Annotated in this window: 45 protein-coding genes, 1 tRNA gene and 1 pseudogene (1 of these 47 cut by a window edge); 22 read left to right on the top strand and 25 right to left on the bottom strand. The window is 57.5% G+C overall.

All coding sequences use genetic code 11. From position 1 onward, the window contains the following. Positions 1 to 193: 193 nt before the first annotated feature. From A7P96_RS10045 to A7P96_RS10900, 3 genes are read left to right on the top strand one after another with little or no spacing between them, the layout of a single operon-like run. A complete protein-coding gene (locus tag A7P96_RS10045; RefSeq protein WP_067526797.1) occupies positions 194 to 466 on the top strand; it encodes a type II toxin-antitoxin system Phd/YefM family antitoxin in 273 nt (90 codons plus the stop codon). 2 nt (positions 467 to 468) lie between these two features. Further along, positions 469 to 660: a PIN domain-containing protein gene (locus tag A7P96_RS11075; protein ID WP_197476473.1), complete on the top strand. Its 192-nt coding sequence runs from the start codon at positions 469 to 471 to the stop codon at positions 658 to 660. Further along, on the top strand, positions 605 to 853 hold the full coding sequence (locus A7P96_RS10900; RefSeq protein ID WP_156496331.1) for a hypothetical protein: 249 nt from the start codon (positions 605 to 607) through the stop codon (positions 851 to 853). The genes A7P96_RS11075 and A7P96_RS10900 overlap by 56 nt, the downstream gene beginning before the upstream one ends. A 1723-nt stretch (positions 854 to 2576) precedes the next feature. Here the strand turns inward: A7P96_RS10900 and A7P96_RS11445 are convergent. The 3 genes from A7P96_RS11445 to miaA form a co-directional block, all read right to left on the bottom strand. Continuing rightward, on the bottom strand, positions 2577 to 2705 hold the full coding sequence (locus A7P96_RS11445; RefSeq protein WP_255361193.1) for a hypothetical protein: 129 nt from the start codon (positions 2703 to 2705) through the stop codon (positions 2577 to 2579). 125 nt (positions 2706 to 2830) lie between these two features. Beyond that, a complete protein-coding gene (locus A7P96_RS11440) occupies positions 2831 to 2956 on the bottom strand; it encodes a hypothetical protein (RefSeq protein WP_255361192.1) in 126 nt (41 codons plus the stop codon). Positions 2957 to 3012: 56 nt separating this feature from the next. Then, positions 3013 to 3966 (bottom strand): tRNA (adenosine(37)-N6)-dimethylallyltransferase MiaA, encoded by a 954-nt coding sequence (gene miaA / locus A7P96_RS10030; RefSeq protein WP_067526795.1) that lies wholly within the window; start codon positions 3964 to 3966, stop codon positions 3013 to 3015. 247 nt (positions 3967 to 4213) lie between these two features. On the opposite strand from miaA, the gene A7P96_RS10025 reads away from it, so the two are divergent. Next, complete coding sequence (locus A7P96_RS10025) at positions 4214 to 5104, top strand: NAD(+) kinase (protein WP_067526793.1); 891 nt, start codon at positions 4214 to 4216, stop codon at positions 5102 to 5104. 287 nt (positions 5105 to 5391) lie between these two features. Here the strand turns inward: A7P96_RS10025 and hflX are convergent, their stop codons facing one another. Further along, positions 5392 to 6576: a GTPase HflX gene (gene hflX, locus A7P96_RS10020; protein ID WP_067526832.1), complete on the bottom strand. Its 1185-nt coding sequence runs from the start codon at positions 6574 to 6576 to the stop codon at positions 5392 to 5394. 191 nt (positions 6577 to 6767) lie between these two features. Here hflX and A7P96_RS10015 point away from each other — a divergent pair, with 191 nt between their 5' ends. Next, positions 6768 to 7391 carry a DUF4189 domain-containing protein gene (locus A7P96_RS10015; protein WP_067526791.1) on the top strand — a complete coding sequence of 208 codons (624 nt, stop codon included), beginning with the start codon at positions 6768 to 6770 and terminating at the stop codon, positions 7389 to 7391. 118 nt (positions 7392 to 7509) lie between these two features. On the opposite strand, the gene glnD is transcribed toward A7P96_RS10015, so the two are convergent. Both glnD and A7P96_RS10005 read right to left on the bottom strand, forming a co-directional pair. Continuing rightward, positions 7510 to 10068: a [protein-PII] uridylyltransferase gene (gene glnD, locus A7P96_RS10010; protein WP_082887974.1), complete on the bottom strand. Its 2559-nt coding sequence runs from the start codon at positions 10066 to 10068 to the stop codon at positions 7510 to 7512. Positions 10069 to 10181: 113 nt separating this feature from the next. Beyond that, a complete protein-coding gene (locus tag A7P96_RS10005; protein WP_067526789.1) occupies positions 10182 to 12395 on the bottom strand; it encodes a bifunctional (p)ppGpp synthetase/guanosine-3',5'-bis(diphosphate) 3'-pyrophosphohydrolase in 2214 nt (737 codons plus the stop codon). Between the two features lie 151 nt (positions 12396 to 12546). Between A7P96_RS10005 and A7P96_RS10000 the strand changes: the two genes are divergently transcribed. Beyond that, on the top strand, positions 12547 to 13137 hold the full coding sequence (locus tag A7P96_RS10000) for an adenine phosphoribosyltransferase (protein WP_067447806.1): 591 nt from the start codon (positions 12547 to 12549) through the stop codon (positions 13135 to 13137). A 100-nt stretch (positions 13138 to 13237) separates the two neighbouring features. Next, on the top strand, positions 13238 to 13390 hold the full coding sequence (locus A7P96_RS10505) for a plastocyanin/azurin family copper-binding protein (RefSeq protein ID WP_369799164.1): 153 nt from the start codon (positions 13238 to 13240) through the stop codon (positions 13388 to 13390). A 39-nt stretch (positions 13391 to 13429) separates the two neighbouring features. Here A7P96_RS10505 and A7P96_RS09995 read toward each other — a convergent pair whose 3' ends face one another. Both A7P96_RS09995 and A7P96_RS09990 read right to left on the bottom strand, forming a co-directional pair. Next, positions 13430 to 14155 (bottom strand): phosphatidylserine decarboxylase, encoded by a 726-nt coding sequence (locus A7P96_RS09995; RefSeq protein WP_067526787.1) that lies wholly within the window; start codon positions 14153 to 14155, stop codon positions 13430 to 13432. Between the two features lie 218 nt (positions 14156 to 14373). Then, the gene (locus A7P96_RS09990) at positions 14374 to 15033 is read right to left on the bottom strand and encodes a hypothetical protein (RefSeq protein WP_156496330.1); all 660 of its coding nucleotides are present in this window, start codon (positions 15031 to 15033) and stop codon (positions 14374 to 14376) included. Positions 15034 to 15092: 59 nt separating this feature from the next. Here A7P96_RS09990 and argG point away from each other — a divergent pair, with 59 nt between their 5' ends. Continuing rightward, a complete protein-coding gene (gene argG, locus A7P96_RS09985) occupies positions 15093 to 16439 on the top strand; it encodes an argininosuccinate synthase (RefSeq protein WP_067526783.1) in 1347 nt (448 codons plus the stop codon). A gap of 76 nt (positions 16440 to 16515) precedes the next feature. Here argG and A7P96_RS09980 read toward each other — a convergent pair whose 3' ends face one another. The 3 genes from A7P96_RS09980 to A7P96_RS11435 form a co-directional block, all read right to left on the bottom strand. After that, positions 16516 to 17151: a DUF4189 domain-containing protein gene (locus A7P96_RS09980; protein WP_067526781.1), complete on the bottom strand. Its 636-nt coding sequence runs from the start codon at positions 17149 to 17151 to the stop codon at positions 16516 to 16518. A 190-nt stretch (positions 17152 to 17341) separates the two neighbouring features. After that, entirely contained in the window at positions 17342 to 18424 is a 1083-nt protein-coding gene (locus A7P96_RS09975; RefSeq protein WP_067526779.1) for an ATP-binding protein, read from the bottom strand. 58 nt (positions 18425 to 18482) lie between these two features. Then, positions 18483 to 18614, bottom strand: coding sequence for a hypothetical protein (locus tag A7P96_RS11435; protein WP_255361191.1), 132 nt, complete (start codon positions 18612 to 18614; stop codon positions 18483 to 18485). On the opposite strand from A7P96_RS11435, the gene A7P96_RS09970 reads away from it, so the two are divergent. The 5 genes from A7P96_RS09970 to A7P96_RS09950 all read left to right on the top strand — a co-directional run bounded on the left by A7P96_RS09970 (position 18606) and on the right by A7P96_RS09950 (position 22590). Further along, on the top strand, positions 18606 to 19706 hold the full coding sequence (locus A7P96_RS09970; protein WP_369799163.1) for an NUDIX domain-containing protein: 1101 nt from the start codon (positions 18606 to 18608) through the stop codon (positions 19704 to 19706). The two genes, A7P96_RS11435 and A7P96_RS09970, sit on opposite strands and share 9 nt — an antisense overlap. A gap of 70 nt (positions 19707 to 19776) precedes the next feature. Next, positions 19777 to 20256 (top strand): hypothetical protein, encoded by a 480-nt coding sequence (locus A7P96_RS09965; RefSeq protein ID WP_156496329.1) that lies wholly within the window; start codon positions 19777 to 19779, stop codon positions 20254 to 20256. 29 nt (positions 20257 to 20285) lie between these two features. Then, entirely contained in the window at positions 20286 to 20726 is a 441-nt protein-coding gene (locus tag A7P96_RS09960) for a hypothetical protein (RefSeq protein ID WP_067526775.1), read from the top strand. Positions 20727 to 20756: 30 nt separating this feature from the next. After that, complete coding sequence (gene hemW, locus A7P96_RS09955) at positions 20757 to 21929, top strand: radical SAM family heme chaperone HemW (protein ID WP_067526773.1); 1173 nt, start codon at positions 20757 to 20759, stop codon at positions 21927 to 21929. Between the two features lie 238 nt (positions 21930 to 22167). Further along, entirely contained in the window at positions 22168 to 22590 is a 423-nt protein-coding gene (locus tag A7P96_RS09950; RefSeq protein ID WP_067526771.1) for a hypothetical protein, read from the top strand. A gap of 103 nt (positions 22591 to 22693) precedes the next feature. Here A7P96_RS09950 and A7P96_RS09945 read toward each other — a convergent pair whose 3' ends face one another. Next, a complete protein-coding gene (locus tag A7P96_RS09945) occupies positions 22694 to 23158 on the bottom strand; it encodes a universal stress protein (RefSeq protein ID WP_067526769.1) in 465 nt (154 codons plus the stop codon). A gap of 142 nt (positions 23159 to 23300) precedes the next feature. Here A7P96_RS09945 and A7P96_RS09940 point away from each other — a divergent pair, with 142 nt between their 5' ends. Continuing rightward, positions 23301 to 24077: a ThiF family adenylyltransferase gene (locus A7P96_RS09940; protein ID WP_067526767.1), complete on the top strand. Its 777-nt coding sequence runs from the start codon at positions 23301 to 23303 to the stop codon at positions 24075 to 24077. A 19-nt stretch (positions 24078 to 24096) separates the two neighbouring features. Then, positions 24097 to 24567 carry a DUF1870 family protein gene (locus A7P96_RS09935; RefSeq protein ID WP_067526765.1) on the top strand — a complete coding sequence of 157 codons (471 nt, stop codon included), beginning with the start codon at positions 24097 to 24099 and terminating at the stop codon, positions 24565 to 24567. A gap of 174 nt (positions 24568 to 24741) precedes the next feature. Here A7P96_RS09935 and A7P96_RS09930 read toward each other — a convergent pair whose 3' ends face one another. Next, entirely contained in the window at positions 24742 to 26079 is a 1338-nt protein-coding gene (locus A7P96_RS09930; protein WP_067526762.1) for a sodium-dependent transporter, read from the bottom strand. A gap of 554 nt (positions 26080 to 26633) precedes the next feature. On the opposite strand from A7P96_RS09930, the gene A7P96_RS09925 reads away from it, so the two are divergent. Genes A7P96_RS09925 through A7P96_RS09915 form a run of 3 tightly spaced genes read left to right on the top strand, consistent with a single transcriptional unit; the run spans position 26634 to position 28749 of the window. After that, positions 26634 to 27590 carry an energy transducer TonB gene (locus A7P96_RS09925; protein ID WP_067526760.1) on the top strand — a complete coding sequence of 319 codons (957 nt, stop codon included), beginning with the start codon at positions 26634 to 26636 and terminating at the stop codon, positions 27588 to 27590. 51 nt (positions 27591 to 27641) lie between these two features. Beyond that, complete coding sequence (locus A7P96_RS09920) at positions 27642 to 28298, top strand: MotA/TolQ/ExbB proton channel family protein (RefSeq protein ID WP_067447780.1); 657 nt, start codon at positions 27642 to 27644, stop codon at positions 28296 to 28298. Between the two features lie 4 nt (positions 28299 to 28302). Next, the gene (locus A7P96_RS09915) at positions 28303 to 28749 is read left to right on the top strand and encodes a biopolymer transporter ExbD (protein WP_067526759.1); all 447 of its coding nucleotides are present in this window, start codon (positions 28303 to 28305) and stop codon (positions 28747 to 28749) included. A 343-nt stretch (positions 28750 to 29092) separates the two neighbouring features. Here the strand turns inward: A7P96_RS09915 and A7P96_RS09910 are convergent, their stop codons facing one another. Further along, complete coding sequence (locus A7P96_RS09910) at positions 29093 to 30457, bottom strand: Na+/H+ antiporter NhaC family protein (protein ID WP_067526826.1); 1365 nt, start codon at positions 30455 to 30457, stop codon at positions 29093 to 29095. 517 nt (positions 30458 to 30974) lie between these two features. Here A7P96_RS09910 and A7P96_RS09905 point away from each other — a divergent pair. From A7P96_RS09905 to A7P96_RS09895, 3 genes are all read left to right on the top strand, one after another. Next, the gene (locus A7P96_RS09905; RefSeq protein WP_067526757.1) at positions 30975 to 31535 is read left to right on the top strand and encodes an SH3 domain-containing protein; all 561 of its coding nucleotides are present in this window, start codon (positions 30975 to 30977) and stop codon (positions 31533 to 31535) included. Between the two features lie 130 nt (positions 31536 to 31665). Then, on the top strand, positions 31666 to 32247 hold the full coding sequence (locus A7P96_RS09900) for an SH3 domain-containing protein (protein ID WP_067526756.1): 582 nt from the start codon (positions 31666 to 31668) through the stop codon (positions 32245 to 32247). A 137-nt stretch (positions 32248 to 32384) separates the two neighbouring features. After that, positions 32385 to 32711: a hypothetical protein gene (locus A7P96_RS09895; RefSeq protein ID WP_067526754.1), complete on the top strand. Its 327-nt coding sequence runs from the start codon at positions 32385 to 32387 to the stop codon at positions 32709 to 32711. Between the two features lie 107 nt (positions 32712 to 32818). On the opposite strand, the gene A7P96_RS09890 is transcribed toward A7P96_RS09895, so the two are convergent. From A7P96_RS09890 to A7P96_RS09870, 5 genes and pseudogenes are all read right to left on the bottom strand, one after another. After that, positions 32819 to 33745: a metal ABC transporter solute-binding protein, Zn/Mn family gene (locus A7P96_RS09890; RefSeq protein ID WP_197474181.1), complete on the bottom strand. Its 927-nt coding sequence runs from the start codon at positions 33743 to 33745 to the stop codon at positions 32819 to 32821. 491 nt (positions 33746 to 34236) lie between these two features. After that, complete coding sequence (locus A7P96_RS09880) at positions 34237 to 35109, bottom strand: metal ABC transporter permease (protein WP_067526748.1); 873 nt, start codon at positions 35107 to 35109, stop codon at positions 34237 to 34239. A gap of 39 nt (positions 35110 to 35148) precedes the next feature. Next, positions 35149 to 35255 (bottom strand): annotated as a pseudogene (locus A7P96_RS11550) (IS5/IS1182 family transposase); the annotation flags it as partial. A 25-nt stretch (positions 35256 to 35280) separates the two neighbouring features. After that, entirely contained in the window at positions 35281 to 35484 is a 204-nt protein-coding gene (locus A7P96_RS10890; protein WP_156496328.1) for a hypothetical protein, read from the bottom strand. A 165-nt stretch (positions 35485 to 35649) separates the two neighbouring features. After that, a complete protein-coding gene (locus A7P96_RS09870) occupies positions 35650 to 36378 on the bottom strand; it encodes a metal ABC transporter ATP-binding protein (protein WP_067526745.1) in 729 nt (242 codons plus the stop codon). A 399-nt stretch (positions 36379 to 36777) separates the two neighbouring features. Here A7P96_RS09870 and A7P96_RS09865 point away from each other — a divergent pair, with 399 nt between their 5' ends. Then, positions 36778 to 37902 carry a polyamine ABC transporter substrate-binding protein gene (locus A7P96_RS09865; protein WP_067526743.1) on the top strand — a complete coding sequence of 375 codons (1125 nt, stop codon included), beginning with the start codon at positions 36778 to 36780 and terminating at the stop codon, positions 37900 to 37902. A 259-nt stretch (positions 37903 to 38161) separates the two neighbouring features. Here A7P96_RS09865 and A7P96_RS09860 read toward each other — a convergent pair whose 3' ends face one another. The 6 genes from A7P96_RS09860 to A7P96_RS09835 form a co-directional block, all read right to left on the bottom strand. Continuing rightward, on the bottom strand, positions 38162 to 39502 hold the full coding sequence (locus A7P96_RS09860; protein ID WP_067526741.1) for an anaerobic C4-dicarboxylate transporter: 1341 nt from the start codon (positions 39500 to 39502) through the stop codon (positions 38162 to 38164). 270 nt (positions 39503 to 39772) lie between these two features. After that, positions 39773 to 39846 (bottom strand) — tRNA-Gly (locus tag A7P96_RS09855). Between the two features lie 362 nt (positions 39847 to 40208). After that, complete coding sequence (locus A7P96_RS09850; protein WP_067526739.1) at positions 40209 to 40853, bottom strand: HAD-IA family hydrolase; 645 nt, start codon at positions 40851 to 40853, stop codon at positions 40209 to 40211. Positions 40854 to 41010: 157 nt separating this feature from the next. Continuing rightward, a complete protein-coding gene (locus A7P96_RS09845; RefSeq protein WP_067526737.1) occupies positions 41011 to 41229 on the bottom strand; it encodes a hypothetical protein in 219 nt (72 codons plus the stop codon). Positions 41230 to 41331: 102 nt separating this feature from the next. Further along, positions 41332 to 41793, bottom strand: a complete 462-nt coding sequence (locus tag A7P96_RS09840) for a PH domain-containing protein (RefSeq protein WP_067526735.1) — start codon at positions 41791 to 41793, stop codon at positions 41332 to 41334. A gap of 73 nt (positions 41794 to 41866) precedes the next feature. Next, positions 41867 to 42114, bottom strand: partial view of an RluA family pseudouridine synthase gene (locus A7P96_RS09835; RefSeq protein WP_067526733.1) — the 3' portion only. 736 nt of this gene lie beyond the right edge of the window; the window shows 248 of its 984 coding nt (coding positions 737-984); the start codon falls outside the window, past its right edge — the gene reads right to left on this strand; the stop codon is at positions 41867 to 41869.

Below are 42114 nucleotides of genomic sequence, written 5' to 3'. Positions count from 1 at the left end.
CGATACCGCCAAGTCCAAGCCTTGATTGCAACAGATTGGACTACCTGAAAAACCAAACACCGGCGGGCGGGGCTGGTGTTTTATTTTGCTTCGCATTATCCTTAATCCAGCCTAATGCCGTATAACGACATATTGCGACCAATAGCACATAGTAGTAACATCACGGCAAGAAAAGCTACAGGAGGGAAATATCATGCCTGCCATTATGACCAGCCGGGAGTTTAATCAGCACACCTACCGTGCCCAGCAAGAAGCAGAAAAAAACCCTGTTGTGATTACCAACAGGGGCAGGCCGGCACATGTGCTGTTGAGCTATGCCGACTATCAGAAACTAACCGGAGGCCGTCGGAGCGCACTAGAGGCACTGCAAAGCCTTAATTATCCCGATACCGCCGCCGATATAGAGCTGGAAATTCCCCCGCGCAGCAAAGCGCAACGCCAACCAGTGAATTTTACGGAGGAGTAGCCGTGTATCTACTGGATACCAATGCCATTAGCGAAATGCGGAAAATCCGACACGGTACGGCAAACAAGGGTTTTACCGCTTGGCTGGCCGCCACCGATAGCGGCGCGTTCTACACCAGCGCCGTTGTTGCAATGGAACTTGAGCGGGGCATATTGCGTATGGAGCGCAAAGACCCTGCACAAAGCCAAGCGTGAGCTGCTGGAAAGCGGGCTGATAGCCGTATCAAGACAGGGCGGCAAGAACCAATGCACCTTATACGCCCTGACTTTCCTAGCCATCGACGATTGCGGCGGTAAGCTGGATATAGGCGAAACCAGCCGCGCCCCCGACGACTGGAAGCGCAGGCATTACGAGCTAAACCCCATCCCGTCGTTAAAGCAGCATTGAGAGAGAACAAGCCGCCCGCATGGGCGGTTTTGCATCTGGTTTGAACTAGTACAATTTTTGCACTAGTTCGATTTTCCCAGCTGCCAGAAACCTGTATTAGCCACTATTAGACGCATGATGTCTAATTAGCTATTTACAGATAAGGCTACCTGAAAACCCGACACCAGCCGCCGCGCTGGTGTTTTACATTCCCCGGTAGTTCGGATTGAAATCCGAGAGCCGGATTTATTTCCGAGCTTCAATATCAGGTTTTATCAGGTTTGCCCGTGCCGCAATGACAGGTTTTGACAAGTTTTCAGCAACCGGAGCGGCGGCAAAATTCCCGATTACCACCCCCGAAAAACAGGGGCGGCTTGTGTGTTATACAGTAACAGATTCATTCAAACAAAATTAATTCTTGTACTTCAAAAACTGAAGTAATTAAGCCGCCATTACTTCAATTTCTGAAGTCCTATATATAAGCCATATATACCCCCATTTTTTCTTTCACCCTCTTGCACAAAATATAGGCAGAAACACACGGGCGGCACACGGCGGAAAATTTCGAGCTACCTGAAAACTTGGGAGCTGAAAAACACACGGCGGCCATCCCTTGCAGACTATCTGCCCTGCATGGGCCCTACCCCTGCCGACACTTGCAGGCCGCCCGAACGGGAGCAGTCGCGCCGGGCTACCTGAAGCAGAGCAGGCCGCACCCCCTGCCCCAGGCCCTGCCCGCTTCCTTCCCTGCCGCCCGACACCAGCCCCCAAGTTTGGAGCTTCCCTACGCATCAAGCCCTTGCAGGCCACCAACAGCACAGCGCAACCCTTCGACGTGCGTTTTCGCATGACCGTGTGAAACTACCACGCCTGAATTATCGGAACGATATAAAAAGGGCGCGCCCCCGTTTCAAACCTTGCCGTAATCTTGCCGTTGCCGCCTGCCAAACAGGCCGACACCCCCCTGCCTCCCGGAAACAGAAAAGCAGCGGCAGCGCATACTAAAAAACCAGTAAGCGCAGAAATGCCCCTATTTTGCGTTTTAATGCGATTTATGCCTTGCATGCTACCCCCTATTACCCGACCATATAAACGCAATCCTAGCGCATTCTAGATAGTCTAGCGCGCGTTTTCGGATATTTGGCAGGGTAAGGCGACAGGATTCCTGAAAATCGGAACGGGCAAGACAGGGATTTTCAGACAGCGGTAGTTTGCTCCCCAAAGCAATGCACCGCATCATGCAACCGATTAAACCCGCCATGCCGAGCCGCGCTTGCATCACAACCCCACGAAAACCCGGTTTGAAACACCAACCCCATGCAATGCCCCAACCTGCAGAATCTGCACATGCAGAATTTGCACCTTCGGAATGCGGGCATCGCGCGCGAGGCAGGGGGAAAGATTTTGACTTATGCAAAATGGGGGTATATCAACACAACATGAAAATAAAATATCTTATAAACAATGCATTAAATCACTAATTCAAGTCTCATTGTCGCCCAAATTTTCGGGCTGTTTTTTTATGTCTAATGCTACCCAATGTACCCAGCTAACCCTAAGTCAGACAAGATTTTCAGGCTGGTTTGGTTTATTCTTCCTCCTTACCCTACTCAGCTAATCCCATCTAATGCTACCTAATTGAATTACCCATTTTGCGGTAGACATGTCTGAGGTATCCTGAACGGCCCCGAATACACACCCCCAAACCATTCGATTCTTCAGGCAGCCCCTGCGGCAGCTAATGCTATTTCCTTTCTACCACTTTCTCCGTTAAAACCGTACCGGCAAGGTAGTCGTAGAGAAATTGGCGGGAGGGGTGGATAAGGGCGAAGCCGATGGGCAATATCCACCACGCCAGTGCCATACCAGCCACGGTTTGGGGTGCTAGGGGGGGAGTTGGCGTAGGATGCCGAATGAGGCAAGCGACAGAAGCAGCACAGTAGCCCAGATGAAGTGCAGGCGCAGTTGGCGCAGGCTTGGGCGGCTGCCGGCAGGGGTTTACAGCTGTAGCCGCCACACTTTCATCGGCAGAGTTTGCCCGCGCAAGCTGTGCCGGCAGAGACGGAAATAGCCCCACCACACGGCAAGGATAATCAGCGCTACAGCAGTTTCGGCCAACAGCAAGGCTTCTTAACACAGGGCGGCGAAACGGCGGCGGAAAGAGGCGGGGGTGGGAGTGCTCATGCGAAGTGTTGTCGGCAAAAAGAATGAATGGTTTGGCTGTGTTGCCGGAGGCTACCTGAAAACGGGTCGATCACCAAATCGGCGGGCAGTTTGCGCAGCCAGGTGAGCTGGCGCTTGGCGAGCTGGCGGGTGGCGGCAATGCCTTGGGCGATGAAAGTGTTGCGGTCGGTTTCGCCTTGCAGGTGCGCCCAGGCTTGGCGGTAGCCCACGCAGCGCACGGCGGGGTAGTCGGAATTGAGCTCGGGATATTGCGCTTGCAGTCGGCGCACTTCTTCGAGGAAGCCTTGCTCCAGCATGGCGTGGAAGCGTTGTTCGATATTGCGGTGCAGCCATTCGCGTTGCGCCGGAATCAGGGCGATACTGCGCAGGGAGAGCATCGGCGCGGCGCTGGACTGTTCGGCAAAGTGTTGGCTGAGCGGCCGGCCGGTGAGCAGCCACACTTCCAATGCGCGTTCGATGCGCTGGCTGTCGCCGGGCTTGAGGCGGGCGGCGGTGGCGGGGTCGGCCTGCTGCAGTTGGGCGTAGAGGTACGGCAGGCCGTGTTGCCATTTTTGCTCTTGCAGCTGACGGCGGATTTCAGGATTGGCGGCAGGCAGGCTGTTAAGGCCGTTAACGAGGGCGTGGTAGTACATCATGGTGCCGCCCACAATCAGCGGCAGGCGGCCGCGCGCATGGATTTCGTGGCACAGGCGCAGGCAGTCGCTCAAAAAATCGGCCACGCTGTAGCTTTGCGGCGGGTTGATGATGTCGATGAGGTGGTGCGGCACGGCAGCGCGCTCGGCCAGAGTGGGCTTGGCAGTGCCGATGTCCATACTGCGGTAAATCAGCGCGGAATCGAGGCTGACGATTTCCAGTGGCAGCTTTTCGGCCAAGGCAAGCGCGAGCGCGGTTTTGCCGGCGGCGGTGGGGCCGAGCAAGGCGAGTGCCGGCGGCGGAGTGGATTGCGGCATGAGGCTACCTGAAAAAGAAATCAATATTCCGGCTTTATGTTTCAGGTAGCCTTTTGTGTGGCCACAGGCTACCTGAAACATAAAGCCACCCGCTGCGGCATTCTATCAGCCGCATGATTAGAAAACAAAATATAGTGAACTAAAATAAGAATGCTACAGCACTGACCCGCCCTGCCCCGCTCCCGCCTTTCAGGCTACCTGAAAATCAGGTAGAGTTCGGCCTAACGTAAATTTCCCCATTTCACCCATGAAACACAGCCAATTTCACCGTATCGGCATCGTTACCCGCCCTAACACCCCGCACTTGGGCGAAACCCTGAGCGAGCTGGTGGCCTTCTTTCTGGGAAACGGGCTCGAAGTGCTGCTAGACGAAGAATGCAGCAATGTTTTGCTTACCAACCCGCTGGCCGAACGCTGCCGCCGGGTGGCCAAAGAAAACATGGGCACCTGCTGCGATCTGGTGCTGGTGCTCGGCGGCGACGGCACCTTTTTATCCGTAGCCCGCCAGCTCGCACCCTACCGCATCCCCATCATGGGCGTACATTTGGGGCATTTAGGCTTCCTCACCCAAGTGCCGCGCCAAAACATGATTGCCGACATTTCGCGCATGCTCGCCGGCCAATACCTGCCCGAAGAGCGCATCATGCTCGAATGCACCACGCAGCGCCACGACGAATCCGACTGCACCGCGTTGGCCCTCAACGAAGTAGTCATCAACCGTGGCGGCTTGGGGCAGATGATTGAATTTGAAGTATTTATCAACCAAGAGTTTGTCTACACCCAACGCTCCGACGGGCTGATTGTGTCCACCCCCACCGGTTCCACCGCCTACGCCCTGGCCGCCGGCGGGCCGATTCTGCAATCCACCCTGCGCGCCCTCACCCTCGTGCCCATCTGCCCGCAATCCATGACCAACCGCCCCATCGTGGTGCCCGACAGCTGCGAAATCGAAATCCTCATCACCAAAGCCGACAACGCCCGCGTGCATTTCGACGGCCAATCCCACCTCGACCTGCACAGCATGAACCGCCTCACCATCCGCCGCTACCGCAACACCCTGCGCGTGCTGCACCCCACCAACTACCAATACTACAAAACCCTGCGCCAGAAACTGCATTGGGGCGAGCAGCTGGTTTAGCAGACAGAGGCTACCTGAAAACGGTTTTGATCAATTAAACCGGCCGAGCTTGTATGACCGGCTTTTGGTTTTTCAGGTAGCCTTTCCACCTTTGAATCCTCCATGTATAAATGCCGGACAATTCAAATCAAAAAGGCTACCTGAAATCTTTAGCTTCACTTTCAGGTAGCCTCTTCAAGCAATAAATCTCCAGGGAAACCGCATGGGCAATACGCTTAGCCCAAGCTAGCAAGCAGGGGAAGGCTAGCCAACGCTGTAGAAAGTAAAGCGTTCCGACTATAGCCGTTTCAGGTAGCCTCTTTGCCGCCTGATGCCTTGCTATGCGTACCTGCCCACTCAATCAATGCCTGGCGCAAGTCGTCCAGGCCCAGGCTTTGGGTAACGGAGAGGCGCACGGCGGCGATTTGGCCGCTTTTGCTGCGCAGGATGCCGGGCTGTTGCTGCTCGGCGGGCAGGAGGTCGATTTTGTTATACAGCAAAAGCTGCGGCACATCGGCGGCGCCGATTTCGGCCAGCACGCGGTTGACGTCTTCCATACGCTGCTCGTAGCCGGGCTGGGAAACGTCGGCCACATGGAGCAAGACGTCGGCTTGGGCGGTTTCCTCCAGCGTGGCGGAAAAGGCGGCCACCAGGCGGTGCGGCAGGTCGCGCACGAAGCCAACGGTGTCGGTGAGGATGATGCTGTGTTCGCTGTCGAGATACAGGCGGCGGGCGGTGGTGTCGAGCGTGGCGAAGAGCTGGTCTTTGGCCAGCACATCGGCTTTGGTGAAGCGGTTGAACAGGCTGGATTTGCCGGTGTTGGTGTAGCCCACCAGGGCGAAGGTGGGCAGGCTGCCCTGCTGGCGGGCTTTGCGGCGGGTGGCGCGCCCTCGGCGCACGTCGGCAAGGCGTTTTTTCAGCGCGGTGATTTTTTGGGCGATGAGGCGGCGGTCGGTTTCGAGCTGGGTTTCGCCCGGGCCTTTGAGGCCGATGCCGCCCTTTTGGCTTTGCAGGTGGCCGTAGCCGCGCACCAGGCGGCCGGAGAGGTGGGTGAGCTGTGCCAGCTCCACTTGCAGGCGGCCTTCCTGGCTTTGCGCGCGCTGGGCGAAAATGGCGAGAATAAGCCCCACGCGGTCGAGCACGCGGCATTGCAGCTTGGCTTCAAGGTTGCGCTCCTGCGTGGGCGTGAGCTCGTGGTTGAACACGGCCAATTCGATATTGTGCGCCTGCACTTCGGCCGCCAGCTCCTCGGCCTTGCCGCTGCCCACAAACAAGGCGCCGCTGGGGCGGTCGCGGCGGGCGGTGGAAACGTGCACCAACTCCCCGCCGCCGGCACGCACCAGCTCGGCGGCTTCATCCAGCACGTTTTGGAAAGCGCGAGTGCGCTGCTCGTTGCTGCCGGAAAAACTGTCGGCCAGCATCACGCCCACCAGCAATACGCGCTCGGGGCGGCTGAGGGATTTGTCGGGCTGGAAAGGCGGGCGGCGCGGCATGACATCAGGCAGAACGATTGAAGATGCGGCATTATAGCGCATGGGCAGGCGGGTGCAGGCTACCTGAAAACCATATTATGGTTTTCAGGTAGCCTTCAAGCAGCGGGATAGATGTTTACAATATCTTGTTTTTTGTTACAATCAGATCATCGGCAATACCCTTATTCCCCTTTCCAAACAGGAGCGGCAAGATGAAGCAAACCATGATGAACACGGCAGCGGGCGCGTTGGCGGCAGTGCTATTGGGCGGCGCGGGCTTGGCTTGGGCACAGAATTTAGATCCACACACCAGAGCAGGTATGCAGACGGATGCAGATAATGCAGCCCGTGCAAGAAGAGGAGCAACACAACAGCCGATCAACCGCGGCCCCACCGCCGCCGAAATACGCGCCTGGGAGCAGCGCGAGGCGGAGGTGCAAGCCGAAATCGCGGAACTGCGCCGCACGCCGTTTTACATGGCCATCGCTAACGATTTCGGCAGCAACCAAATGATGTGGGCTGGCGGTTTTAGTACCGAGCAGCGGGCGGTGGAAGAGGCACTCAAGCAATGCCGCACCTCCAATTGCAGGGTTATCAAAACATTGAGCAACTCCTGCGCCGTGGTGGTGGGTGCCACCAACCACCCGCGTTCCGACTCTGATTTCTTCATCGGCATACATAAAGATGACCGGGTAGCAGCACATCAAGCAATGCAGGCTTGCGAAACAATGCATGGCAAAAACCGCCAAGACAGATGTTTCTACTCAACCGTCCGTACTAAAAACGGCACGGCTTTCTGCGTGGGCTACGATTACAGCGTGTACGGGCAGGAATAAAACCTGCCGTTTGAGGCTGAAAGGCTACCTGAAAGTTTCAGGTAGCCTCTTTGATTGCTTGCGAAAGGCGGTTGTGCCGGATGGCAGCGCGGCTATGCCGGCCTATTCATGCGCCGGTTTAGCCGCCGATGCGTTCCAGCAGCATCCGTTCGAGTTTGAGCTGGAAGGCGATGTCGGCCAGCTGGGGATGGCGGATGAGGAAGCTGTCTTCCGCGCGTTCGTCAAAGGTGGCGATGGCGGCGTAGCTGAGGCTGATGTTGAGCCGGGCGAACACGTCGGCGATGTCGGCCAGCAAGAAGGCGCGGTTGGCGGTGATGATTTCCAGGGTGTAGGCGCCGGCGGTTTCTTCGGCGGAGAGGGTGATGCGCGGGGCGATAGGCAGGTGGCACAGGCGGCGGCTCAGCCGGCGCGGCGCGGGGGCGGGCTCGGCGGCGCCCGGCGGGTGGTGCACGAATTGGTTTAATGCTTGCTGCAGGCGGCTGCTGATGCGCTCGATATCGTCGGCGAGGCAGTTGGCGGGCAGTTGCAGCACGAAGGTGTCGAGGATGTATTGGTGGTCGGTAACGTAGGCGTGGGCGGCGAGGATGCCGAGCTGGTGGCGGCTGAACAGGCGGCATAAGCCGGCAAACAGGCGGTCGCGGTTGGGCATAAACACCATCACTTGCAGGCCGTCGGTTGCGCTCAGGGGGCGGATGTGGGCTTGAGGCGTTGTGGCGTCGGCAGCGAGCAGGGGCAGGTGCCACAGGATGATGTCGGCGCTGTGGCGCACGAAATAAGCCTGCCCGAGCTGCTGCCACAGTTCGCGGCTTTGCGCTTCGCCCACGCCCGCTTCGGCCAAGGCCTGGCGGGCTTTTTGCTGGCGGCGGCTCACGGCCATGTCGCGGCTGATGGTTTGGCCGCCGAAATATTGCAGGGCAGAGCGGAACAGGGTTTCGAGCAGGCTGGCTTTCCAAGCATTCCAGATTTTGGGATTGGTGCCGCGCATATCGGCCACGGTAAGCAGATAAAGCGCGGTGAGCCGCTCGGGCGTTTGCACGCGGCGGCAGAAGGCGGCCACCACGGCCGGGTCTTGGATGTCTTCTTTCTGCGCGGTGAGCGACATTAAAAGATGGTTGCCCACCAGCCACACGAGCAAGTCGGTTTCATATTGGCTTAGGAAATGGTCGGTGGCGAAGCGGCGAGCGTCTTCCATGCCCAGCTCGGCGTGGTCGCCGCCGCGCCCCTTGGCGATGTCGTGAAACAGGGCGGCCAAATACAGCACGGGTTTGCGCTCGAAGGCGTGCATCAGGGCGCTGGCAAAAGGCAGCTCGTGGCTGTGCGCTTCCAGAGCCAGCCGGCGCATATTGCGCACCACCATCAGGATGTGGTCGTCCACGGGGTAAACGTGGAACAGGTCGTGCTGCAACAAGCCGACGATTTTGCCCCACTCAGGCAGGTAATGCGAAAGCGCGCCGTAGAGGTTGAGGAAGCGCAGCAGGTGGGTGAGCCCGCCGCCGTGGCGGAAGAAGCCCACGAAGCGGCGGCGGTTGGCCGGATCGGCATAAAAACGGGCGTCGGTTTTCTGCACGGCCTGCCACCAGGCGCGCAGGGTTTCGGGGGCGAGGCCGGCGAGGTTGCTGTATTGCTGCCACAGTTCCAGCACCTTGAAAATATGCTGCGGCTCTCGGCGGAACAGGGTTTTATCGCGCACGGCGATGAGGTTGTTTACTTGGAAATAGTGTTCGTCTAAATCCAGCGCCACGCGCGGTAGCGGCGAGGAAATACGCCCGCGCAGCATCGGCAGCAGGATGCCGCCCAGCTGTTTCACGGTTTTCACCGCGCGGTAGAGCGTGTGCATCAGCCGCTCGCTGCGCACTTGTTTGCTTTCATCGGTGTAGCCCAGCGCGTAGGCCACCTGCGGCTGCAAGTCGAAACGCAGCTGCTCCTGAGGCTTGCCGGCGGCCAGGTGCAGCTCGATGCGGATGCGTGCCAGGCTGCGGTGGCTGCGGCGCAGCATGGCCGCTTCGGTGTGGGTGAGGATGCCTTGGCGGGCGAGGCGGTGCAGTTGCGGCGAAATGCCCTGCACCCGCGCCAGCCAGAGCATGGTGTGGATATCGCGCAGGCCGCCGGGGCAGGTTTTCAGGTTTGGCTCCAGGCTGCTGCCTGCTTGCGCTTTCAGGTGCCGCTGCTGCAATTCCAGCAGTTTGCCTTCGGCAAAGGCCGTCAGGTCGCGCTGCACGTCCAAATCGCGGTGCAGGCGGGCAAATAAGTCTTGGCTGCCGTGGAGCAGGCGGGCTTCGAGGAGCGAGGTGTCGCCGGTTAAGTCTTCCGCCGCCCCGGCGCACAGCTCGGCCACGCTGCCGGTTTTCAGCGAGGGGTTCAGCCCCATGTCCCACAGGGTTTGCAGCCAAGTTTCAATTTGCTGCTGCTGCGTTTCATTCAGGGAATCGGCCGCCACAATGCCCAAATCCACATCGGAATGCGGATACATCTCGCCGCGCCCGAAGCCGCCCAGCGCCAGCAGCGCCAGCTCCCCTGCCGGCTGCATCTGCCGCCACAGCGCAGTAACGGTGTGTGAGAGCAGGGCGCTGTAGGCAGCAAAAAAACGCTGCGGGCTGCGGTGGCGGCGGTAGTCGGCAACGATTTGCCGTTTGTGCTCGGCCAGCTCTTGCGCCAAAAGCTGCGGAGATTGCGGCATGGTGGGATTCCTTGGATGGGGTGGGCAATTGTAGCCTTGGGATGAGAATGGGAAGGCTACCTGAAAATATTTGGTTGAGCTTTCAGGTAGCCTTATTCGGTCAAACCATGTGCCTACAGCCTGCTCACGCCGGTTACGCCTTTCACGTTGGCGAGGCTGGCGAGCACGTGCGGCAGGTCGTCCACCTGATGTACTTCCAGTGTGAAGCGCAGGCTGGCTTGCAGGTTGCGCGATTGGGTTTGCACGGCGGTCACGTTGAGTTTATGCCGCGCCAGTGCTTCGGAAATATCGCGCAACAGGCCGTTGCGGTCTTGGGCGGATACTTCGATATCCACAGCAAACACTTGCCCGGCAGGCACGCCGGCCCAGCAGGCCGGCACAACTTTTTCAGCCGCGTCGGCGGCGAGTTTCTGGAAAGAGGCGCAGCCGATGCGGTGGATGGAAATGCCGCGCCCGCGCGTTACGAAGCCGGCGATTTCATCGGGCGGGGCGGGTTTGCAGCATTTGGCCAAAGTAGTGAGCAGGCCGGATTCGCCGTCCACCAAGATGCCGCCTTTGCCGCCGGTTTCTTTGATGCGCGACTGTTTGACGATGCTCTCGGTGCTCACGGGCGCGGCAGGCGGCTCGGCTAGCAGGCCGCAGGCTTTCTGCACGGCGCGGGGCATGATTTCGCCGTGTGCCACGGCGGTGTAGAGTTCGTCCGGTTTTTTGAAGCCGAGTTTTTCGGCCAAAGCCTGCATATTGGGCTTGGGTTGGACTTTGAGCAGGGTTTTTTCCAGCTGCAGCCGGCCTTGTTCGCGCACGCTTTCAGCGTTTTGGCGGCGGATGTGGGCGCGGATTTTGGCAGCGGCTTTGTTGCTTTTCACCCAGCCTTCATACAGCCAGTTTACGGACGGCTCACCCTCTTTGGCAGCGATGATTTCCACGCGCTGGCCGTTCTCAAGCGGGGTGGAGAGCGGCACGATTTGGCCGTCTACCTTGGCGCCGCGGCAGCGGTCTCCCAGGCTGCTGTGCAGGGCATAGGCGAAGTCGATGGGGGTGGCGCCCACGGGCAGCGAGAGCACTTTGCCGTGCGGGGTGAGCACATAAATGGTGTCGTTGAAGAGCTCGGTTTGGAAGGCGGCGGCTAGGTCGGCTTTGCCGCTTTCGGCCATGTTTTCGCGCCAATCCAAGAGCTGGCGCAGCCAGGCGATTTTCTGCTCATACGCGGAATCGCCTTTGCCGCCTTCTTTATAACGCCAGTGGGCGGCCACACCGAATTCGTTGAATTGGTGCATTTCTTTGGTGCGGATTTGCACCTCGATGCCTTTGTCTTCGGGGCCGACAATCACAGTGTGCAGGCTTTTGTAGCCGTTGCCTTTGGGGTTGGCGATGTAGTCGTCGAATTCGCCGGGGATGGGCTGCCACAGGCTATGCACGATGCCCAGCACGGTGTAGCACTCGGGCACACTGTTCACCAGCACGCGCACGGCGCGGATGTCGTAGAGTCCTTCAAAATCAAGCTTTTTCTTCACCATCTTGCGGTAGATGGAGTAGATGTGTTTGGGGCGGCCGGCCACGTCATAATCGCGGATGCCGTATTTGGCCAGCTCGGCTTTGAGGATGCCGAGGAAGTGGTCGATATAGTGCTGCCGCTCGGGGCGTTTTTCGTCGAGCAGGTGGGCGATGCGGTGATATTCTTCGGGGTTTTGGTGTCGGAAGCCGAGGTCTTCGAGCTGCCATTTGAGCTGCCACACGCCTAAGCGGTTGGCCAGCGGGGCGAAAATATCCAGCGTTTCTTTGGCGATGCTGCGTTTTTCTGGGCTGTCGGGGCAGCTGCCGAGGTATTGCATGGTTCGGGTGCGCAAGGCGAGCTTAATTAGCACCACGCGGATGTCGGACACCATGGCCAGCAGCATTTTGCGCATGGTCTCGGCCTGCGCGGCGCGTTCTTCTGGCGTGGCCAGGCCATCCACGCGGGCGAAGTGTGTGAGCTTCTGCACTTGGTCGATGCCCTGCATCAGGCTGCATACGGTTTGGCCGCACTGCCCGGCTACCTGAAGCTGCCAATCCCCGCCCTGCTTAGACATGCCCGACAATATGGTGGCAGCCACGGCTTCGGGCAGCAAATCGAGCTGTGCCACCATCTGCGCTGCACCCACGGCGTGCGGCAGCAGCGGCTCGCCGGCGTAGGTTTGTGCGTTGGCGGGGTAGTGCACCTCGGCCAGTGCGAACGCTTGCTGCAAGAGTGCGCGGTCGGCCTCGTTTTGCTGTGCGGCATAGCCTTTCAGCCAGGCCAAACATTCTTGCAGGTTGGTTACATGCGTGTCTGAATAGCCGGTCTCCATGGTTTCCCTTTTGTGCAGTATGAAGTTTGATTGTAACCAAAAATCCGGCGAGTGGGGCCTTGTTGGCGCAGGGAGTTTGATGCAGGTGCAATTTTGTTTGGGGAAGTGGTAAGATTCGCGCTTTCCAAAGGCTACCTGAAAGATACCCGCTATGCTGTTCCACCCCGAAGTGATGACTGTTGAAATGCTGGCGCAGAAAATCCGCAAAATCCCAAACTGGCCGCAGAAAGGCGTGCTGTTCCACGACATCACCCCCGTGCTGCAAAGCCCGGAATATTTCCGCCTGCTGGTGGATTTGCTCACCTACCGCTACATGACGCAAGATATCGACGTGGTGGCAGGGCTGGACGCGCGCGGCTTCATCATTGGCGCCGCGCTGGCCTACCAGCTCAACGTGGGCTTTGTGCCCATCCGCAAAAAAGGCAAGCTGCCCTTTACCACCGTTTCTGAAAGCTACGCGCTCGAATACGGCGAAGCCACTGTGGAAATCCACACCGACGCCATTAAAGACAACGCCCGCGTTTTGCTGGTGGACGATCTAGTGGCCACCGGCGGCACTATGCACGCCGGCATTAAACTCATCCACAAGCTCGGCGGGAGCGTGGTGGAAGCCGCTGCCATCCTTGAGTTCACCGACCTGCCCGGCGGCGACCGCGTCCGCAACGAAGGCGTTTCCCTGTTTACCCTGTATCAAAACAGCGGTGCCGTGGGAAAAGAGCATATTGCGCCGCAGGCCGGCTAAAACCGCCCATACCATATCCGGCTTTCAGGCTACCTGAAGCCGGATTATTTTTCGATTTAGAGGAATTTTATGCCGCCGGATAAAGCGGTGCAGTAGGCGCGTGATTGCCCACACTAAAATCATCGACGGCGGCGAAGAAGCCTCTGTTACCTTCCCCGTGGCCAAACTGGCCGCCGGCACTAACTACAAATTCTTCTGTTCCTTCTCCGGGCATGCCGGCGTGATGAACGGTGTGGTGAAACTGGCAGATTAAACGCCGACAGTTTGCCCAAACAGGCCAAGCCCCAAAAACTTACTCCGGCAGCACCTCTTCCGCCGCCGCCTGCACCAAGGCCGCAGCTTCTTCGATGGCGGTTTGTTCGCCGTCGGCTTCCAGCGGCAGGCGTGCCAAAATGGTTTCGCTGGCGCGCACTTTCTCACCGATGGCCACCAGCGGCACGGCATCGGTGGGCAGATACACATCCACCCGCGAGCCGAAGCGAACAAAACCGTAGCGTTGGCCGCGCGTGATTTTCTCGCCCGGCTGCACGTAGCACAAAATACGCCGCGCCACCAAACCGGCCACCTGAACAAAGGTCAGCTCGCGCCCGCTTTTCGTGGTGGCGAACACCGCATTGCGTTCGTTTTCCGTACAGGCCTTATCCAGCGCGGCGTTTACGAATTGGCCGGGGAAGTAGTCCACCCGCGTAACCGTGCCGTCAACCGGCGCGCGTTGCGAATGCACGTTGAACACGTTCATAAACACGCTGATTTTCAGCGCAGGTACCTTGCGGAACGGGTCTTCAGCGCGTTCTACCACCACAATGCGCCCGTCGGCCGGGCAGAGCACGGCTTCTGGGTCGGCCGGAATACCGCGCGCCGGATCGCGGAAAAATTGCACCACAAACACGGTAAACACCCAAAACGGCAGCGACCACCAGCCGCAGCAGATGCTCACCAGCATGCTCAGCAGCAGCCCGCTCAAAATAAACGGCCAGCCTTCCCGCGCAATCAGCGGGTGGGGGTAGGAACGGTTCACGGTATTATCCTCATGAAATAAAGTTGGAATAGGGTGCGATTATACAAGATACGGGATATATGGCGAATTAACTTAACTTCCACCATAGCCTTCGCTGCTTGCTCTATTGTGGGAGGCAATAAACTTCTTTCGGAAACTTGGCGCGCGTAATATTTTTGGTCATAGGCGCAGGTTGAATTTCTAGTAGTTTGTGAAATTTCAGGTAGCCTCGGCTTACTTCACCACTGCTCGCCGTGTTCGCCCGTGCGGTCGCCCCAAGTTTCGTCTGGTTCGTAGGGCAGCACCATCATGGCCGAGAACCAGCCGCCGCAGGCAAATAGTGCGGGCAGCACATACCACGGCGGCGTGGCCATCAGCCGGCTGAACATGCCGTTGGGCACCGGCAGCATGCTCTCCAAAGAGTAGGCAATCAGCCGGTTAAGCTCCGGCACAACATCCACGCCCGCCAGCTGCGGCAGAGCATACAAAACTGCCGTCAGCCCCGTCCAGGCCAAAGTTGCCATTGCCCGCCCTGGCAGATTATTTTGCCAAGCCAAGCGGCCGGCCAGCCAGATCGTGAGCAGGGCGGGCAGCGCGAGCAGCCACAGGCAGTGGATGGCCGATGTCAGCACGATACTCAGCCCATCGAAGCCCGTCAGGCGCAGCAGCATGGCCTGCGGCGACTGCCAGCCGCCTTTCCACAACACGGTTAGCGTGCCGTAGAGCAGGCCGCAGGAAATGCCTGCATACAGCACATACCAAATCATCGTTTGCTGCGGCAAAGTTTGCCGATTCCCCACTGCCCGCTCCTTGATTTCACCAAAGGTGCACAGGCTACCTGAAAGCGCCACATGCGTAAACCGGGCATTTTCAGGTAGCCTTATCGTGAAGCTAGACAATCTGTGCCGGCTGGCACACAATCCCAGCCTTCAACCATCTTGCCAAACAAAGGAGCATCATGAACCACACCAACACCACCATTCTGCAAACCCTACCTGTCGGCAAAAAAGTCGGCATCGCCTTTTCCGGCGGGCTCGACACCTCCGCCGCCCTCCTGTGGATGAAACTCAAAGGCGCGCAGCCCTACGCCTACACCGCCAACCTCGGCCAGCCCGACGAAGACGACTACAACGCCATTCCCCAAAAAGCCATGGAATACGGCGCGCAAAACGCCCGCCTAATCGACTGCCGCGCGCAGTTGGCACACGAAGGCATCGCCGCCATCCAATGCGGCGCGTTCCACGTTTCCACCGGCGGCGTGCCCTATTTCAACACCACGCCGCTCGGCCGCGCCGTTACCGGCACCATGCTCGTTTCCGCCATGAAAGAAGACAACGTGAACATCTGGGGCGACGGCAGCACCTACAAAGGCAACGACATCGAACGCTTCTACCGCTACGGCCTGCTCACCAATCCCGCTCTGAAAATCTACAAGCCCTGGCTCGACCAACAATTTATCGACGAACTCGGCGGCCGCCACGAAATGAGCCAATTCCTCATCGCCAACGGCTTCCAATACAAAATGTCGGTGGAAAAAGCCTATTCCACCGATTCCAATATGCTCGGCGCGACGCATGAAGCCAAAGACTTGGAATTCCTCAACAGCGGCATCAAAATTGTCAAACCCATCATGGGCGTTGCCTTCTGGGACGAAAGCGTCGAAGTCAAACCCGAAGAAGTCAGCGTGCGCTTTGAAGAAGGCGTGCCGGTGGCATTAAACGGCCAAACTTTTGCCGACGCAGTGGAACTCTTCCTTGAAGCCAACCGCATCGGCGGCCGCCACGGCCTTGGCATGAGCGACCAAATCGAAAACCGCATCATCGAAGCCAAATCGCGCGGCATCTACGAAGCCCCCGGCATGGCGCTGCTGCACATTGCCTATGAGCGCCTGCTCACCGGCATCCACAACGAAGACACCATCGAGCAATACCGCATCAACGGCCTGCGCCTCGGCCGCCTGCTGTACCAAGGCCGCTGGTTCGACAGCCAAGCCCTGATGCTGCGCGAAACCGCCCAACGCTGGGTGGCCAAAGCCATCACCGGCGAAGTAACGCTCGAATTGCGCCGCGGCAACGACTATTCGATTCTGAACACCGAATCGCCCAACCTCACCTATGCGCCCGAACGCCTGAGCATGGAAAAAGTGGAAAACGCCGCTTTCACCCCGCTCGACCGCATCGGCCAGCTCACCATGCGCAACCTCGACATCACCGACACCCGCGCCAAACTCGGCATCTACACCGACAGCGGCCTGCTCTCGCTGGGCGAAGGCTCGGTGTTGCCCAAACTGGGCAACGGCAAGTAAGCCAAAGCCGCAGCAAATAAAAGGCTACCTGAAAAACCATATTCGGTTTTCAGGTAGCCTTTTGGCTGTAACCGGCTTAACGCTGGCCGTAGATACTGTAATCGTAGCCAGTACACAAGGGTTTACGGACTTGCCAATAGCTGCAATTGCCCGCGCCGTGCTGCGCTTCGCAGGAGTGCATGGCTTTGGTCGCTGCCTGCCTGTCATCCTTATCTAAGGCAACGAAAATATCTGCCGCCGATTTTGCCCGGCTGTCTGGCTCAACCACGGCGGCGCAGGTGTTGGCAAACGTTTTGATAACCCGACAATTGGACGAGCTGCATTGCTTCAGGGTTTCTTCCACGGCTCGGTGCTCGGAAATATAGCCGCCGCTCCACATGGATTGGCGGGTGTCGAAATCATAGGCAATCGCCATGTAAAACGGCGTGCGGCGCAGTTCCGCAATTTCGGCTTGCACTTCCGCCTCGCGCTGCTCCCAGGCGCGTATTTCGGCGGCGGTGGGGCCGGAGTTTTGCTGACGGCAACCATGTCCATGTTCGTCTCCACAATTTCTTATATTGTCTGATCGAATCGCATCCATCATTTGCTGTTGCTGTTGAAACTGTTGTTGCTGAATTTGCGCTGGTGTGGGTTGTGCCCAAGCCAAGCCCGCACTGCCCAACAGCAGCGCCGCCATTACGCCCGCTGCCGTCTTCATCATGGTTTGCTTCATCTTGCCGCTCCTGTTTGGAAAGGGGAATAAGGGTATTGCCGCTGATCGGATTGTAACAAAAAACAAGATATTGTAAACATCTATCCCGCTGCTTGAAGGCTACCTGAAAACTATCCCCCCACATTAGGAGAATGCTGCCCGACCGCAGGTTTGTGCTCTCCGCTGCAACACCGCAAACGTGCACTGGCACTTATTCCGCATTCTCACTCAGCCACATTTGCAGCAAAGGGTTGTTGATTTGAAACGCGCGGCTGCCGAATTTGCTGATCATGTCTTTGCGTTGCAGCTTTCTGATGGCACTTTGCACGGTACTCACTTTCACGCTTTCCACGCCCAATATCCGGGCGGCCTGCTTTCTGAATTCCGCGCCATACGGGCTCACTTCCCCCTGCGCTATCGATTGCAGCAGCAGCCGCTCAATTGTGCTTAATTCTTTCCACTGCATCGGAATATTGCTGTTTTCCTGCATCTGCCCGAGCCGCACTTGCGCGGCGGCTTCCAGGCTGAGCGCGGGGTTGATGATCATGTCTTGAATCACGGCGCGGATATACATCGGGCTTTTGTTGAACTGCTCGAAAATGGCGTAAAACTTCTCCGCATCCAGCTGCTGCCCGGTTCGGTCGTAATAAACGCCGGCCAAAAAATCGATGAAATCCTGCCCCAAGGCGGGGAAATCCAGCGCATGGGAAAAATGGAAGAAGGGTGCCTTGATGTCGTTGAACATGGCGCGCAGGCCATTGGTGCTGCTGCCGGTAAACAGGGTTTTCACGCGGCTTTGGTTGATATCCAGGCCGGTTCGCAAGCTGCGTATCATGCCTTCGGTATTCGGCAGCCGCGCCAATTCTTGCGCTTCGTCTAGCAGCAGCAAGGTGGGGCGGCTGTCGGCGGCGATATAGGCGATGATTTCGCTGATGCCCGGCAGGTCGCACGGCGGCGTTTCGCGCTCCAGGCCCACGCCCAACACGTCTATCTTGGTTAGGCTGCCGAAAAAGGTTTTCACGCCGTTGCCGGTGCGGGTTTCCAAGGCAAAACGGTGTAGGGCTTCATGGAAAAACTGCGCGGTGCTGGCGCTGTCTTTGTTGTCCATGAAAGAGAAGTAAAACACATTAAAGCCGTTTTTCTCGGCGGCCGGGGCAATATCGTTGGTAAGGAATTGCGTTTTGCCCATGCGGCGCGGGGCAAACAGCGTGAATGCGTTGGATACGCCGCTTTTCAGGCTGCTGAGCAGGGCGGCAGCCAATTCGGTTCTGGGGAAATAGAGAGGGTCTTCCATACGGGTGCCTTTATGTGGGATTAGCCATTATTGTACTGTATTTTGTCTAATTGTACATTTATCGTCTAATAACGTCTAAGCCGATACCCACCACCCTTTGCAGGCTACCTGAAACGCCGCCGTTGCCCCAGCCCGCCCGCTCCAGTAAACTGCCCGCGTTTATCCCTCCCTCCGCCACACCATGCCCCAAGCCCTCAACCTCCGCAACGGAACCATCACCTACGACAATTTCTTCTGGCTGCTGGAACACGCCGACAGCAACCCGGCCGATCTGCTTTTAGGCGAAGACCTGCTGCAAATCAGCTTTTGCGGCGGGCAATACCTGCTCGATGCGGGCTGGTATGGCTTCGGCCCGCGCGGGCAGTTTGGCGTGATGCTGGTGGAAAACCAAGATTGGGAACATCCGCTGCGCAAGGAATACACCCGAGAAATCAGCCGTTTGCCTGCCCTGCTGCAGGAGTGCATCGACTGGCTCTGGCACACCCGCATCGCCCCGGCCGATGCCGACCCCCGCCCGCTGCTGCAAGTGGTGGCCGGTATTGTGTATAACGATCGTGGCGAGGTGCTGCTCAGTTCGCGCCCCGAAGGCAAGGCTTATGCGGGCTATTGGGAATTTGCCGGCGGCAAGGTGGAGGCGGGCGAGAGCGAGTTGGCAGCATTGCGCCGCGAGTTTGCTGAAGAGCTGGGCATCCAAATCCACAGCGCCGTGCCGTGGCTCGCCAAAACCCACAGCTACGAACACGCCCATGTGCGGCTGCGTTTTTTCCGCGTGCCGGCCGACGGCTGGCGCGGCGAATTGCAGTCGCGCGAAGGCCAGCAATGGCGCTGGCAGCAGCCGGGGCGTTATGATGTGTCGCCCATGCTGCCGGCCAATGCCGCGCTGCTGGCGGCACTGGCTTTGCCCACGCAGTTCTCAGGTAGCCTGAATGAGGGTTTGCACGCGGCAGACGGTTTTTGCGTGCTGCCGCTCCATGCCGCCAACCCGCCGCCGGGCAGCCGCCTGCTGGCGGATTTAGCCGATTTGGCCGCCGATACGCCGGGCGATGTGCGCCGCTGGCCGCTGGTACACTCGGCCGACGACATTGCCGCCGCAGCCGCCGCCCAAGCCGAAGCCGCCGTGTGGCCGGCAGATAACGCAACCGCGGCGGAACAAGCCTGCGCCGCACTGGCCGAAGGCGTGCCGCTGGTGCTGGTGCTGCTGCCTGCCAATGCGACGCTGACGGCACACTATGCCGAACGCTGGCTCGCGGCAGGGGCGCATGCGGTGGTGCAAGGGCGATGAAGATATTTTCAGGTAGCCTTTGCCACATGGCATGAGGCTACCTGAAAAACCAAACCGAAAGGTCAAACAAATGTGGAACAAGCTTAATCCGTATTGGAAAGATATTTTGATTGCCTTGGCGCTGTATCTGCCGCTAACGGTATATACGCTGTGCTGGCCACCCTCAATCGGGTTATTGACTTTACCTTTTTTGGAAGACGTAGCTCTTGCTAATTATATTCTTCTGCTCATCCCCACCCTGCTGGCTTGGCTGTGCAGTTGGAAGATGTCGAGTGTCCGGCCGTATTTTGTGTCGGGCATCTCGCTGACCATGAATTTGGGATTATGGGGGTATTGGCTGGCAGTGCTCGTGTTTGATAACGGTGAATTATGGTTTGCATATTGGTTTTCGACACCGGCTTTAGTGATCGGCTTTATCGTGGCCTTGATACGGCAAGCAGGAGCAAAAGCCGAGGGAAGGGCAGCGTTTCGGACAGGTTTTCTCAACAGCTTTGTGCCGTTTTTGCTGGCCCCGATTGTCATAATACTTTTCCTAATCAGACCCAGATAACCCGCCCAAACTTTTTCAGGTAGCCTCTTATGTCGCAAACCCTCTCCCCCCGCGCCAAAATCCTGCTTGCCCTCGCCGCGCTGTTGCTGCTGGCCGGCGGCCATTTTGCCGTACGCCAATGGCGTGCCGGGCAGCAGCCCGCTGCCGAAACGGTGGTACAAACCGATTGCGACCCGCGCCAAGGCTGCACCCTGCCAGACGGCAGCCGCATCCGCTTCGCCGCCGCGCGCCACCGCCCCTTCGACATCACCCTGGAAAACGTGCCGCCCCAAGTGCAGCAGGCCGAAGTGCGCTTCAGCATGGACGGCATGAACATGGGCTTCAACCGCTTCCCGCTTCAGCGCCAGGCCGACGGCTCCTGGCTCGCCGCCCAAATCCGCCTGCCCGTGTGCACCGACCGCCGCGACGGCTACCTGGCAGACATCCGCATCGGCAGCCAGGTTTTTCAGGTAGCCTTCCAAGCCAAATAACCCATTATTTTAAAAAACAATCGCCACACCATGCCCCTACTGCAAGCCCCCGGCTCCGGCCTCAGCGCCCTGCCCCCGCTCTCGCTCTATATCCACATCCCCTGGTGCATTCAAAAATGCCCCTATTGCGACTTCAACTCCCACCGCCTCAAGCCCGACACCGACGAAGCCGCCTACATCAACGCCCTGCTCGCCGACCTGCAACACGAACTGCCCCACATCTGGGGGCGGCCGGTGGATACCGTCTTCATCGGCGGCGGCACCCCCAGCGTGTTTTCCGCCGAATCCATCAGCCGCCTGCTTTCCGGCGTGCGCGCCCTGGTGCGCCTGCAGCCCGAAGCCGAAATCACCCTCGAAGCCAACCCCGGCACTTTCGAACAAGCCCGCTTCCAAGGCTACGCCGAAGCCGGCATCACCCGCCTGTCGCTCGGCATCCAAAGTTTCGACAACGCCAAACTGCACGCCCTCGGCCGCATCCACAACGGCGATGAAGCCCGCGCCGCCATCGAAGCCGCGCTCGCCATCTTCCCCCGCGTGAACACCGACCTCATGTATGCCCTGCCGCACCAAACCCCCGAAGAAGCCCGGCGCGACGCCGAAACCGCCCTCTCCTTCGGCGTCACCCACATCAGCGCCTACCACCTCACCATGGAGCCCAACACCCCCTTCGGCCGCATCCCGCCCCCCGGCATCCCCGAAGAAGACGCCGCCTACACCATCGAACAAGCCGTGCACCACACCCTGCTTGCCGCCGGCTTCGAACGCTACGAAACCAGCGCCTTCGCTAAAAACGGCCAGCAATGCCGCCACAACCTCAACTACTGGCAATTCGGCGACTACATCGGCATCGGTGCCGGCGCCCACGGCAAAATCAGCAGCCACAGCGGCATCACGCGCACCACCCGCGCCCGCCACCCGCGCAGTTATCTCGCCGCCATGCAAGGCAACCCCGCCGATGCCGTCGAACGTTTTCAGGTAGCCTCAAGCGAGCTGCCCTTCGAATTCATGCTCAACGCCATGCGCCTCACCGACGGCGTACCCGCCCGCCTGTTCCAAGAGCGCACCGGCCACAGCCTCGCCACCATCGCCCACCCCCTGCAGGAAGCCGCCCGGCTCGGACTCATCGACCCAGACCCCACCCTCCTGCGCCCCACCGAACGCGGCCAGCGCTATCTGAACGATTTGCTGCAACTGTTCTTGTAAGCCCGTTTCTGCCCCAAGCAAAGACTACCTGAAAACCATAGACCAGGTTTCCGCTCCATGAATGAGCCAAACCCAAAATCCATCTCTTTTTCAGCATGTCGGCAGCAATAAATTGCCATAGGTCAAACAATATGCAAAACCACCAAGAAGGCTACCTGAAACTTTCAGGCAGCCTTCTTGTCAGCACATCCCGCCATTGGTATTATTTCCTTAATTTCAACCTGCGAGGAAACCAACCATGCAAGCCTATCCACCCCCCGCACATCCCACCCGAAACCTGCTGCGCCTCGGCCTGATTGCCGGCGCCGTTTTCCTGTTTGCCGGCTGCGCCTCTCTAGACGACAACATGAAACGCCAAGTTGGCCAGCACATCAACGAAGTATTCCGCGAACACGGCGGCCAGCCTAATTCCGGCCGCAGTAGAGTAGGTAGCAACCGCTATGCCTACACCTATAAATACTACCACACCCGCTACGCCGGCCGAGAAAACCTCGGTACCTACCAAAACCCCGGCATGGGCACCGGCCAAACCACCTACTACGCCGATGTCTGCTACGGGCGCAATCTCTACCAAACCTACTACACCGACGCCAACGACATCGTGGTGGACTACCGCTGGGAATACACCAAGGAATGGCGGATTAGCTGCAACGAACTCTAAAACCAAACGCGTAGGTCGAGCATCAATGCCCGACCTACTACAATATCAAAAGAGGCTACCTGAAACTTTCAGGTAGCCTCTAATCCTGCCTACATCCCCAGCCTTATGCTTCGCGGCGGATAATCAAAAGCGGCAGGCGGGTTTCGCGCATCACGGTTTCGGCGAAGCTGCCCATCAGGAGGTGCATCAGGCCGGTGCGGCCGTGGGTGCCCAGCACCAGCAGGTCGGCTTTCTGCTCGGTGGCATAATCCACCAGGCTTTTGGCCATATCGCGTGCATTTTTGCTGATCACAAGCAGGTGGCGGCCGAGTTTTGCATCTTCGCCCAAGGCGGTGCGCGCCTGTTTGATGGCGGCGTCCAAAATGGCATTGCCTTGTTCGGTGGCGGCGGTTTCGTAGTTTTCATACTGCAAAAACTCGGGGGCAACGGTGGCCACGTATTCGGCGGGGTTGGCCACATGCACCAAAGTGAGTGCCGCGCCGGTGGACTGAGCCAGGCCGCAGGCCTGTTTGAGCGCGTGTTGGGAAGTGCGGCTGCCGTCTACTGCAATCACGATATGTTGATACATAAGCTTTCTCCTAGTGAACGATATTTCAATGCTTCCGCGCAGAGGCTACAGCCGCCGGACGGGTCTCTTCCTGATACGTTTACAGTATAATACCGATGCACAGAATGTGCCATTTTTTCTACCTGTTTTTTGACCTATCCCGATGATTATTCCCACCCCAAACGAGCGCCGCTTCGGCGGCATTTCCCGCCTCTACGGCTCTGCCTCCCTGCAACGCTTTGCCCAAGCCCATGTTTGCGTGGTGGGCGTGGGCGGCGTGGGCTCTTGGGCGGTGGAGGCGCTAGCGCGCAGCGGCATCGGCCGGCTCACGCTGATTGATTTGGACAACGTGGCCGAATCCAATACCAACCGCCAGCTCCACGCGCTCACCGACAATTTCGGCCTGCCCAAAGTAACCGCGCTGCACCGGCGCATCCTGCAAATCAACCCCGCCTGCACCGTGCATGAAATCGAAGATTTTGTGGATGCGGAAAACGTGCAAACCTTATTTGCCGAGCCGTTTGATTTTGTGATCGACGCCATCGACCAAGTGCGTGTGAAAGCCGCCATGGCCGCCCATTTTGTAGCGAAAAAGCAAGCTTTTGTGGTGTCCGGCGGTGCGGGCGGCCAGCGCGACCCCGCCCTCATCCGCCGCGCCGACCTCGCTCGCACCACCCACGACCCGCTGCTTTCCAACCTGCGCTACACCCTGCGCCGCCGCCACGGCTTTCCTCGTGATCCGAAAGAGCGCATGAAAGTGAGCTGCATCTATTCCGAAGAAAACGTCACCCCGCCGCAAACCGGTGCCGCCTGCGAAACCGATGCCGCACCGCAAGGATTGTCTTGCGCTGGCTACGGCGCGAGCATGCTGGTTACCGCCGCCTTCGGCCTGTTTTGCGCACAGGCAGCGATAGAACACTTGGCCGCACAAGTTAAATAACCAGCCCAAAAGGAAAACCATGTTCCCCATCGAACTCAAAGCCCTGCGCCGCAATCTCGGCCTCACTCAAGCCGAAGCCGGCCAAGCTCTTGCCGCCAATGTCGATTTCCCCCACGGCGCTTCTGCCGAAGAATGGGCACAATGGGAAAACGGTGCCGCCCCCATCCCCCTACACGTGGTTCACGCCGTAGAAACCCGCCTCAACCAGAAATACCAAGCCATCGACCAGTATGCCGAACAAATCGAAGTCCAAATGCAGGGCGGCAATGCCGTGGTGGTGCTATGGTATCCCGAACCAAACGCCTGCCCCGACCTAGCCTCTTGGCGCATCAGCCAAAGCGTGGCCGGTGAAGTAGCCGCCATGGGTGGTCGGGTGATTGCCTTCGATGCCGAAGCCTACCGCAACTGGCGACAGGGGCAAGCCCAATCCGCCGACACCCCCGACAATCGCCAACGCTGGGCACAAGAGCAATTTGAGCAAACCCGGTGATATGGGCGCTAAAAAAGGCTACCTGAAATTTCAGGTAGCCTTTTTACCGCTTATATTAGAGAAAGCTCTATCGTTGCCACAGCATTGCTTTACCCTACTGCATCCCGTAGCGACTAAGGCTTGCCGATTTGCTTTCAGTTATAGGAATCCCACCATAAGGCCACCTGAAAGCCGCTAAACCCAGCCCAACGTATTGGCAAATACCAGCAAAATCGCTACCGGCGCGAGGAAACGCAGCGCATTGAACCACAGCGCAATCACGGCTTGCGGCACGCTGCTGCCTTCGCGCATGTGTTCGAACACATCACTCTTCTGCTGTATCCAGCCCACAAACACCGCCACCAAAAGCGAGCTGATCGGCATAATCAGTGCGGTAATCATGTAGTCCCACAGGTCAAACAGCGTTTTACCGAACAGCTTCCATTCGGAGAGCACGCCAAACGAGAGCGCGGAGGGAATGCCGACAATAAAAATCGCCGTGCCGATCAGCCAGGTGGTTTTGCTGCGTTTGCGTTCGTCTTCACGGATGGCAGCGGCAATCACGGTTTCCAGCATAGAGAAGGCGGAAGTGAGCGTGGCGAATACCACCAGCAGCATAAACACGGCAAACAGGATTTGCCCCAGCGGCAGCTTCATAAACACGGCAGGCAGCACCACGAAAATCAGCCCCGGCCCCTGTCCCGGCTCAAAGTTGAAGGCGAACACAGCGGGGAAAATCACCAAACCGGCCAACAAAGACACCAGCAAATTCATCCACATAATGCTGTTGCCGGAGCGGAACAAATCCTGTTTTTTGTCCAAATAGGCGGCATAAGTAATCATGGTAGACACGCCCAGGCTCAACGCGAAAAAGGCCTGCCCCAGTGCGGTGAGCATGGTTTGCGGCGTGAAGTGCGACCAATCAGGCTTGAGCAGGAAGGAGATGCCCGCCATCGCGCCGTCCAGCGTGAGCGAGCGCACCGCCAGCAATAGCAGCAACACAAACAACGCGGGCATCATGTATTTGTTGGCCCGTTCGATGCCCGCCGCGATGCCGCTTTTCACCACCCACACCGTCATCAGCATAAACAGCCCCTGATAGGCGATTGAGCCGGCTGGGCTGGAAATCGTGCTGCCAAATAGCGCACCGAAATCTGCATTTTGGTGGATGCTGCCGTCAAACGCGTGCACCACATAATTTAGCACCCAACCGCCCACCACGCTGTAGAACGACAGCAAGATAAAGCAGGCAAACACGCCCATGCGCCCGATCCACGGCCACAGGCTGTTCGGCGCGAGCGTTTTAAATGCATCCACCGCGTTTTTGCCGCTCTTACGGCCGATATAAAACTCGGCCAGCTGCACCGGCAGCGCCACCAAAACGGTGAAAATCAAAAACATCAGCACAAACACCGCACCGCCGTTAGTGCCGGCGGTGTAGGGGAATTTCCAAATTGCACCCAAGCCGATGGCAGAGCCGGCGGCAGATAAGATAAAACCGATTTTAGACGACCAGGAAGCAGGAGATTTCATAAAACTGCAATAATCCAAAACTACTCAGAATGGCGCGATTTTAACAAAAATAAACATCCAAACCGCCGCCAAAACTGCGCCGCTGCCGCATTACGCAGTTTTCCTGCCCAAATCGGCCGGCATACAAGCTCGGCTGACAGATGTTTTCTATATTTATAGCATTTTATACTATATAAAATTATAAATAGCAATTTAATTGCTTAAATAATATATTTTATATTATTAAACAGATAGTTATACCAATATAGCCAGTTTTAGCTGATTATAGAACAGGCACCACAAAGGCTACCTGAAATTTTAGGCAGTCTCCAATCTATAGCTAAAGCAATTATTTTTTCATACCAAGCAGCGAGCCGCAGACAATACAGGAGTGAAGCAAGGCGAGCCAACGCAATAGTAAAGTGAAGTGCTTTAGCGATAAAAGACTAAGTCATCCACACTTCCACGTCACCCCCTACTGAAACACGCTTTTTGGCGAAAACACCTGCCACTTAAACAATCAAATAGAAACTCCTTGCAAACAGAAATAGTTCGCACTAATATGCCGCCCTATTATGCAAACCGAAAACCGTCTTTTATCCCCGATTGCGCTCTTATTCGTGATCGCTGCCCATGCCCTGCTGTATTGGCTGTTGATCTCGATTAAGCCGCCGGAACTGCCACCCGAACCGCCCGGGCTGAGCTTTGTTGATCTCGGCGAGATTGGCGGCGGCGGTGGCGGCGGTGGTACGGGTGGCGACACCATATCTGAAGACGAGCCGCCCGCCGGGCCACCGGAGCAAACCCCGCCCGAAGCGCCCAAACCTGAACAGCCCAAACCGCAGCCGGCCAAGCCCGTGCCGGAACAGCACGCGCAAATCAAACCGGTGGAACGGCAAGACAAACCTGCCGACATCGTTCAGCCCAAACCTGCCGAGCCGAAACCCGAGCCAAAACCGCAGCCTCAAGCGCAACCCCGCCCCGAACCCCAGCCGCAGGCGCAGCCTGAGCGGCCTATTGCCCCTGCCAACCCCGGTGCAGGCCATGGCACCAACGCAGGCGGTGGCGGTGACGGCAAAGGTACGCCTTCCGCCGGAGAAGGCGGTGGCAGCGGTGGCGGCAAAGGCACCGGTGTCGGCCCCGGCGAAGGCAGCGGACGCGGCCCCGGTTCCGGCTCCGGCGAAGGCGGCGGCCACGGCAGCGGGCGTGGTACCGGCGATGGCTCCGGTACCGGCCAAGGAGGTGGCGGCGACAGCGCACCCACCCACCTTGGTGGCTACCTGAATAACCCGAAACCACCCTATCCGAAGCAATTAGAAGAAGATGGCATCAGCGGCACAGTAAAACTGCGCGTGATGGTGGAAGCCAACGGCAAGCCTTCCAGCGTGGAAATCGTTTCCGCCTCCCATCCGCTGTTCGGCAGATCGGCAGCCGACACCGTGCGTCAGAGCTATACCTTCGTTCCAGCCAAACGTAACGGCCAGCCTGTACGCCAAAGCTATACTTTTACCCTGCGGTTTAAAGCCCCTTAAAGCCCCAAACTAAACCAATTATCCAATTTCATCATTAACATTAGGAATATCATGAATTTAGGACATGTTTTCGCCCAAGGCGACATTGTATTGATTACCGTATTTATACTGCTGGTGCTGATGAGCGTCCTTACCTGGTGGATTATCATCATGCGCAGCATCCGCCTGCACCAAGTGCGCCACGCCAATCGGGGCACGATTGAGTCCGTAGCCACCGTGGCCTCGCTCGATGATATGCTGCGCCTGGCCAAAGCCCATCCCTCCCCACTGGCCGACCTCACCGAATCTGCCATTCAAGCCGCGCGCCATTATCGCGCCAACCCCGCCAGCCAGCTCACCAGCATCCCTTTGGGCGACTATTTGGTGCAGCACATCCGCCATAAAATGAACATTGCCAAACGCGGCCTCAACGGCGGCCTTACCATTCTCGCCTCCGTAGGCGCCACTGCTCCGTTTATCGGCCTATTCGGCACGGTATGGGGCATTTACCACGCGCTGGAAAACATCAGCCTGCAAGGCCAGGTAAACATCGCCACCGTGGCCGGCCCCATCGGCGAAGCGCTGGTGGCTACCGCCATCGGCCTGTTTGCCGCCATCCCCGCCGTGCTGGCCTACAACTTCATCGTGTTCGGCAACAAACAGGTGGTGCAGGATATGGATGCCTACGCCTACGATTTGCACGTTAAAATTATGAACAATAAGGAGTAAGAGCATGGCCTTCGGTTCGATGAACAGCGGCGACGATTCGCCCATGGCCGACATCAACGTTACCCCGCTGGTAGACGTGATGCTCGTGCTGCTGATTGTATTCATGATTACCATGCCGGTAATGACCCACTCCATCCCGCTGGAACTGCCCACCGCCTCAGCCAAGCAAGTGGCGGAAAATGCGGCCCAGCCCAAAGACCCGCTGCGCATTTCCATTGCCGCCGACGGCAGCTATCACTTAGCCGAAGGCGAGCCGATTACCCTGCAGGCTTTGGAAAGCCAGCTGCAACAACTGGCCAAAACCAATCCCGACCAAGTGATTGCCATCGCTGCTGATAAAAACACCCAGTTCGACTACGTAGAAAAAGCCCTCAGCGCCGTGCGCGACGCCGGCCTGAGCAAAGTCGGCTTCGTTACCGAAGAAAAAGAACGCACCCAGCCGCAACAGTAAACTGCTACCTAAGCAAATAGAATAAACAAAGGCTACCTGAAACTTTAGCCGTGCAGAAACTCCGCTGCGCTGCGTTTTCAGGTAGCCTTTTATATCGCCGTAGATCGGCATTGCCACGCCGACTCAAATCACCCTCCCTTTATTGCAGCGCCTCCTCAGCCGCCGGCCGGATATCGGCATCCCCCTGTACGTGCCAACCAAAACAAAAGAATTTACTGCTTGCCCCTGTTGTCAGGGCGTAATATGTAATATAAGGCTACCTGAAAGTGTCAGCTTCTGCGAAGCAAGAAACCCGCCTTGCACTTTTCAGGTAGCCTTTTCCAATCTGTAGTGTCGTGCCCGTTTATGCTGCCTCGTTCTTGCTCAAAGTGAGCCCGGTGAAGCCGAACACTAGGGTGAGCAGCAGGCTGAGGTAGCAGAAGAAGGCATAGGGCAGATAATCGATCACGGGCACGCCGAGGGCATGGTGGATAAACACGCCGCACACGCTCCAGGGCACGAGCGGGTTGGTTACCGTGCCTGCGTCTTCCACGGTGCGGGCGATGTTGCGCGGATGCAGGCCGAGCCGCTCGTAGATAGGCTTGAAGGTGTTGCCGGCCAGAAGCAGGCTGAGGTATTGCTCGCCGATGAGCACGTTTACGCCCAGCGAAGTGGCGGCCACGGTGAAGGTGGCACGACCGGCGTTGACCAGCATATGGCCGATGCCGGAGAGCAGCGCGGGCAGGATGCCCAGAGCGTTGAGCAGGCCGCCGAGGCTGAGGGCGAGGATAACGATGGTTTGGGTGAAAAACATGCTGCCGATGCCGCCGCGCGAAATCAGCTTGGCCACATTGCCCAAATCGGTGCCTTCTGGCGGAGCGTAGCCGTTGAAGAAGTAGCCGCCGAGCTGTTCGACGCTGGGGCTGCTGTGCAGGTAGGTGAGCACGAGGGAAACGGCGATGGTGATGATGATGGTGTAAATAGCGTTCACGCGGCGCATGGCCAAAACGATCAGCACGACAAAGGGCAATAGGGCGTAGCCGTGCACTAAGCCACTGGCCTGCAGCTGGGTTTGGAAGGCGGCCACGCTGCTTAAATCAGCGGCAGCGGTATGGCCGGAGAGCAGCCAAAGCAACAGCGCGGTAAGCAGCCAGGCGGGGATGGTGGTGTACATCATATTGCGGATGTGGTCGAACAAATCGATGCCCACAATGGAGGCGGCAATGCTGGTGGTGTCGGAAATGGGCGACATTTTGTCGCCGAAAAACGCGCCGGACACCACCGCCCCGGCCACCACAGCCGGATTAGCACCCAACGCGCTGCCCATGCCGATAAAAGCCACACCCAGGGTGGCGCAGGTGGTGAGGCTGCTGCCGATGGCCACGCCCACCATCGAAGTGAGCACGAAGGCGGAAAGATAAAAAAACTGCGGCGAAATCAGCTCGAAGCCGTAATACATCAGCGTGGGAATCGCGCCGGACACCATCAGCGCCGACACCAGCAAACCAATGAAAAAGAAGAGATAAATCGCACCGATGCCGGAGAGCACGCCGCGCGCCATACTCAGCTGCATACGGCCGAAATCCAGCCCTTTGGCTTTGCCGAAACAGAGCAGCCCGCACAGCACCAAAATCACCGACAAATGCGGCACCCAGCCGAAATGAATCATGGTGATGCTCATCAAGGCCACCACCAGCGCGGCCATCACCGCCGCCTCGCGCGGTTGCATTTCCAATAGGGCTTCTTTGGTTTCGTTCACTTCCGTCTCCTCCCGCTTCAACTTGGCAGTTTGTGCCACAAATTTTGTAAAGAGACTGCCAAACTACCATTTCCCGCACGGCAAGGCAATCCCGGCATCAGCAATACCTATTTTAAAAGGGCACAGATTCGCCCGATTTGTGTTTCAGCCTGCCTAAAAACAGTTTGGAATCATACTGAAAACAATGTTCGTGAAATAAAATTGCTAAATATGGAATAGAATAAAAAATAAATGTCCTCTCTCCTTTCCAAGCGGCACTTGCAACAAACCTACCTGATTCGGCTGAAATTAAGCCCCAACCGAGAGACTGCCTAGAAAAAATACTGCCTTTGACCGTTTTAACTTATATTGAAACACGAACTTTCAGATAGCCTGCTACACCACGCAGGCTACTTGAAACTTTATCTGGCACGGCAATTTAGATATGATGGCGGCAGATGGAACCGTAACGAATTTCCTCCAACCAACCCCAGTCAGGAGCAAGCCCATGCTTTCATCACTGCATACCCGAACCGCCATCCTTGCTACTATGCTGTTGGCGCTATCCGCCACTGCCGCCGCCCATGTTGCCCCCGATAGCTGCGGTCTGCCCGACAGTGCGACACCTGCCAGCTATCTGGCCACCAACCACAACAGCGAAGAAGTCAATATCCGCGCCCAGCCCAACACCTGCGCCGCCATCCTTGCCGTTTGCGACAATCAAAGCGAAGCCGCCATCCTCGGCAAAAGTGGCGCGTGGTACCGCGTGCGGCTGGCCTTGCGGCCAAACCAGCCGGCGGAGCGGCGCATCATCAACGGCTATGTACACCAAAGCCAGGTTAGCCTGCGCCATATTTATACCGTGCACAGCGCCGACGGCTCCGCCAACCTGCGCCTGAATGCCAACAGCCGTGTCGAAATACAGCAACGCATCCCCAACGGCACCACCGTGGTCGAACACCCCGCCAAGCGCCAAGGCGACTGGCACTATGTGAGCGTGCACGGCAGCGACAGTGACACTTATGGCTATGTGCACAAAAGTCAGTTGAGGCCGAAAGCCGGGCGCTAAGCAGTAAAACATTTCAGGTAGCCTGCCATCCTATGCAGGCTACCTGAAACTTTATCCGGCGCAATGTTGGATATAATGGCGGCAAGCACCACCGCCACAAACTTCCCTACCCTATCTCAGGAGCAAGCCCATGCTTTCATCACTGCATACCCGCACCTCTGCCCTTGCCGCCGTGCTGTTGGTGCTATCCACCACTGCCGCCGCCCATGTTGCCCCCGATAGCTGCGGCCTGTCCTCCGTAGCAACCGGCGAAGCCGAACCCACTACCTATTTGGTTACCGACGGCGGCAAGAGAGTAAACATCCGTGCCCGTCCCAACACCCGCGCCGCCATCCTTGCCGTTTGCGACAATCAAAGCGAAGCCGCCATCCTCGGCAGAAGTGGCGCGTGGTACCGCGTGCGGCTGGCCTTGCGGCCAAACCAGCCGGCGGAGCGGCGCATCATCAACGGCTATGTGCACCAAAGCCAGGTTAGCCTGCGCCATGTTTATACCGTGCACAGCGCCGATGGCTCGGCCAATATACGCCGGAAAGCCGGCAACCGTTCCGGTATGGTGGGGCGTTTCGCCAACGGCACAAGAGTGATCGAATTCCCCGCCAAGCGTAAAGGAAACTGGCATTTCGTAGGCGTAATCGGCAGATGGGGAATAGTCACCTCAGCTTATTACGGCTATGTGCACAAAAGCCAGATAAGGCCGGAAGCTGGGCAGTAAATGGCAAAGAAACTTTCAGGTAGCCTGCCACATCATGCAGGCTACCTGAAACTTTATTCAGCGCATTAATTTGGCTATGATTGTGCCAAACTGATCGCCTAGTTGCTTGCTGCGGCTCGCCAAACTCCCCAATCATCATGCCTACCCTTCATATCCGCACCCCAAATCCCACGCTCTATATCGCCTTCTTGGCGCTCGGTTTATTGAGCGCCATCAAATCGGGAGTCATTTCGCCGGAAGCAGGCATTTGGACATTACGCATGCCGAAAAATTATGATGAAATCTTGCCCTACTGCCCGCCGAAATTGCAGAGCATTATTGAGTGTTTCGATGAATTAGACCTGCTCTCCCAGCTCGATGCTGTTGCATACGCTCAAACCATCGACCGCCTGATGCGCGATTTGCAGCAAATCGTGGCGGAACATTCCGAACCATACGATGCCCATTTAAACGTAAGCGGCTAGTTTCATCGTGAGCTGATGCCACACTGCTTTGTTTTCACCATCATAAAAGGCTACCTGAAAACCAAAAAATCGGTTTTCAGGTAGCCTTTACTATGCCGTTTCAAACACTACTGCTTCATCGCATTTACCAGCGCGTTCACGTTGTATCGGAACATTTGCTCATAAGTGGCGGCGGGAGCTCCGCGGCTCAGGGCGTCGGAATAGAGCTTGCCGTTTACGCGGATACCGGTTTCGCGCGAGATGCGTTCCACCATGCGCGAATCTTTGATGTTTTCGCTAAACGCGGCGCGGATGCCCTGGCTGCGGATTTGGCGGATTAGGGCGGAAACCTGGCGGGCGGAAGGCTCGGCTTCGGTGCTCACGCCTTGCGGGGCGATGAATTCGATGCGGTAGCGTTTGCCCATGTAGTTGAAGGCATCGTGCCCGGTGAGCACTTTGCGCCTTGCCTGCGGCACGCTGTTGAATTGGGTTTGTGCCCATTGGTGCATGGCATCGAGGCGGGCTTGGTAGCCGCTGAGGCGCTGCTGATAATAAGCGCGGCCTTGCGGGTCGACTTTAATCAGCGCGTCGGCCACGTTTTGGGCGTAGGTTTTCATCAGCACCGGGTCGTTCCACACGTGCGGATCGAATTCGCCGTGATGGTGGTGGCCGTGGTCATGACCGTGGCCGTGGTGGTCATGGTCGTGATCGTGCTCATCGTGGTCTTCGGCCTTCATCGGCTGGATGTTTTTGGTGGCCTCGGCAAACGGCACGCCGCTTTGGCGGATGCCGCGCATCACCGCAGCCTGCTCAAAACCCAAGCCGTTCACCAGCACGAGCTTGGCATTGCGGATGCGCTGCATATCGCGGCTGGTGAGGTTGTAGGCATGCGCGTCTTGGTCGGGGCCGACCAGGTTGCTCACGTTCACGCGCTCGCCGCCCACCTGCTTGGCCACATCGCCCAAAATGCTGAAGCTCGACACCACTTCCAGCGGCGCGGCATACAGGCTGCCGGAAAACAGCGCGGCAATCAGGCCGAGTTTCCAATGCTTCAATTTCATCTTTTACTCCTTATGTTTGGTTTTCATATGAGCCTTCCGGCTCGTCCGTGAGGCTACCTGAAAGATTTCAGGTAGCCTTTTTACTAATGTGCGAATTTCAAAACAGAAAATTCACCACAAACGTACAATGCAGCGCCCCCTGCTGGCACAGCCGAACGGAGCGCGGTTTTTCGGGAAACAAGGGCTTGCATGCCCGAAGCAGCGCAGCCGCAAGTTGCGAGCCCGCCCGAAAAACCGTGCGGAGGGAGGGAAGTTTGGCGGAGCCAAACCTGTGCCCGCAGTCGCCTTTCTTTGCTTCCTTTCTTTGGCGAAGCAAAGAAAGGAAGTGCCCCGCGCCGGCATGATGCGCAAAAGCGAACAGGGTAGGAGATGGTGAGACTTCCCAAAAAATAATTTGTCTCGAAATCCAAAATATCACTAAAACTATATGAACTAAGAATTTAGTTTCGCAGAGCATTTTCAGGTAGCCTTCAAGCTGCCGGCCACTACGTCCGCAAATGCCTCCCGCGCCACCATTTCGGCAGCATCCCGCCCTCGCGCCCGATAAACAGCGACACGGCATACACGCCGCCCAGGCACAAAATAATCGCCGGGCCGGAGGGGATATCCACATGGTAGGAAAACAGCAGGCCGCAGAAGCTGCAGGCGAGCGCAATCAGCACCGAAAGCGCAATCAGCCCGCCCATGCTGCGCGACCACAGCCGCGCGGTAATCGCCGGCAGCATCATCACGCCCACCGACATCAGCGTGCCGATGGCCTGAAAACCGGCCACCAAATTCAGCACCACCAGCATCAAAAACAGCACATGCCACAGCCCGCCGCGCCCGTTTACCGCGCGCAGAAACAGCGGGTCGATGCTCTCCAGCATCAGCGGGCGGTAGATCAGCGCCAGCGTCAACACCGACACCGCGCTCACGCACAGCACCAAAATCAGCGACGGCGTATCCACCGCCAGCACCGAACCGAACAAAAGATGCAGCAAATCCACATTGCTGCCGTAGCTGCTCACCAGCACCACGCCCAAGGCCAGGCTGGCTAGGTAAAACGCGGCAAAATTCGCGTCTTCCTTCAAATTGGTGTGGCGGCTCACCAAGCCGGCGAGCAGCGCCATCGCCAGCCCGGCGGCAAAACCGCCCAAGCTCATGGCGGGCAGGCTGAGCGAACCGGCGGCAATATAGCCCGCCGCCGCGCCGGGCAGCACCGCGTGGCCGAGCGCGTCGCCCACCAGGCTCATGCGCCGCATCACCAAAAACACGCCCACCGGCGCCGCGCCCACGGCCAGAAACAGCACGGAGGCGAGGGCATAGCGCATAAAATCGTCGGCAAAGGGTTCGATCAGGAGCTGGGAGAGGGTCATGGTGTGTGCGCTTATTCGTGGTAAATGGATTGGGTTTTATAGTGAATTAAATTTAAACCAGTACAGCGTTGGCTCGCCTTGCCGTACTATCTGTACTGTCTTCGGCTCGCCGCCTTATCCTGATTTAAATTTAATCCACTATATTGTTCAGTTTCATGGAAACTCATGTTTTCAGGTAGCCTGCTTGGCAGGCGGATGGCCGTTGGCAATGATTACGCCTTCGCCCACGGCGGTGCCGCCTTCCATAATCCAAAATTCCGTGCTGGGGCATAGGGCGGAATAATCCACACGGCCGGGATAAAGGTAGTCCAGCCCGGCTTGCAGCGGCTCGCCGAATCGGGTGTGTTCAAACGCGGTAAACACGATGCCGAGCATTTCGCGGCTGCCTTTGGGCGCGAAGTGCGGGCGGTAGCCTTCGGCGGGGAAGTGCGTGCGGCTGCGGATACGCTGCGGGAACGCTCCGGCGGAGAAATCTTCGCTGCGGTTTCGAAAGAAAAAACAACGGTGGCGGCAAACATGGCGTTCAGGCTACCTGAAAACTCAAGCGGCGCACCATTCGCGCGGTTCGGTGCGGTGCATGGCTTCGGTAGCCTGTTTCAGGTAGCCTTCGGTGAGCACATCGGCAGTGGCGCCGCTGGCGATTTTTTCGCGGGCAATCAGGAAGGTGTGGGGGAAGTAGGCGCGCACCTGCTCATAATCGTGCAGCACGGCAATCACGGCACGGCCTTCGTTTTGGTGGCATTGGCGCAATACTTCCAGCAATTCGTAAGTGGTGCGCGCGTCCACAGCGTTGAAGGGCTCGTCCAGCAGCAGGAATTTGGCATCCTGCACCAGCATGCGGGCAAACAGCACGCGCTGGAATTGACCGTTGGAAAGCTGGCCGATGCTCCGGCGGGCAAAATCGGCCATGCCCACGCGCTCGAGCGCGGCGTGCACCCGTTCGCGTTGTGCGGGTTTGGTGCCGCCGAAAAAGCCGATTTCATACCACAAACCCATGGCGGCCAGCTCATACACGGAAATAGGCTGGCTGCGGTCGATATCGGATTGCTGGGGCAGATAGGCGATATCGCGGCGGGAGATGCCTTCCCATTGCACGCTGCCGGTGCTGGTTTTCAACAGCCCCATGATGGCTTTGAGCAGAGTGGATTTGCCCGCGCCGTTGGGGCCGAACACCGCCCACATGCTGCCTGGCGCGAATTCGCCGCAAATGTGGTGTACGGCGGGATGGCGGCGGTAGCTCACAGTGAGATTGTCGAACACGATGCTCATAGCGCCGCACCCGTCCAGGCAAACACGCCCAGCATCAGGGCGATGAGCGATACGGCCAAAAGCAAACGGCTGCCGGCGCCGCGAAGTAACCAAGAGTGCATAGTGTGTGCTGAATGTTATGTTGTAACGGGCGGCATGATACTCTATAACATGTGCTTTTTCCATAGCCGGAAGGCTACCTGAAAAGCAGGCAGAAAATGCCGCTGCGTTAATTTAGTGCAGACAAAGTGCCAATTTGTTAGCAATATTGAAAAATACTTGCCGCACAGCGCAGTTGCCCCAACCGCGCCGCCGCACCGTTTCCCTAGCACAAGGTATGAAGGAACCAAGCGTTTGGCTATAATGATCAGATTGTTTGCGCCTACTTACCCTTCCTTCCCCGCCCACCAAGGAATAACAATGAAGAAACTGCTCCTGCTCGCTATTTGCGCCGGCCTGCTCGCTGCCTGCGGCGGCCAAGCCCAAAGCGAAGCCTCCGCCCCCGAAGGCGACAACGCCAACCTGCTCAACCTCTACAACTGGGCGGATTATGTCGACCCCGCCACCCTCACCGCCTTCACCGAAAAAACCGGCATCACTATCCGCTCCGCCTACTACGACAACAACGAAACCCTCGAAGCCAAAATACTCAGCGGCAGCAGCGGCTACGATTTGGTGGTGCCCTCCATTTCTAACGTAGGCCGCCAAATCCAAGCCGGCGCCTACCAGCCCATCGACAAAAGCCAAATCCCCAACTACAGCAATCTCGACCCGCAGCTGCTCAAGCTAATGGAGCAGGTGGATCCCGGCAACAAATACGCCGTGCCCTATTTCTGGGGCATCAACACGCTGGCCATCAACACCCAAATGGTGCAAAAAGCCTTGGGTGGCAAGCCCATGCCCGAAAACGTGTGGGATTTAGTGTTCAACCCAGAATACACCGCCAAACTCAAATCCTGCGGCATTTCCTATTTCGACAGCCCGCTCGAACAATACCCCTTGGCGCTCAACTATTTAGGCAAAGATCCAAACAGCACCAAGCCCGAAGACCTGCAAGCGGCCACCGACATGATGCGCGCCGTGCGCAAAGACATCCGCATCTTCACCGCCTCCACTTACATCAACGACCTCGCTGCCGGCAACCTGTGTGTGGCTGTAGGCTACGGCGGCGATTTGAACATCGCCCGCAACCGAGCCATCGAAGCCGGCAACGGCATCGACATCCAAGTGCTCGTGCCTAAAAACGGCCTGGCGGTGTGGATCGATTCCCTGATGATTCCCAAAGACGCACACCACCCCGCCAACGCCCTCAAATACATCAACTACACCCTCGATCCCAAAGTGGCCGCCGCCAACGGCAGCTTCGTTACCTATGCCCCCGCCAGCCAGCCGGCCCGCGCGCTGATGCCCGAGGCATACCGCAACAACGAATCCATCTTCCCCAGCGAAGAAGCCATGGCCAATAGCTTCGTCATCCTGCCCAAAGACCCGCACACCAGCCGCCTGATGACTCAGCTTTATCAAAGGCTGATGGCGATTAAATAACGGCAAGACAAGCAAACCACAAAAGGCTACCTGAAAATTTCAGGTAGCCTGTAATGGCGTGGATAACAACAAATATCAGAGTTGGGTTTGACACCCACCATTTGCTGCTCCGGTATGCTACATAAAGGCTACCTGAAAGCAGCAATCCCAACGAAATCAAACGAGCTACTTGAGTTCTTGAGAAGCTAACATCAGGTAGCCTTCCCCCAAGCAAAACACCCGAACCAAAGCCCGGGCGTTTGTATTCCAATCAAACTGTTCAGCCAAAGAACATCTTGGAAAACAGCAGGCCGAAGGCCAGGCTGAAACCCATGCTCAACAGGCCGGGCAGCATAAAGCTGTGGTTGAAAATAAACTTGCCGATTTTCGTCGTGCCCGTGCTGTCGAAATCGATGGCGGCAATAATCGGACCATAGTTCGGAATGAAGAAATAGCCGTTCACCGCCACGAATGTGCCGATGATAACCGGCGTGGGCACGCCCAACGAAATGGCCACCGGGAACAGCGTAGCCACAGTGGCACCCTGGCTGTTCACCAATATAGAGAGCACAAACAACGCAAAGGCAAACGCCCACGGCACACTCTGCACCAGGCCAGACACCGCCTGCTGTACTTCGTCCAAATGCCCGTGCATCAGCGTATCGCCCAACCAGGCTACACCGAACACGGCAATCACGGCACGCATACCGGCATGGAACACTGAGCCCTGCGTAATCGCGTTGCCATCTGGTTTGCAGGTAACAATAATCAGCGCGGCAGCAGAAAGCATCACAATTTCAATGGTGTGCGCCATACCCATCGGCTTGTCGTTAAATACTGGACGCAGCGAAGGCATCGCGCCGAGCAGCACTACCAAAATAGCGGCAAACAGGAAAATCCCCACCGAAATCTTAGCTTTGCCGCTCACTTGCGCATCAGCAGCAACAGTTTCCGTATCATACAGCTTGCTGTAGGCCGGATCTTTCAGGCGGCGTTGGTATTCCAGGTCGTCTTTCAATTCCTTACCCATCCGGTTCACCAACACGCAGGCAATACCGATGCCGATGATGGTGGAAGGTACGCTCACTTTGAGCACGTCTGCCATCGTAATATGCTGCGGCTCGAGGTAGCTCACGCAAGCCACCACCGCCGCCGCAATCGGGCTGGCCACAATGGCAAACTGCGAAGCAATCACCGCCATGGTGAGCGGGCGTGCCGGGCGGATACCGTTTTTGCGGCTCACTTCCGCAATCACCGGCAGCACGGAATAGGCCACATGCCCCGTGCCGGCCAAAATGGTGAAGGTGTAGGTAACCATCGGCGCGATAAAGGTGATGTATTTCGGGTTTTTATGCAGCACGCGGGTGGCGATTTTAATCATATAGTCCAAACCGCCGGCCGCTTGCATGGCTGCCGCTGCCGACACGACCGCCATAATCATCAGCATCACATCAATCGGCGGGCTGGTGGGCTCTAGGCCGAAACCGAACGACAACACTGCCAAACCTATGCCGCCGAACACACCTAAGCCGATGCCGCCCACCTGGGCACCGGCTAAGATGCACAACAGCACCACAGCAAACTGGATAAAAAACTGCGCATATTGAGCAAAAAAGCTCATTATGGTCTCCAAAGTAAATTTATGTATGCAAAAAGAGCGCCGAGTCTACCAAACTTTATCCTGAAAATAAAACGGATTTTATTTTCAGGTAGCCTTTATTCGGAATAATAATTTGTATATAAACAATAAATATTTATCCTTAACTACACCTCCCCACACACCCTGCCCGAAAAAGCTGTCCCCTCTGCATTCCATCCACCTACTTGTAAATATTTCTTAACAAACCGCCAACAAAATCCCATGCCAGGAAAGTAGCATGGGGAAAGAAAATGGAGCGGGTAACGGGAATCGAACCCGCATAGTCGGCTTGGGAAGCCGGTGCCTTACCATTAGACGATACCCGCAAAACAGGAGTGCGCGCAGTATAGAGGATTTCCATGCAAACTACCAGCCTGCGCCTAATCGAGGAATGTCAGCTCGCCCAGCACCCTATCTGGCGCTTGGGCATCACTGCCGGTATCGCAAACCAGATAGTCCCAATCCAAACGCGCATCACTGTCAGCAGAGCCACACAAGGCCTCCAAATCCGGCCGACCGCCCTTCCAGACTCACCCCCTCCTTAATTCTGGCCTGCTGCCGCCCACAAACAGCGGTAATATCAAAAATGTGCCATTCTACTCCACACTGCACGGCAAAAAATCTTAGCTTCACAGAAACTCGCAAAACTCATCTTAACTTCATTGAAGCTTACGCTTTCAGGTAGCCTTCATTCTGCCAGCCAAGCCGCCAAGCTGGCCAAACCATCCAGCATGGCCAGATGTGGGGCGGTTTGCAGTTGGGCGGGGGTGTGGGCACCGGTGGTGAGGGCGATGGCGGGGCTCTGGGCGTTGTGTGCCATGTGCAAATCGTGGGTGGTGTCGCCGATTACCAGTGCTTCGGCCGGGTGCACGCCCAATTCTTCGCAGATGGAGAGCACCATTTCCGGCTGGGGCTTGGAGGCGCATTCGTCGACGGTACGGGTGGCGAGGAAGAGGCTGCGCGTGTCGGTTTCATCCAAGGCGGCATCGAGCCCGCGCCGGCCTTTGCCGGTGGCCACGGCCAGCCAGTAGTGCTGTTGCAGCCGCTGCAGGATATTGCCCACATCGGGGAACAAAACGGTTTGCTCGCGGTGGTGGTGGAATTCGTGCTGATAGGCGCGGATGGCGGCTTCGGTTTGCTGTTGATCCAGCTGCGGGCAGAGGCGGCGCAGGGCTTCGCGCAGGCTCAGGCCGATGGTGGCGCGGATGTCGGCCTCGGCGGGCGGCGGCCAGCCGAAGCGGCAAAAAGAGTTTTGCACGCCCTGCACGATTTGGGCGGTGGAATCGGCTAAGGTGCCGTCCCAGTCGAAAATCAATACTCGATACGGTTTCATGGGCATTCCTTGATGTGTTGGGGTTTGGGCTACCTGAATTTTCAGGTATAGCTAAAATTCTTATTTCTTCCTACTGCGTTGGCTCGCCTGGCCGTACTACTTGTACTGTCTGCGGCTCGCCGTCTGGTATGAAGAAATAATTATTTCAGCTATAGCCTCACTTCAATCCGCGCCCTGCGCCGTGCAGCAAAGCGTTAATCATGATTTCATCGGCTTCTGCCTCAGCTTGGCGGCATGCCGTTTCCTGCCGCATGATTTCCTCCAAATCGGCACGGCCGCTCTCGATGGGCTGGGTGATCACCTGCTTGGGGCGCTCCAAAGAAAAGCCTTCCGGCAGGATAACTTTGAATTTGGGCTGTTGATCGTTTTGCTGCATATCTTTCCTTTTTGGCTAAATGGCAAACAGGCTACCTGAAAAACAGAGCCGGAATAATGGACACACTTTTTTCAGGTAGCCTCTTCCGAACACCGACACCGGCTAAAGCTGCGATTCATAGAGGCTCAGGGCGCTTTGCAACACCTGCTGCACATTCCGATGCCCGCCGCGCATAACGTGGCTGTATGGAAGCAATACCTGCTTCTTGCTCTCGGCATGGCGGCAATCATACGACGCATACCGGCTGTCTCCCCGCAAACACAAAGCTGCCAAATCAGTGCTCCAGCCGTTGGCACGGATTGTGCACTCCCGCACATCCTCGATATCCGCCCAGCGCACCAGCCGCTTCCTGCCCCATACGGAACGCAGCACCACGCCCTGCTGCGTCAGCACAACCGGTCGAAAGCCCGTGATGCAGCGCAGCCACAGCAGCACAAACAGCCCGCCCCCTGCGGCAATCAGCCCCAACAGCACATAAGCAAAAGTATTGTGTGCCGCCGAATCGCTCCCGCTCAGAAGCAAAAACGCGAACCCGAGCAAAACGCCGCTCTCGGCAACAGCCATAGGCTGCAACGGAAAAAACTGATACGCAGCTCGTATTCCATCATTCACCTTCCGTCTCCGGCATTCCGATTTTTCAGGTAGCCTCTTGCCCCTGCCGCAAACCCTCCAGCATCTGCCGCAGCTCTTCTGGCAATGGCGCGGTGAGCACCAGCGTTTCGCCGCTTGCCGGGTGTTCGAGCTCCAAACGGTGGGCGTGCAGGAACATGCGTTTGAGGCCGAGCTTTTTCAGGCGGCGGTTGGCGGTGTAGTCGCCGTAGCGTTCGTCGCCGGCAATCGGGCAGTTTTGCGACTGCATGTGCACGCGGATTTGGTGGGTGCGGC

Origin of the sequence: Eikenella sp. NML03-A-027 (assembly GCF_001648395.1) — a bacterium.
Classification (GTDB): Bacteria; Pseudomonadota; Gammaproteobacteria; order Burkholderiales; family Neisseriaceae; genus Eikenella; species Eikenella exigua.
Note: the sequence above shows the minus strand (reverse complement) of the source record. Positions and strands in the feature narration are given on the sequence as shown.

Coding starts and splice junctions, on each gene's coding strand:
- A7P96_RS10045 (WP_067526797.1), top strand. CDS start 194: ATGCCTGCCATTATGACCAGCCGGGAGTTTAATCAGCACACCTACCGT.
- miaA (WP_067526795.1), bottom strand. CDS start 3,966: ATGCCGCAATCCACTCCGCCGCCGGCACTCGCCTTGCTCGGCCCCACC.
- A7P96_RS10025 (WP_067526793.1), top strand. CDS start 4,214: ATGAAACACAGCCAATTTCACCGTATCGGCATCGTTACCCGCCCTAAC.
- hflX (WP_067526832.1), bottom strand. CDS start 6,576: ATGCCGCGCCGCCCGCCTTTCCAGCCCGACAAATCCCTCAGCCGCCCC.
- A7P96_RS10015 (WP_067526791.1), top strand. CDS start 6,768: ATGAAGCAAACCATGATGAACACGGCAGCGGGCGCGTTGGCGGCAGTG.
- glnD (WP_082887974.1), bottom strand. CDS start 10,068: ATGCCGCAATCTCCGCAGCTTTTGGCGCAAGAGCTGGCCGAGCACAAA.
- A7P96_RS10005 (WP_067526789.1), bottom strand. CDS start 12,395: ATGGAGACCGGCTATTCAGACACGCATGTAACCAACCTGCAAGAATGT.
- A7P96_RS10000 (WP_067447806.1), top strand. CDS start 12,547: ATGCTGTTCCACCCCGAAGTGATGACTGTTGAAATGCTGGCGCAGAAA.
- argG (WP_067526783.1), top strand. CDS start 15,093: ATGAACCACACCAACACCACCATTCTGCAAACCCTACCTGTCGGCAAA.
- A7P96_RS09980 (WP_067526781.1), bottom strand. CDS start 17,151: ATGAAGCAAACCATGATGAAGACGGCAGCGGGCGTAATGGCGGCGCTG.
- A7P96_RS09975 (WP_067526779.1), bottom strand. CDS start 18,424: ATGGAAGACCCTCTCTATTTCCCCAGAACCGAATTGGCTGCCGCCCTG.
- A7P96_RS09970 (WP_369799163.1), top strand. CDS start 18,606: ATGCCCCAAGCCCTCAACCTCCGCAACGGAACCATCACCTACGACAAT.
- A7P96_RS09965 (WP_156496329.1), top strand. CDS start 19,777: ATGTGGAACAAGCTTAATCCGTATTGGAAAGATATTTTGATTGCCTTG.
- A7P96_RS09960 (WP_067526775.1), top strand. CDS start 20,286: ATGTCGCAAACCCTCTCCCCCCGCGCCAAAATCCTGCTTGCCCTCGCC.
- hemW (WP_067526773.1), top strand. CDS start 20,757: ATGCCCCTACTGCAAGCCCCCGGCTCCGGCCTCAGCGCCCTGCCCCCG.
- A7P96_RS09950 (WP_067526771.1), top strand. CDS start 22,168: ATGCAAGCCTATCCACCCCCCGCACATCCCACCCGAAACCTGCTGCGC.
- A7P96_RS09945 (WP_067526769.1), bottom strand. CDS start 23,158: ATGTATCAACATATCGTGATTGCAGTAGACGGCAGCCGCACTTCCCAA.
- A7P96_RS09940 (WP_067526767.1), top strand. CDS start 23,301: ATGATTATTCCCACCCCAAACGAGCGCCGCTTCGGCGGCATTTCCCGC.
- A7P96_RS09935 (WP_067526765.1), top strand. CDS start 24,097: ATGTTCCCCATCGAACTCAAAGCCCTGCGCCGCAATCTCGGCCTCACT.
- A7P96_RS09930 (WP_067526762.1), bottom strand. CDS start 26,079: ATGAAATCTCCTGCTTCCTGGTCGTCTAAAATCGGTTTTATCTTATCT.
- A7P96_RS09925 (WP_067526760.1), top strand. CDS start 26,634: ATGCAAACCGAAAACCGTCTTTTATCCCCGATTGCGCTCTTATTCGTG.
- A7P96_RS09920 (WP_067447780.1), top strand. CDS start 27,642: ATGAATTTAGGACATGTTTTCGCCCAAGGCGACATTGTATTGATTACC.
- A7P96_RS09915 (WP_067526759.1), top strand. CDS start 28,303: ATGGCCTTCGGTTCGATGAACAGCGGCGACGATTCGCCCATGGCCGAC.
- A7P96_RS09910 (WP_067526826.1), bottom strand. CDS start 30,457: ATGCAACCGCGCGAGGCGGCGGTGATGGCCGCGCTGGTGGTGGCCTTG.
- A7P96_RS09905 (WP_067526757.1), top strand. CDS start 30,975: ATGCTTTCATCACTGCATACCCGAACCGCCATCCTTGCTACTATGCTG.
- A7P96_RS09900 (WP_067526756.1), top strand. CDS start 31,666: ATGCTTTCATCACTGCATACCCGCACCTCTGCCCTTGCCGCCGTGCTG.
- A7P96_RS09895 (WP_067526754.1), top strand. CDS start 32,385: ATGCCTACCCTTCATATCCGCACCCCAAATCCCACGCTCTATATCGCC.
- A7P96_RS09880 (WP_067526748.1), bottom strand. CDS start 35,109: ATGACCCTCTCCCAGCTCCTGATCGAACCCTTTGCCGACGATTTTATG.
- A7P96_RS10890 (WP_156496328.1), bottom strand. CDS start 35,484: ATGCTCGGCATCGTGTTTACCGCGTTTGAACACACCCGATTCGGCGAG.
- A7P96_RS09870 (WP_067526745.1), bottom strand. CDS start 36,378: ATGAGCATCGTGTTCGACAATCTCACTGTGAGCTACCGCCGCCATCCC.
- A7P96_RS09865 (WP_067526743.1), top strand. CDS start 36,778: ATGAAGAAACTGCTCCTGCTCGCTATTTGCGCCGGCCTGCTCGCTGCC.
- A7P96_RS09860 (WP_067526741.1), bottom strand. CDS start 39,502: ATGAGCTTTTTTGCTCAATATGCGCAGTTTTTTATCCAGTTTGCTGTG.
- A7P96_RS09850 (WP_067526739.1), bottom strand. CDS start 40,853: ATGAAACCGTATCGAGTATTGATTTTCGACTGGGACGGCACCTTAGCC.
- A7P96_RS09845 (WP_067526737.1), bottom strand. CDS start 41,229: ATGCAGCAAAACGATCAACAGCCCAAATTCAAAGTTATCCTGCCGGAA.
- A7P96_RS09840 (WP_067526735.1), bottom strand. CDS start 41,793: ATGGCTGTTGCCGAGAGCGGCGTTTTGCTCGGGTTCGCGTTTTTGCTT.